This is a genomic window from Acutalibacter intestini, from assembly GCF_034334985.1.
Lineage (GTDB): Bacteria > Bacillota > Clostridia > Oscillospirales > Acutalibacteraceae > Acutalibacter > Acutalibacter intestini.
This window is the reverse complement of the sequence record NZ_JAWXXL010000003.1, coordinates 1-55,168: the sequence shown is the minus strand read 5'-3', so window position 1 is coordinate 55,168 and position 55,168 is coordinate 1. Positions and strand designations below refer to the sequence as shown.

General features: G+C 51.8%; 61 protein-coding genes, 1 tRNA gene and 3 pseudogenes. 34 read left to right on the top strand and 31 right to left on the bottom strand.

Annotation, left to right across the window (positions count from 1 at the left end; all coding sequences use genetic code 11):
- The first annotated feature begins 46 nt into the window (after positions 1-46).
- Both nifU and U8U68_RS22315 read left to right on the top strand, forming a co-directional pair.
- Positions 47-478, top strand: a complete 432-nt coding sequence (gene nifU, locus U8U68_RS04875) for a Fe-S cluster assembly scaffold protein NifU (RefSeq protein ID WP_322199700.1) — start codon at positions 47-49, stop codon at positions 476-478.
- Between the two features lie 391 nt (positions 479-869).
- Positions 870-1,148 (top strand): sporulation transcriptional regulator SpoIIID, encoded by a 279-nt coding sequence (locus U8U68_RS22315; protein ID WP_367575792.1) that lies wholly within the window; start codon positions 870-872, stop codon positions 1,146-1,148.
- Here the strand turns inward: U8U68_RS22315 and U8U68_RS04870 are convergent.
- The gene (locus U8U68_RS04870) at positions 1,032-1,418 is read right to left on the bottom strand and encodes a hypothetical protein (RefSeq protein WP_322199699.1); all 387 of its coding nucleotides are present in this window, start codon (positions 1,416-1,418) and stop codon (positions 1,032-1,034) included. The genes U8U68_RS22315 and U8U68_RS04870 overlap by 117 nt on opposite strands.
- On the bottom strand, positions 1,415-1,639 hold the full coding sequence (locus tag U8U68_RS04865; protein WP_322199698.1) for a hypothetical protein: 225 nt from the start codon (positions 1,637-1,639) through the stop codon (positions 1,415-1,417). Before U8U68_RS04865 ends, U8U68_RS04870 begins: the two co-directional genes overlap by 4 nt.
- Before the next feature lie 189 nt (positions 1,640-1,828).
- Here U8U68_RS04865 and U8U68_RS04860 point away from each other — a divergent pair, with 189 nt between their 5' ends.
- The 4 genes from U8U68_RS04860 (at position 1,829) to U8U68_RS04845 (ending at position 5,346) form a co-directional block, all read left to right on the top strand.
- On the top strand, positions 1,829-2,161 hold the full coding sequence (locus U8U68_RS04860) for a helix-turn-helix domain-containing protein (protein WP_322199697.1): 333 nt from the start codon (positions 1,829-1,831) through the stop codon (positions 2,159-2,161).
- Positions 2,154-4,532, top strand: a complete 2,379-nt coding sequence (locus U8U68_RS04855; protein ID WP_322199696.1) for a recombinase family protein — start codon at positions 2,154-2,156, stop codon at positions 4,530-4,532. Before U8U68_RS04860 ends, U8U68_RS04855 begins: the two co-directional genes overlap by 8 nt.
- An 11-nt stretch (positions 4,533-4,543) precedes the next feature.
- Positions 4,544-5,005, top strand: coding sequence for a hypothetical protein (locus U8U68_RS04850; RefSeq protein ID WP_322199695.1), 462 nt, complete (start codon positions 4,544-4,546; stop codon positions 5,003-5,005).
- 161 nt (positions 5,006-5,166) lie between these two features.
- Complete coding sequence (locus U8U68_RS04845; protein ID WP_322199694.1) at positions 5,167-5,346, top strand: hypothetical protein; 180 nt, start codon at positions 5,167-5,169, stop codon at positions 5,344-5,346.
- A gap of 198 nt (positions 5,347-5,544) precedes the next feature.
- On the opposite strand, the gene U8U68_RS04840 is transcribed toward U8U68_RS04845, so the two are convergent.
- Both U8U68_RS04840 and U8U68_RS04835 read right to left on the bottom strand, forming a co-directional pair.
- The gene (locus tag U8U68_RS04840; RefSeq protein ID WP_322199693.1) at positions 5,545-5,742 is read right to left on the bottom strand and encodes a hypothetical protein; all 198 of its coding nucleotides are present in this window, start codon (positions 5,740-5,742) and stop codon (positions 5,545-5,547) included.
- A gap of 84 nt (positions 5,743-5,826) precedes the next feature.
- Complete coding sequence (locus U8U68_RS04835; RefSeq protein WP_322199692.1) at positions 5,827-6,330, bottom strand: hypothetical protein; 504 nt, start codon at positions 6,328-6,330, stop codon at positions 5,827-5,829.
- A gap of 114 nt (positions 6,331-6,444) precedes the next feature.
- On the opposite strand from U8U68_RS04835, the gene U8U68_RS04830 reads away from it, so the two are divergent.
- The 8 genes from U8U68_RS04830 (at position 6,445) to U8U68_RS04795 (ending at position 10,257) form a co-directional block, all read left to right on the top strand.
- Positions 6,445-6,702 (top strand): hypothetical protein, encoded by a 258-nt coding sequence (locus U8U68_RS04830; protein WP_322199691.1) that lies wholly within the window; start codon positions 6,445-6,447, stop codon positions 6,700-6,702.
- A 267-nt stretch (positions 6,703-6,969) separates the two neighbouring features.
- Positions 6,970-7,287 (top strand): plasmid mobilization protein, encoded by a 318-nt coding sequence (locus U8U68_RS04825; protein ID WP_322199690.1) that lies wholly within the window; start codon positions 6,970-6,972, stop codon positions 7,285-7,287.
- Positions 7,287-7,436 carry a hypothetical protein gene (locus tag U8U68_RS04820; RefSeq protein WP_322199689.1) on the top strand — a complete coding sequence of 50 codons (150 nt, stop codon included), beginning with the start codon at positions 7,287-7,289 and terminating at the stop codon, positions 7,434-7,436. Before U8U68_RS04825 ends, U8U68_RS04820 begins: the two co-directional genes overlap by 1 nt.
- 157 nt (positions 7,437-7,593) lie before the next feature.
- Entirely contained in the window at positions 7,594-7,779 is a 186-nt protein-coding gene (locus U8U68_RS04815; RefSeq protein ID WP_322199688.1) for a hypothetical protein, read from the top strand.
- A 58-nt stretch (positions 7,780-7,837) separates the two neighbouring features.
- Positions 7,838-8,137, top strand: a complete 300-nt coding sequence (locus tag U8U68_RS04810; protein WP_322172664.1) for a nucleotidyltransferase family protein — start codon at positions 7,838-7,840, stop codon at positions 8,135-8,137.
- Positions 8,127-8,474, top strand: a complete 348-nt coding sequence (locus U8U68_RS04805; RefSeq protein WP_322199687.1) for a HepT-like ribonuclease domain-containing protein — start codon at positions 8,127-8,129, stop codon at positions 8,472-8,474. Before U8U68_RS04810 ends, U8U68_RS04805 begins: the two co-directional genes overlap by 11 nt.
- Positions 8,475-8,585: 111 nt before the next feature.
- On the top strand, positions 8,586-10,121 hold the full coding sequence (locus U8U68_RS04800) for a recombinase family protein (protein WP_322199686.1): 1,536 nt from the start codon (positions 8,586-8,588) through the stop codon (positions 10,119-10,121).
- A gap of 4 nt (positions 10,122-10,125) precedes the next feature.
- Complete coding sequence (locus U8U68_RS04795; RefSeq protein ID WP_322199747.1) at positions 10,126-10,257, top strand: sporulation transcriptional regulator SpoIIID; 132 nt, start codon at positions 10,126-10,128, stop codon at positions 10,255-10,257.
- Positions 10,258-10,328: 71 nt separating this feature from the next.
- Here the strand turns inward: U8U68_RS04795 and U8U68_RS04790 are convergent, their stop codons facing one another.
- On the bottom strand, positions 10,329-11,123 hold the full coding sequence (locus tag U8U68_RS04790; RefSeq protein WP_322199685.1) for a peptidoglycan DD-metalloendopeptidase family protein: 795 nt from the start codon (positions 11,121-11,123) through the stop codon (positions 10,329-10,331).
- A gap of 410 nt (positions 11,124-11,533) precedes the next feature.
- On the opposite strand from U8U68_RS04790, the gene U8U68_RS04785 reads away from it, so the two are divergent.
- Positions 11,534-12,568 (top strand): NAD(P)H-dependent glycerol-3-phosphate dehydrogenase, encoded by a 1,035-nt coding sequence (locus U8U68_RS04785; protein ID WP_322199684.1) that lies wholly within the window; start codon positions 11,534-11,536, stop codon positions 12,566-12,568.
- A gap of 28 nt (positions 12,569-12,596) precedes the next feature.
- Here the strand turns inward: U8U68_RS04785 and U8U68_RS04780 are convergent, their stop codons facing one another.
- Complete coding sequence (locus U8U68_RS04780) at positions 12,597-13,427, bottom strand: bacteriocin-associated integral membrane family protein (RefSeq protein ID WP_322199683.1); 831 nt, start codon at positions 13,425-13,427, stop codon at positions 12,597-12,599.
- A 123-nt stretch (positions 13,428-13,550) separates the two neighbouring features.
- On the opposite strand from U8U68_RS04780, the gene U8U68_RS04775 reads away from it, so the two are divergent.
- The 3 genes from U8U68_RS04775 (at position 13,551) to U8U68_RS04765 (ending at position 16,785) form a co-directional block, all read left to right on the top strand.
- A complete protein-coding gene (locus tag U8U68_RS04775) occupies positions 13,551-14,981 on the top strand; it encodes a DUF2238 domain-containing protein (RefSeq protein WP_322199682.1) in 1,431 nt (476 codons plus the stop codon).
- Positions 14,982-15,355: 374 nt separating this feature from the next.
- The gene (locus tag U8U68_RS04770; RefSeq protein WP_322199681.1) at positions 15,356-16,642 is read left to right on the top strand and encodes a carboxylesterase/lipase family protein; all 1,287 of its coding nucleotides are present in this window, start codon (positions 15,356-15,358) and stop codon (positions 16,640-16,642) included.
- 67 nt (positions 16,643-16,709) lie between these two features.
- Positions 16,710-16,785 (top strand) — tRNA-Pro (locus tag U8U68_RS04765).
- A gap of 722 nt (positions 16,786-17,507) precedes the next feature.
- On the opposite strand, the gene U8U68_RS04760 is transcribed toward U8U68_RS04765, so the two are convergent.
- The 9 genes and pseudogenes from U8U68_RS04760 to U8U68_RS04720 all read right to left on the bottom strand — a co-directional run bounded on the left by U8U68_RS04760 (position 17,508) and on the right by U8U68_RS04720 (position 25,879).
- Entirely contained in the window at positions 17,508-18,644 is a 1,137-nt protein-coding gene (locus U8U68_RS04760; protein WP_322199680.1) for a site-specific integrase, read from the bottom strand.
- 73 nt (positions 18,645-18,717) lie between these two features.
- Positions 18,718-18,912 (bottom strand): excisionase, encoded by a 195-nt coding sequence (locus tag U8U68_RS04755; RefSeq protein WP_322199679.1) that lies wholly within the window; start codon positions 18,910-18,912, stop codon positions 18,718-18,720.
- A gap of 732 nt (positions 18,913-19,644) precedes the next feature.
- Entirely contained in the window at positions 19,645-19,920 is a 276-nt protein-coding gene (locus tag U8U68_RS04750; protein ID WP_322199678.1) for a hypothetical protein, read from the bottom strand.
- Positions 19,921-20,249: 329 nt separating this feature from the next.
- On the bottom strand, positions 20,250-21,149 hold the full coding sequence (locus U8U68_RS04745) for a hypothetical protein (RefSeq protein ID WP_322199677.1): 900 nt from the start codon (positions 21,147-21,149) through the stop codon (positions 20,250-20,252).
- 130 nt (positions 21,150-21,279) lie between these two features.
- Positions 21,280-21,474 carry a hypothetical protein gene (locus U8U68_RS04740; protein WP_322199676.1) on the bottom strand — a complete coding sequence of 65 codons (195 nt, stop codon included), beginning with the start codon at positions 21,472-21,474 and terminating at the stop codon, positions 21,280-21,282.
- 753 nt (positions 21,475-22,227) lie between these two features.
- The gene (locus tag U8U68_RS04735; protein ID WP_322199675.1) at positions 22,228-22,731 is read right to left on the bottom strand and encodes a radical SAM protein; all 504 of its coding nucleotides are present in this window, start codon (positions 22,729-22,731) and stop codon (positions 22,228-22,230) included.
- 1,243 nt (positions 22,732-23,974) lie between these two features.
- Positions 23,975-24,487 (bottom strand): recombinase family protein, encoded by a 513-nt coding sequence (locus U8U68_RS04730; RefSeq protein WP_322199746.1) that lies wholly within the window; start codon positions 24,485-24,487, stop codon positions 23,975-23,977.
- A gap of 55 nt (positions 24,488-24,542) precedes the next feature.
- A pseudogene (locus tag U8U68_RS04725) lies at positions 24,543-25,296 on the bottom strand (IS5 family transposase).
- 388 nt (positions 25,297-25,684) lie between these two features.
- The gene (locus U8U68_RS04720; RefSeq protein ID WP_322199674.1) at positions 25,685-25,879 is read right to left on the bottom strand and encodes a ribbon-helix-helix domain-containing protein; all 195 of its coding nucleotides are present in this window, start codon (positions 25,877-25,879) and stop codon (positions 25,685-25,687) included.
- Between the two features lie 319 nt (positions 25,880-26,198).
- Here U8U68_RS04720 and U8U68_RS04715 point away from each other — a divergent pair, with 319 nt between their 5' ends.
- Positions 26,199-27,479 carry a hypothetical protein gene (locus tag U8U68_RS04715; protein WP_322199673.1) on the top strand — a complete coding sequence of 427 codons (1,281 nt, stop codon included), beginning with the start codon at positions 26,199-26,201 and terminating at the stop codon, positions 27,477-27,479.
- 14 nt (positions 27,480-27,493) lie between these two features.
- On the opposite strand, the gene U8U68_RS04710 is transcribed toward U8U68_RS04715, so the two are convergent.
- The 5 genes from U8U68_RS04710 to U8U68_RS04695 all read right to left on the bottom strand — a co-directional run bounded on the left by U8U68_RS04710 (position 27,494) and on the right by U8U68_RS04695 (position 31,199).
- Positions 27,494-28,099, bottom strand: coding sequence for an S-layer homology domain-containing protein (locus tag U8U68_RS04710; protein ID WP_367575791.1), 606 nt, complete (start codon positions 28,097-28,099; stop codon positions 27,494-27,496).
- Complete coding sequence (locus tag U8U68_RS22310; RefSeq protein WP_367575790.1) at positions 27,987-28,217, bottom strand: helix-turn-helix transcriptional regulator; 231 nt, start codon at positions 28,215-28,217, stop codon at positions 27,987-27,989. The genes U8U68_RS04710 and U8U68_RS22310 overlap by 113 nt, the downstream gene beginning before the upstream one ends.
- Before the next feature lie 298 nt (positions 28,218-28,515).
- Positions 28,516-30,141 (bottom strand): chaperonin GroEL, encoded by a 1,626-nt coding sequence (gene groL, locus U8U68_RS04705; RefSeq protein WP_322199671.1) that lies wholly within the window; start codon positions 30,139-30,141, stop codon positions 28,516-28,518.
- Between the two features lie 194 nt (positions 30,142-30,335).
- Positions 30,336-30,620, bottom strand: coding sequence for a co-chaperone GroES (locus tag U8U68_RS04700; protein ID WP_322199670.1), 285 nt, complete (start codon positions 30,618-30,620; stop codon positions 30,336-30,338).
- Between the two features lie 291 nt (positions 30,621-30,911).
- Complete coding sequence (locus tag U8U68_RS04695; protein ID WP_322199669.1) at positions 30,912-31,199, bottom strand: hypothetical protein; 288 nt, start codon at positions 31,197-31,199, stop codon at positions 30,912-30,914.
- A 190-nt stretch (positions 31,200-31,389) separates the two neighbouring features.
- Between U8U68_RS04695 and U8U68_RS04690 the strand changes: the two genes are divergently transcribed.
- The 6 genes and pseudogenes from U8U68_RS04690 to U8U68_RS04665 all read left to right on the top strand — a co-directional run bounded on the left by U8U68_RS04690 (position 31,390) and on the right by U8U68_RS04665 (position 37,148).
- Complete coding sequence (locus U8U68_RS04690; protein ID WP_322199668.1) at positions 31,390-33,135, top strand: Na/Pi cotransporter family protein; 1,746 nt, start codon at positions 31,390-31,392, stop codon at positions 33,133-33,135.
- Positions 33,136-33,320: 185 nt separating this feature from the next.
- Complete coding sequence (locus tag U8U68_RS04685) at positions 33,321-34,007, top strand: response regulator transcription factor (RefSeq protein ID WP_322199667.1); 687 nt, start codon at positions 33,321-33,323, stop codon at positions 34,005-34,007.
- A complete protein-coding gene (locus U8U68_RS04680) occupies positions 34,004-35,374 on the top strand; it encodes a sensor histidine kinase (RefSeq protein WP_322199666.1) in 1,371 nt (456 codons plus the stop codon). Before U8U68_RS04685 ends, U8U68_RS04680 begins: the two co-directional genes overlap by 4 nt.
- Before the next feature lie 259 nt (positions 35,375-35,633).
- Positions 35,634-35,981 carry a PadR family transcriptional regulator gene (locus tag U8U68_RS04675; protein ID WP_322199665.1) on the top strand — a complete coding sequence of 116 codons (348 nt, stop codon included), beginning with the start codon at positions 35,634-35,636 and terminating at the stop codon, positions 35,979-35,981.
- Positions 35,982-36,293: 312 nt separating this feature from the next.
- Positions 36,294-36,641: pseudogene (locus U8U68_RS04670) on the top strand (helix-turn-helix domain-containing protein); the annotation flags it as partial.
- Between the two features lie 147 nt (positions 36,642-36,788).
- The gene (locus U8U68_RS04665) at positions 36,789-37,148 is read left to right on the top strand and encodes a helix-turn-helix domain-containing protein (protein WP_322199664.1); all 360 of its coding nucleotides are present in this window, start codon (positions 36,789-36,791) and stop codon (positions 37,146-37,148) included.
- A gap of 86 nt (positions 37,149-37,234) precedes the next feature.
- On the opposite strand, the gene U8U68_RS04660 is transcribed toward U8U68_RS04665, so the two are convergent.
- Positions 37,235-37,921 carry an ABC transporter ATP-binding protein gene (locus U8U68_RS04660; RefSeq protein ID WP_322199663.1) on the bottom strand — a complete coding sequence of 229 codons (687 nt, stop codon included), beginning with the start codon at positions 37,919-37,921 and terminating at the stop codon, positions 37,235-37,237.
- A gap of 13 nt (positions 37,922-37,934) precedes the next feature.
- Positions 37,935-38,720: an ABC transporter permease gene (locus U8U68_RS04655; protein ID WP_367575789.1), complete on the bottom strand. Its 786-nt coding sequence runs from the start codon at positions 38,718-38,720 to the stop codon at positions 37,935-37,937.
- A 256-nt stretch (positions 38,721-38,976) separates the two neighbouring features.
- Between U8U68_RS04655 and U8U68_RS04645 the strand changes: the two are divergent.
- Positions 38,977-39,794 (top strand): annotated as a pseudogene (locus U8U68_RS04645) (VirB6/TrbL-like conjugal transfer protein, CD1112 family).
- A 3-nt stretch (positions 39,795-39,797) separates the two neighbouring features.
- On the opposite strand, the gene U8U68_RS04640 reads toward U8U68_RS04645, so the two are convergent.
- Positions 39,798-40,133 carry a hypothetical protein gene (locus U8U68_RS04640; RefSeq protein WP_322199662.1) on the bottom strand — a complete coding sequence of 112 codons (336 nt, stop codon included), beginning with the start codon at positions 40,131-40,133 and terminating at the stop codon, positions 39,798-39,800.
- 146 nt (positions 40,134-40,279) lie between these two features.
- Here U8U68_RS04640 and U8U68_RS04635 point away from each other — a divergent pair, with 146 nt between their 5' ends.
- Complete coding sequence (locus U8U68_RS04635; RefSeq protein ID WP_322199661.1) at positions 40,280-40,879, top strand: flavodoxin family protein; 600 nt, start codon at positions 40,280-40,282, stop codon at positions 40,877-40,879.
- Complete coding sequence (locus U8U68_RS04630; RefSeq protein WP_322199660.1) at positions 40,876-41,208, top strand: putative quinol monooxygenase; 333 nt, start codon at positions 40,876-40,878, stop codon at positions 41,206-41,208. Before U8U68_RS04635 ends, U8U68_RS04630 begins: the two co-directional genes overlap by 4 nt.
- A gap of 523 nt (positions 41,209-41,731) precedes the next feature.
- On the opposite strand, the gene U8U68_RS04625 is transcribed toward U8U68_RS04630, so the two are convergent.
- The 3 genes from U8U68_RS04625 to U8U68_RS04615 all read right to left on the bottom strand — a co-directional run bounded on the left by U8U68_RS04625 (position 41,732) and on the right by U8U68_RS04615 (position 44,185).
- Positions 41,732-43,057, bottom strand: coding sequence for a PFL family protein (locus U8U68_RS04625; RefSeq protein WP_322199745.1), 1,326 nt, complete (start codon positions 43,055-43,057; stop codon positions 41,732-41,734).
- A gap of 29 nt (positions 43,058-43,086) precedes the next feature.
- The gene (locus U8U68_RS04620; protein ID WP_322199659.1) at positions 43,087-43,578 is read right to left on the bottom strand and encodes a GNAT family N-acetyltransferase; all 492 of its coding nucleotides are present in this window, start codon (positions 43,576-43,578) and stop codon (positions 43,087-43,089) included.
- Between the two features lie 325 nt (positions 43,579-43,903).
- Positions 43,904-44,185: an ACT domain-containing protein gene (locus U8U68_RS04615; RefSeq protein ID WP_322199658.1), complete on the bottom strand. Its 282-nt coding sequence runs from the start codon at positions 44,183-44,185 to the stop codon at positions 43,904-43,906.
- Positions 44,186-44,424: 239 nt separating this feature from the next.
- Here U8U68_RS04615 and lexA point away from each other — a divergent pair, with 239 nt between their 5' ends.
- A complete protein-coding gene (gene lexA / locus U8U68_RS04610) occupies positions 44,425-45,006 on the top strand; it encodes a transcriptional repressor LexA (RefSeq protein ID WP_322199657.1) in 582 nt (193 codons plus the stop codon).
- Here the strand turns inward: lexA and U8U68_RS04605 are convergent.
- The 5 genes from U8U68_RS04605 to U8U68_RS04585 all read right to left on the bottom strand — a co-directional run bounded on the left by U8U68_RS04605 (position 44,981) and on the right by U8U68_RS04585 (position 48,278).
- A complete protein-coding gene (locus U8U68_RS04605) occupies positions 44,981-45,691 on the bottom strand; it encodes a peptidoglycan recognition protein family protein (protein ID WP_322199656.1) in 711 nt (236 codons plus the stop codon). The genes lexA and U8U68_RS04605 overlap by 26 nt on opposite strands.
- A complete protein-coding gene (locus tag U8U68_RS04600) occupies positions 45,688-46,131 on the bottom strand; it encodes a phage holin family protein (RefSeq protein WP_322199655.1) in 444 nt (147 codons plus the stop codon). The genes U8U68_RS04605 and U8U68_RS04600 overlap by 4 nt, the downstream gene beginning before the upstream one ends.
- A 120-nt stretch (positions 46,132-46,251) precedes the next feature.
- Positions 46,252-47,661, bottom strand: coding sequence for a PBSX family phage terminase large subunit (locus U8U68_RS04595; RefSeq protein WP_322199654.1), 1,410 nt, complete (start codon positions 47,659-47,661; stop codon positions 46,252-46,254).
- Positions 47,658-48,011 carry a terminase small subunit gene (locus U8U68_RS04590; RefSeq protein ID WP_322199653.1) on the bottom strand — a complete coding sequence of 118 codons (354 nt, stop codon included), beginning with the start codon at positions 48,009-48,011 and terminating at the stop codon, positions 47,658-47,660. Before U8U68_RS04590 ends, U8U68_RS04595 begins: the two co-directional genes overlap by 4 nt.
- Before the next feature lie 24 nt (positions 48,012-48,035).
- Positions 48,036-48,278, bottom strand: a complete 243-nt coding sequence (locus tag U8U68_RS04585; protein WP_322199652.1) for a hypothetical protein — start codon at positions 48,276-48,278, stop codon at positions 48,036-48,038.
- Between the two features lie 705 nt (positions 48,279-48,983).
- Here U8U68_RS04585 and U8U68_RS04580 point away from each other — a divergent pair.
- The 5 genes from U8U68_RS04580 to U8U68_RS04560 all read left to right on the top strand — a co-directional run bounded on the left by U8U68_RS04580 (position 48,984) and on the right by U8U68_RS04560 (position 55,069).
- On the top strand, positions 48,984-49,712 hold the full coding sequence (locus U8U68_RS04580) for an XRE family transcriptional regulator (RefSeq protein ID WP_322199651.1): 729 nt from the start codon (positions 48,984-48,986) through the stop codon (positions 49,710-49,712).
- A gap of 10 nt (positions 49,713-49,722) precedes the next feature.
- On the top strand, positions 49,723-50,298 hold the full coding sequence (locus tag U8U68_RS04575) for a GNAT family N-acetyltransferase (protein WP_322199650.1): 576 nt from the start codon (positions 49,723-49,725) through the stop codon (positions 50,296-50,298).
- 155 nt (positions 50,299-50,453) lie between these two features.
- The gene (locus U8U68_RS04570; protein WP_322199649.1) at positions 50,454-51,881 is read left to right on the top strand and encodes a cadherin-like beta sandwich domain-containing protein; all 1,428 of its coding nucleotides are present in this window, start codon (positions 50,454-50,456) and stop codon (positions 51,879-51,881) included.
- Positions 51,882-52,168: 287 nt separating this feature from the next.
- Positions 52,169-53,989: an ABC transporter ATP-binding protein gene (locus U8U68_RS04565; RefSeq protein ID WP_322199648.1), complete on the top strand. Its 1,821-nt coding sequence runs from the start codon at positions 52,169-52,171 to the stop codon at positions 53,987-53,989.
- Positions 53,990-54,379: 390 nt separating this feature from the next.
- A complete protein-coding gene (locus U8U68_RS04560) occupies positions 54,380-55,069 on the top strand; it encodes an ABC transporter transmembrane domain-containing protein (RefSeq protein ID WP_322199647.1) in 690 nt (229 codons plus the stop codon).
- Positions 55,070-55,168 lie beyond the last annotated feature (99 nt).

The following is a 55,168-nucleotide window of genomic DNA, read 5'->3' as shown; positions in this document are numbered from 1 at the left end:
ATACAGGCAGCTTACTGCTAGAACAATTAGGAAAGGATAGTTTTCTATGGCATACAGTGAAAAAGTAATGGACCATTTCGCCAATCCCCGTAACGTGGGCGAGATGAAGGACTTTAGCGGCGTGGGTGAGGTGGGCAATCCCAAGTGCGGTGATATTATGCGCATGTATATTAAAGTAGAGGGCGAGGTCATCACCGATGTATCTTTTATGACCTTTGGCTGCGGCGCGGCCATTGCAACCAGCAGCATGGCCACCGAGCTAATTAAGGGCAAGCCTATCAGCGAGGCCTTGAAGCTGACCAACAAAGCGGTGATGGAGGCCCTGGACGGCCTGCCCCCGGTGAAGGTGCACTGCTCTGTACTGGCCGAGCAGGCTATTAAAGCCGCTGTCTCAGACTACTACCGCCGCCAGGGCATTGACCCTACCCCCATTGTGGGCGAACTTCCCGAATGTGAGGAGTGCGCGTGCGCACTTTAAGTCTGACACAAGCCACCCATCTATTTTAGGCAATACCGCACAATTCTAAGTACCGTATTGCGCAGTCAGATTTTTCGTGAGAGGGTACAGATTGAGCGCCGTCCATCTCACCATTGACCAGCGAAAGCTGTGCGCTATCACGGAAAATCTGCAAGCAAGACGGTGCTTAAGGCGCCAGCCGCGAATGGTGCGGTGTTGCCTTTAGTCTTTATAAAGCATTCTATAGTAAGGCCATCGCCGCGAAGCACTTGAATCTGCTTTCCAGTGGAAAATTTTCCTGGATACCGCCAGGGAACCTTTTCCGTTGGAAAGCTCTCATTTTTTCTATAGTAATCCTGTGACCCAGGCCGGCGGGTCCCGGCCCCTGTATGGATTGGCTCGAACAAATTTCATGCCATCATGTTGCAATATTTTCCAGGCCCATCAGGATAGACCCGCCCGCATACTCTCCCCACGCCGCGCGTATATATGGATTACCGAAAAGTGGGGTGCCCAATGGGACCCCAAAAAGAGGTGTCCAATGATGAATGTAATCGACGACCGAGCTACCAAGTTAGGGGAATACATTGTAGAAAATAATGCTACCGTCCGTTGTGCCGCCAAACAGTTTGGCGTAAGTAAAAGCACGGTACATATGGAAGAAACAAAACAGAACGGTTGCTATGGCTAGTGAAATAGTGGAAAGGCCAGTGTACACAGATGCAAGAGTGTACACTGGCTCTTTCTGTTCCCCTAGTCTTTCAGCGCAGTGACCAGCACCACAAGCACTCCGTCCGGCCACTGGTACGCCGCGTTCGCCAATCCGCACAGCACACACATCGTAGCAGGATGCTGACCCTTGGGGCGTCCTCTCGTTCCGGGCCAGGGAGCGCAGAAGCTTGGATGTGTCCCTCTTGACGCCATCGATGCGGTACATGTCGTCGCCAACCACAGCGTTCAAATATCCCTTGGGCAACAATGCTGTCTGCTGGAATCGCCGAATTCGTAGAGAGACGCGGGCCGCATACGCAGCTTGCCATTGCGCCCCGCACCGTCGTGGCAGGATAAATTCCAGGTTGTGCCGCACCATTTTTGCCCATCCACACAGACGGCTCCGAAGGTGGCTAGATACTCTTGTAGGGTCTTGTCGATCATGCGGGGGCGGTAATGTTGTCTTTTCACAGCACGGCTTCCATACATTCAGCTCAATTATTCAATTCTATTCAGAGAGTTTTGGTTTTTTACCGTTAAGCCGAGTCTCATCAAAAAGCTGCTCCAAAAGCCCAAACGTTACAAACTGTCGCACAGATGCTACCCACTGTAACAGGTTTGCTGGTATAATTCTTTATAATCAGCAAGGTGGTGTAGGCAATGATCTTTGACTTTCCAGAACGGTTCCGTTATCTCCGGCAGTCCAAAAATTTAGCCCAAAGCCAGCTGGCCAACCTAATCGGTGTAGACAGGAGTACCATCTCGTCCTACGAAAGTAACATCCGGCAGCCCTCGTTGGACACGCTTTCGCGGATTGCAGATGTGTTTGGCGTAAGCACAGACTATCTTTTGGGACGCACGGATTCCCTCGGGTTTGACTCCCTTACGTTGAACGGAGAGGAAAAAGCCCTGGCCTATAAGCTTGCTTTCGCACTGTCGAAAAAGAACCTACAGCTTCGCCAGCTACAGGAGGAGGGGATACCCGATGCCTGAACCCATCTGTTCCCCGGATCACGATACCTGGGAGAAACGCTTTATTCCCGCCAAACCGAAAGCCACTCTCAGGAACCGGCTTTTCCGTGTATGCGCGTATTGCCGCGTTTCTACCGACAACGACGCGCAGCTGTCTTCCTTTGAGCTTCAGCAGGCCCACTACCGCCAGCTGGCAGGCCAGCGGCCCAACTGGAGTTTGCGGCATATTTACGCCGATGAGGGGATCTCCGGGGTCTCGCTGAAGAACCGCACGGCGTTTAACGACATGATCGCCGCCTGTGAAAAGGGAGAATATGACCTGATTGTAACAAAAAGCGTCTCCCGCTTTGCCAGGAACCTGGTGGACTGTATCTCTCTGGTCCGTAGGCTCAAGAACCTTGATCCGCCGGTGGGGGTATTTTTTGAAACGGATAATCTGAATACCATCGAAGAAAGTTCCGAATTTATGCTCACCTTTCTTGCCTCCTTCGCCCAGGAGGAATCCGTCAAAAAGCGGGAAGCCATGATCTGGTCCCTGTCCCAACGGTTCAAGGACTGCCAACTGCTGGCCCCTCCTCTGCTTGGTTATGACAGGCAGCGGGACACCGCCGGCCACTACATCAAGCATGCCCCGCTGGTCGTCAACAAGGCCGAGGCAAATGTGGTCCGCTTTATTTTCGACGCTTACCTGTATGGCTGGTCCCAGGCAGATATCGCCGCTTTTCTCACGGATATTGGATGCGGGACAAAAACCGGAAACACCGGCTGGAGCAACAGTTCGGTGGGCTACATCCTTTCCAACGAACGCTACTGTGGCGATATCCTGACCTGGAAGACCTTTACCTCCGACCTGTTTAACCACAAGCGCAAAAAGAACCGCCAGGACGTGGATCAGTATTACTACAGGGAGCAACACGAAGCAATCATTACAAGGGAAAAATTCGAGATGGCGCAGGCCCTCTTTGAAAACAGGAAGCACAGTATGCGCGGCGGAATGCCTCCCCTCCATGTGATAGACGACGGCGTCTTTCGCGGTTTCGTTCCCATTAACCACCATTGGATTAATGACGACCCCGGGCTGTATTATGACTTGTCAAACAGCGTAAGCATGCCGCGCAGGGAGATCCGCCTGCTCAAAAGTTCTTTTTCCCTGTTCGACCTCAAAGGCTATCAGGTGGTCAGGAGCCAGTTTACGCAGGCACGATATGAGGGGCCGGCGGTAACGATCGGGATAGACAAGATCATATTCAACCTGTTCTGTGTGAGGACGTTTTCCGACGTGGGCCATATCCAGCTGCTCCTGCATCCTTCCCAGCGGAAGATCGCCATACGGCCCTGTGACAAAGGGGCCGTACACTGCATCAAATGGCGCCCTGATGGGCATATGCCCTTGTATGCAAAAATTTTGCGCTGCCAGCATTTTGGCACGGCTCTCTTTCGCATGATGGAGTGGGACCCGAATTACTTATATAAGGTCCGGGGGACATGGGTGCAGCGGGAGCACAAGCAGATTATTGTTTATAATTTGGAAGACGCGGTGTCTGCCGTGCCGCTGTCTCCAACCAGCGGAGCCCGCTTGCGGCGCGCTGAGCTATACCCGGAAGCCTGGGAATACAGCTTTGGCGATGAGTTCTATGACCACATCCGCGAGAACGGCATCTTTTATATGGGGCAAAGCGCAGCGTGGCAAGCGGACAGGCCCAGCGTGCCTGCCCCGGGGGTCGAGCAATATAGAACACCCACCGGCTGCGAGCTTCAAGCGTTGGCGGACAAACTCAAAAAGAAGGATGGTGTTGGAAATGCGGCACAGGATAAGCTGGACCAGATATTCTGCAAAACAATGCCTGACGGGGAAGAAGAGATCGTACCGGACCTGGCGGGGTTCCAGGTCACAAAAGCGGAACTGTTCTCCCATACCCGCGAACCAGCGCTTACCATCTGGCCGGCGCGCATCCGTTTCAATATGTCCTGTCTCAGACGGTTTCCGGGGGTAACGCACATACAGCTGCTGATACATCCGGAGCAAAAGCGGCTGATCATCCGGCCCTGCCCGCCCGAAACGCCGGACGCCCTGCGTTGGGCGAAAGGCGGCGGGGATAAGGAGCTTGTGAACCGGGATATGCTTTGCAGGATATTCGCCGCCAAAATATTCGATCTGATGGGCTGGGACAGTGAGTACAGGTATAAGATCATGGGGAATCCCGCCGTCTATCAAAAGGAAGTGCTGTTTCTATTCAAGCTGACCGACTTTGAACTGTTTGTGGGAGGAAAAAGGGGAAAGTCCTATCTTCCCGGCGAGTGGCGGGAGTATTTCGGCATCCCGGCAGAACGGCATGAAGACAGCTATAAAATCAACCTTGCGGATGGATATATTACCACGGACCGCGTTTAGGAGGGGAGCAAATGAATATGAATCAATTCCAGTCCGAAGTAGAGCCGATTTCAATCGAGGGGTTTCAAGTAGTCAGCGGGGAGCTTTTCTCCCGTGTCAGCAGTTGTGCTTCGCCGTCCTGCACCATTTGGAGTTCGGGGATAACCTTCAACAGGCAGGCGCTGACCGCGCTGAACTGCTGTGAGCGCATCCGCCTGGAGGTACATCCACAGAAGAAAAGCCTTTTGGCCGTCCCGGTGACCGTCAAAGACAAGGACAGCATCATATGGCGCAAAAACATTAAAGAGTACGCACCAAGACGTATGGAATCCGTCCGGTTCTCCTCACAAATCTATGAGATATGGGGCTGGGATACCAGCTGGGTCTACAGGGCCGTGGGACACGTTGTGACAGTGGAGAACAAGATCATGCTCCTCTTTGATTTCAGCGCCCCTGAGCAGTGGAAGGCCAAAGAGAAAAAGACGGCAAAATGAATGGCGTATACATCTCTTTTTATTTGAAAGCGAATCGGGTCCATATTTTTGTGGAAGCCCTTCGCTCCATGGGCAGTCCTGAACGGATCCGCTTTCTTATCTCCAAGGATGGGCGGATCCTGCTGATCCAGCCTTATGGCAAAAGGGGGTTTACCTCGCATATGATCCCACGGGAAGTATATGATGGCAAGCGGCCGCTGGAAATATCCAGCTATAAACTGTGTACAATCCTGGCGGAGTTTCACGGCTGGGACCTGGGTTGTTCCTACCGTGTGCCTGAACGGATCGCGGCGGACACCCGTTCTGCGCTCTTCTTTTTGGATAAAGCCGAGGCTATCTGATAGCAAAACAGAACTTCTATTGTGGGTTATGGAGTGAAATGGCCTTCCCATATAGCGTGGCAGGAATTACTAAATAATGTGATATGTTATTTTCACAAGCGGCAAATGCTATGTAAGCACAATACATCCAATTACTATCCGGTACGTGTAAATTAGAAATGAACTGGCGTATTGATATATAATGCCAGTTCATTTTATTTATGCATACCTCTCAAAAACCTGTGATTCCCAGCGAAAATGCTTTTTTAAAAGCGTTTTGAATTGATCAAAGGTTCTCGTTTTTTCTTGACTCGGTCCCTGCCGCCAAAAAGCTGGAAGCAGGGGCATGAACTTATCAATGACGGTGATGACCGGCACGTTCCACACACTGGATTCTTCATTGTCGATCACAATCACCCGATGGGGCTTATCAATTTCAATCCCATCTTACCTTGTTCCGCCGGAGAGCATCCGTCCATTATAGGCGTACAGTTTGCTCAACTAGCAAGAACCAATCTTCATATCCAGCATGATCCTCCGGCGCAGCGGCTCGTAAATGTCCTCTCGCACGAAAGAGAGCTGCGCCTTGCAGCTCATGCTGTTGGAGCGCTCGAAAGCCAGATACCGACAGGGTCCAGTGCCAAAATCCAGCACGATGCCCTCTGGCCGGAACATACTCTCTGCTTTCTTCTGTCGAACGGCATGACGGTTCTGCGCGGCGCTGCGGTCGAAGATATTGCTGGAATCTACGTAGCAAATCACGTCCGACAGGTCGCTGATGAGCGTGTCCTCCATCGGTAGCTGGTAGTTGTCTCCACGCAGAACACACATAGTCTGAAAGAGCAGCGCGCAGTCCTGTTGCTCATGGAGCGAGGAAAGTACCTTGCACTTCTCCGTTGCTTTAGCATTTAGAGTAAAGGCATAGCCGCTCTCCGCACCTCCCTGAGCATAGGCCATGAGGGCGCTAGCAGAAAGTGAGTAGATTTTATACCTGACCTGTGGCACGGCAGTCACCTCTTGCCCAAATTATACCAGAGTCCTTTCCGGTTTGCAATATGAATACTGCTCCCACTTTTTCAAGCTGGGAGCGTTTCTATTTTACCGAAAGGACTGATGTGTATGCCAAAACCCATCGAAAAGCTTACCGTCATCGACGGCGAAACCCTACAGGACATGAGGTTTCAGCCGGGAAAGGGTGTCTTCTTCCAAAGCCGCAAAAGTAATGGACAGCGGCTGGTGCAAGTCTTCTTTGTCTCCGCAAAGGACGTAAGTGCCGCAAGTGACGCAACTTTGAGTGGTGCCGGATTTACCGTCCCTTGCGACCCTTACAATGCTGAACTCCCGTTATCCTCTAGGGAAAACGCCCATTCAGCGTGAGCCGCTACTTTCGACCCTTGCGCCCCTGTGAGGCCACAGCAGGCCCGTGTTGGCGTTTTTCGGCGGCAGTCGGGTACGTCTCCACCACCAGGCCCTGAGAAGGGCGTTTTGGGGCAATTCTGGCCCCGTTTCGCGGCAAGATTCAAAGGGGCCGGATTTCCCGGCAGGGGAGGGCCGTAAGGGCCTCCCGCTGGGGCAAGCAGAGCGCGTGGCTGTCCGCCCCGCACAAAAGAACCGGGCAGAAGCCCGTACCCACTTTAGAAAGGTATGAAAGGCAATAGAAAACGAGCAGAAACTCTGACGATTCGTCTGACAAAAACAGAGAAAGAAATGATTCAAAAGAAAGCAAAGAAGGCTCAACTCAGCGTTACAGATTTTTTCGTTGCAACATCGTTGCGCACGGAGATTCACGTTGCCGAGAACATCAAGCCTCTGCTGATTGAGCTGAAAAGAATCGACAACAACATCAACCAAATCACCATGAAAATCAATGCGGGAGCGTTCCACTCCGCTGACTTTTCGGATGTCATACAGGGTCAACGGATGCTCTACGAACAGCTCCTGCGCATTGCGGGAGGGCGGTAATGGCAACCGTAAAATTTACCCAGGAGAGCCGCCAATCAATTTGTGCCATGAAAGGCGTGATTTCCTACTGCTTGCAGGAGAAAAAGGTTGCGGATGATGCCTTAGTGGCATTTCCTGCGATGGAGAGAACGCATTTGCTGAATTCTTGACGGCAAAGACCGCCTATTGGAAGCAATCATTGGCCTGACAGCCGGCATAATATCCAACTCCAATTAATTTACCCCAGCGGTTCGGTGCTATCACCGGGCCGCTTTTCATATATATTCACATCGAGAAACTGAATCCAAAGGAGGCCTGGCAAACAATTTGAGTAAAAAAAAGCTGAATTACCGTTTTCATAATCCCAACCCCGACAGCCAAACGGCCAACTACATACTAAAGGTTTTCCTCGAATCGAACCGCCCAAAGGTTGAAAACGCGGTCCAACAGGCGGCGCAAGAAGTTCAGGCCGGGGAAGAAACGGAACATGAAACCATTACCAGGGCAATGTGATTTTCTCTTGCTATTTTTCCGCCAATGCGGTACAATAGTCTTGAAAGGGGGCGGCCTTATGCAAAAGGTTTATTCCATCCACGAAATCGAAAATATCCTCCAGCCGGTTTTCGCTGGTTATGGCGTGCGGCGAGCGGTGCTGTTCGGCTCCTACGCAAAGGGACAGGCCACTCCCCGCAGTGACGTGGACATTCTGGTTGACAGCGGCCTGCGCGGGCTGGCGTTCTTTGGCCTGTTGGAAGGTGTTTCATCCACACTGAGCGTACCGGTTGACCTTATCGATGTTTCACAAATCGAGGAGGGCTCTCAAATTGATGCAGAGATACGGCAGACAGGGGTGCCGATTTATGGGCAGTAAGGATCTTGCGGTGCTGAGAAAAATCCTTCGGCATATCGAAAGCATTATGCGCTACTGTGCCGATTGCCGTACGCTGGAAGATTTTTCATCCGACGCCATGCGCTTGGAGGCTACCGTCTTCAACCTGATGCAAATCGGCGAGCTTGCAAAGGAATCTCTGAGCGACGAGGCAAAGGCGCAGATTAAAACCATCCCCTGGCAGCAGATTTACGGCATGCGCAACCGGATTGTACATGGCTATTCCGGGGTCAATATGCAAATCGTGTGGGACACCGTATCGGTAGACATTCCCATGCTTCATAAAGAATTAGATTCGATTATCAAAACAAATTCTTAAATATGGCGGGGCCGAAAAAACGGCTCCGCCAATATTTTTATTGCTTTCCTGAAAGAAGTGTGGTAAACTCAGTAGTAACAAAACGTTTTAAATTGATTAGTGAGGTGCCCCATGAACATCGCTGCCTACTGCCGCGTCTCCACCGACAAGGAGGACCAGCTTAACAGCCTAGAAGCCCAGAAAGAATTCTTCTCAGAATACACCAAGCGCACCGGCGACGCGCTTGTGCGCTTGTACGCCGACGAGGGCATTTCCGGCACAAAGATCAAGAACCGCAAGGAGTTCCTGCGGATGATGGCGGATGCCGAGCACCATCTGTTCGACATGGTTGTGGTTAAGGACATCAGCCGCTTTGCCCGGAACACTGTGGACCTTCTCCAAAGCGTCCGCAGGCTGAAAGCCCTGGGCATCGAGACCCAGTTCCTCACTGCCAACATGACCAGTATGGGCAACAGCGAGTTCGTGCTAACTATCTTCGGCGCGCTGGCCCAAGAGGAGAGCGCCAACACCTCCAAGCGGGTAAAGTTCGGCAAGAAGATGAACGCCGAAAAAGGCCGGGTTCCCAACATCGTCTACGGCTATGATAAGACCGCTGGGGACTATTTTAATCTGGCAATTAACCCAACAGAGGCTGACATTGTCCGCCAAATCTTCCATATGTACACTGAGGAAGGGGCGGGCGCGGCGAAAATCGCCAACACCCTCAACGAGCGAGGCCTGCGCACCAAGCGCAACTGCTCCTGGAGCCAGAACGCCATCTGCCGCATCATCACCAACGAGCTGTACACCGGCAAAATCATCAACGGCAAGCAGGAAGTTTCCGACTTCCTCACCGGCCAGCGAGCGGACAAGCCTGAGGATGACTGGATCGTGGTGGACAGGCCCGAACTGCAAATCATCTCCCCCGAAACCTTCCAGCAGGCCCAAGAAATCTTGGACTCCCGCCACAAGACTTTCCGCACCGACCACCAGCGCCAGAGCAACAAGCACCTGTTCTCCACCCTCATCAAGTGCAAGGAGTGCGGCTGGTCCTTCTACCGCACCGTGCGCACCTACAAAAACACCTATGTGCGCTGGGTCTGCTCCGGCCACACCGGGCGAGGCGCGGATAGCTGCCCCAACGCCGTCACCGTGGACGAGGACGAATTGATAGGCACCTTGCAGGAATACTTCGCCCAGGTGCTGATGGCCAAGAAAAATATCATCCCCTATGTTGTCAAGGAGTTCCAGCGGGTTTACCGCGCTAAGGATGATAACCAGGAGTATGAAAAGGAATTGACCGCCCAACTTGCTAAGCTCCAAAAGACCCGCCAGAAGTACATGGATATGTACACCGATGACCTTATCAGCCGGGAGGAGCTGAACGAGAAGATAGGCGGCTCAAAGAAGGAAATCGAGCGCATCGAAAACGAGTTGAAAATCGTCGGCTACAATATCACCAAAGGCGACCAGTTGGAAAGCATCTTGCAAAACACCTTCAAGACCATCGAGGACATCACCGATGTGCGCTCCATGACCAACGCTCAGCTCAAGCGGCTGATCCAGAAAATCGAGGTGGACAAGGACGGCAACGTGGACATCTACCTGCGGCTTCTAGGCGATTTAGATCTGGAAGAAACCGTAGTGATTGCAGACAACCATACATAAAGATGTGTCTCAACGTCTCAAGTATATCAACCGGGGCCTTTACCGAGATGTGAAGAACGTCCTCGCCGTCAACAAGGCTCAGCGGCATATCCGCGGAGGCATGGCTACCAAGAAAAAATACCAGTCGCTAAAATGAACGCAAAACCCGCTGTCGGAAAACCGGCAGCGGGCTTTTTTTATTGTCCTATCCCTTTATTCGGGACAGCCCTAGTTGATCCCCTCAATGACAGACCGAGGGTCCAGGTAGGCGGCATCCCGGCGGACCTCCAGGTGCAGGTGGGGCTTGTCCGCCGACTCGGCCGGCACAGCCGTCACTGTGCCAATGGCTTGTCCGGCGGACACCACCTCTTCTGGCTCTACCAGGAAGTTCTCACCCAGTCCGCAATAGTAAAAATCATAGTCCCCATGCTCCACCACCACTACGTTGCCCAGCATGCTGTCCGTATAGGTCTGTTTCACAATGCCATTGGCACAGGCCAGCACCTGCTCTCCGCTTTCCGCGGTCAGGTCGGTGCCCGCATGCACCCGCCAGTCCCGCATGGTGGTGGAATAGACCGGCGCGCCCGCGCTGTAAGCCTTGCAAATTTCCTCCGATCCCACAGGATAGATCATCTCTTGGCTGATCTCATAAAGAGGCGCGTTGGCAGGCACCGGAGGCTGCTCTTCCTCTGGCTCCTCCTGTGTAGTGGGCGCTGGAGTGGGCGTGGGCTCCGGAGGAGCGGAGGGCTTGGGAGAGGGCGCGTTAGGCCTTGTGGTAGGAGCCGGGGTGGCGGCAGCCCAGTTATTTTGGGTATCGGGCGAAGGGCTGGCCACCGGCGCGGGGCTTCTGGGGGCCTCCGGGTCATCGTTTACCGCAGACTGCACCGGCTCGCTGCTCATGTAGCCCTGCACCGCGTCAAAGGTGCTCCAGGCCGCGATACCCACCGCCACCAGGCAGACCGCCAGCGCCAGGTAAAAGCCGTTTCGCCGGGCTTTACTTTCTGAAAAGCGTTTTCCGTTCATATCATACATCCCTTTCCGAATGAGAGCCCAGCTAATAGGCAGCGGGCTAAACCTCATATTTTCTTCACAACGGTAGTCTAGCCGGGTCGGAAAGAGATTATACAAAAACCGGAAAGCTAAAAACAAAAACGAAAAGAACCGGCTGCACGCCGGCCCTTTCCGTTTGCTTGAGGGGTATTATTGAGGAGGGTAGAACATGTATCTCAAGAAAAGGTGCGGTCCATTTCTTTTGAGTACGGGTTCATTATACTCTGGTTTGGGGGAAGATTTGTTAAACCCCTGTGAATAAACCTTAAAAGATTTTCCGGGTTTTTGCGAAAAAGGTCGCATCGCCCCAGCCTCTTAAAAGCTTGCAATGCCTCTTCTTTCATAGTATAATAGAAGTATTAACCCAAAAAAGGAGAATCGTCATGGGCAATATCGGCGTATTAGGCGCGGGTACCTGGGGCGTGGCCCTGGCCCGGATGCTCGCCAACACTGGCAGCCAGGTCACCCTATGGTCCGCGCTGAAAGAAGAGGTCCGCCAGCTCGCTTTGTTTCACACCCATCCCAACCTGCCCGGCGTGGCCATCCCCCAAAATATAATCTTTACCAGCCAGCTTCAGCAGGTCTGCCAGGGGCAAGACCTTCTTCTGTTTGCAGTGCCCTCTCCCTTTGTACGGGATACCGCTAAAAAAGCCGCTCCCTTTCTTCCAGACCAACAGCTGGTGGTGGACGCGGCCAAGGGCCTGGAAGCCGGCACCCTGCTTACCATGACCCAAGTCATTGCCGACGAATTGTCCAAAATTCATAAATCCGCCCGGCTGGCGGCCCTTTCTGGTCCCACTCATGCCGAGGAGGTGGCCCGGGACATGCCCACCACCATTGTTTCGGCCAGCGGCGATCTACGCGTTGCCGAAATGGTCCAGGATGTGTTCATGAACACCTGCATGCGGGTCTATACTAATACGGACCTGCTGGGTGTAGAGCTCTGCGGCGCCCTGAAAAACATTATGGCCCTGGCGGCGGGCATGTCCCGGGGCCTTGGCTACGGGGACAACACCAAGGCCGCCATTATTACCCGAGGTCTGGCGGAGATCACCCGGCTGGGCTTTGCCATGGGATGCAGCGAACAGACCTTTACAGGCCTGGCGGGCATAGGCGACCTGATTGTTACAGCCACCAGCGTCCACAGCCGAAACAACCGCTGCGGCCAGCTGATTGGCCAGGGCCTTAGCCCCCGGCAGGCGGTGGAGCGGGTGGGCATGGTGGTAGAGGGCATTCACGCAGTGCCCGCCGCCATGGAGCTCTCCCGGCGCTATGATATAGAAATGCCCATTGTAGAGGCCGTGGACGCCATCCTGCACCACGGGGTGTCCCCAGCAGAATCTGTTAAAGAGCTTATGGGCCGGGACAAAAAGCGAGAGCGCTCTACGCCGCTGGCAGCCGGGACGGAAAACCATTAAAAGCTGCATACAGCCTCTCTGGAAGCCGCTACTCTCCCCTTGGTTCCACCGCTTTCACCTGCTGGATGTTGACCCCGCACTGCTGCACATAAGGGGAAATAAAGGCAAACGCCTCTGCCTCGCCAGCATCCTCCTGGGGGAAATAAGTCCACTGGCTAAGAAAACTGTGGGCATAATTGCAATGGATATTCCCAGTATAAATCTCCACAATGGGGTCCGTGATAAATCCGCCCTCTCCCACCGCGCAGTCATCCCGCAGCATTGGGTAGCGTTGTCCATCTTTCACATAAATAATATGAATGTCCAGGTCCGCTTCTGTCAGGTTCAGGCGCTCTTCCCGGCCGGCCATTTCATTGTAGCTGTTCTCCGCTGTGACCTTCTCAAAATAGAACCAATCCCGGTAGTTGTTCATAATTTCCTGTTCCTGTCCCCGCAATTTTTCCGGAACCAAGAGGTTCATTGTCCTGTCATCATAGACAAATTGCTCTGTCAGTTCCTTCCCATCCGCCGTTTCGATGGGGTTCAGGGAAAAATAGTTTTTACTAATTGTAAGCCGGCAGCCGTTGGGCGCGGTTTCCGGGGGGCCCTCCAGCGTGTTGGCCGTGTAAAGGGGGGTACCCTCCTCATCCAGTGCCTGATAGTTGTACGCGTCCAGCACAAAAGCCCCCGCCTTCTCTTCCAACAGGCTAAAGAGCGCTTGGCTGCGCTGGGCAATTTCTAAATACTTTTCGTCGCTCTCATTCTCTCCGCTGTAGGTAACGACTGTGGTAAAGAGATGTGTTTTCTGGGTGGACGGCGCGGAACAACCAGCGAGGAGCAGAAACACCGCAAGCAGAGCTGAAAATATCTTTACAAACATAAAAAACTTCTCCTGTTTTTATAATATGGCGCCCCATTCCTGTAAGAGCAGCATACCGAATTCTCTTTACAGATTCCCCACCCTATCCCTTACATTTCTTTTACCTTTAGGAGGAAACCACCTATGTCAAAAAGGAAAAAAGCCAGACTTACTTCCGAAGAGCGCCGCCAGCGCCGGAGCCAGGACCTGCAAAGCGCTAAAAAAGAGATTAAGGCGCACCCAGCCCTCTTCACCGCATATGTGGTGCTGCGGGTTCTGGTGGTGGCGATCATGGTCCTTCAGCTGCTGAACCGAGAGTACTATGACGTGTTTCTTTGCGGCCTTACCCTCATCCTGTTCCTCATCCCCAGCTTTGTGGAGCGCCGCCTGCATATCGACGTGCCCAACACCCTGGAGGTCATGATCCTGCTGTTCATCTTCTCGGCGGAAATTCTGGGTGAGATACAAGAGTACTACCTGACCTACCCCTTCTGGGACACCATGCTGCATACCATCAACGGCTTTCTTATGGCCGCCATCGGCATTGCCATGGTGGATATTCTCAACCGCTCCCGCCGCTTTAAGGTACGGCTGTCTCCAGTGTTTGTGGCAGTGGTGGCTTTCTGCTTTTCCATGACCATCGGTGTGCTGTGGGAGTTCTTTGAGTACAGCATGGACACTTTCTTTAATATGGATATGCAAAAAGACACCTGGGTGCAGGTGGTAAACACCGTCAGTTTAAACCCGGAGGGCAAAAACGCCCCGGTGCACATCCCCATCGAAAGCGTGGTGGTAAACGGGCAGGAGTGGCCCGGCTACCTGGATATTGGCCTAAACGACACCATGAAGGACCTTTTGGTGAACTTTGTGGGCGCGGCGATCTTTTCCCTCATTGGCATGGTCTACATTATGGGCCGGGGCACCGGGAAGTTCGCCCCCCGGTTTATTCCCCGGCTCAAGGAAAACGAGCTGCCTCCCCCACAGGCCAGCGAGAAGAAGGAAGAACGCCCCAGCCTGCTGGAACCCATTCCCCTGGAAGGCCCCGACGCCCCGGAGGCCCCGGAGATGATGGACCTTTTCACAAAAGATGGCAGGCCCACCGGCCAGACCATAGAACGGGGCGGGGACAAGGGCCAGAGCTATACCCTGGGAATGCACGTGTACATCTACGACAGTCAGGGGCGCTTTTTGTTACAAAAACGGGCGGAAAACAAGCGCTTCCTCCCCGGCCAGTGGGAGACCACCATGGGCCACGCCCTTTCAGGAGAGACCAGCTTCGACTGCGTCCTGCGGGAAGTCAAAGAGGAACTGGGGGTAGAGCTGCTTCCAGAGGCTGTTATAAAAATTTACCGCTGGCACGAACACGCGGACCAGATGCTGACGGACGTCTATTTTGTCCAGGCCGATCTGGACGAACACGCCCTGACCCTGCAAAAGGACGAGGTCCTGGGGGCCCAGTGGGTCAGCCGGAAGGAAATGCTGGCCTTTATCGACAAAATGGACTACCGTCCGGAAAATTACAAGCGGGTGGTCCGGGAGTACATCGTGGACTGCGTGGGGGCCGCCACCCCATGAGCATCATCTCTCTTATCAGAGAAAACCGCGCCCCAAGCCGCTGGTTTAGCCGCTGCCTTTCGGGTGGCACTCAAGCCCTCGACCCTGCCGCGGGACATTGCCACCGGGCTATTTGCCTAGACGGAAGATCTGACCAGGCCCTATGGAGAGGGGACGGCCTATAATTATGTCCACCCCACCAAGTCCAAGATGATCGCCTTTCTCTGTCCCCGGGGGGCGCCATGCTGAATCTCATTGAGATACGCCGGCCCTTTGCTGGAAAAACGCCCACAACAAAAGTTCGGTATAGGTGGACAGAGCTTTGACTATTAGAGCCTCCTTCATACAGCAGGCTCTAACGTGAGAATATTCCCTTTGAATAAGGAGGAAACGCCATGATGCAAACCATGATCCAAACCCGGCAGGGGGCCGTAGAGGGGCTTTTGTCACAAGATGGCAAAACCCTCATTTTCCGGGGCCTGCCTTATGCCCAGCCTCCGGTGGGCCCGTTGCGCTTTTGCCGGCCGCAGACTCACGCGCCCTGGCAGGGAGTTCTGCCCTGTAAGGAATTTGGTCCCCGTTGTCCCCAGGCGGACCTGGCGGGTATGGACTTTTACGGAAAGGAATTCTACGACCAGCTGGTGCCCCCCTGCGGCGAGGACTGCCTGACCCTAAACATCTGGACCCCAGCGGACGCCGGACCCGAAAGCCGCCTGCCGGTGCTCTTCTGGATCCACGGCGGGGCCTTTATGCACGGCTGCGGCAGCGAGAAGGAGTTTGACGGAGAGGGCTTTGCCCAAAAGGGAGTGGTGCTGGTCACCATCAACTACCGGGTCAACGCTTTCGGGTTTTTTGCCCACCCGGATCTGGAAGCGGAGAACCCGGAGGGTGTATCCGGCAACTACGGTATTCTGGACCAGCTTTTTGCCCTGGACTGGGTGCGGGCAAACATTGCGGCCTTTGGCGGCGACCCGGAAAAAATCACCCTGGCCGGGCAGTCCGCCGGGTGTATGAGCGTGCAGGCCCTCATCTCCTCTCCCCTGGCCAAGGGCATGGTCCAGGGGGCCATTCTGCAAAGCGGCGGGGGGCTGCGGGCCCTGCACGAGACTCCTACTAAAGAGCATGCCTGGACCGCGGGCCGGCAGCTGATGGAGCATCTGGGGGTTTCCAGCATCCAGGAGCTGCGGCAGGTTCCTGCCCAGGCCTTGATGGAAGGAGCCTATGCCGTCGCTGGGGAACAGCTGCGCTGGACGCCCCATCAAGACGGCTGGCTGCTGCCTGGCTCCACCGACGCCCTGGCCGAGAGCGGGCAGGTTCACGACATTGCCTACATGATCGGCTCCCTGGGGGATGACATCGGCGGCAGCTCCCTTTTGCAGGAGAGCGGGGCCCGCTGGTGCCAAAACCAACTGGAGCTGGGGCGGCGGCCAGCGTACTTATACTTTTTTGACCGGAAGTTGCCCGGAGACCATGCCGGGGCTTTCCATTCGGCGGAGCTATGGTATGTGTTCCAGACCCAAGACCGCTGCTGGCGGCCCTGGGAGGACCGGGACCACCAGCTGGCCGGGGAGGTTTCAGCCTACTGGGCGAACTTCGTAAAAACCGGCGACCCCAACGGCCCCGGCCTGCCCCGCTGGGAGCCCTATACCCAAGAACATCCGGCGGCCTTGGAGCTAAAATAAGTCCGCCGCAAAATCCCTGTTGACACCTCGCCACTTTTCCGCTATAATAATATAGAAGTTTGTTTGGCGAGGTGTAGCTCACCCGGTAGAGCGCTTGGTTTGGGACCAAGAGGCACGGAGTTCGAGTCTCCGCACTTCGACCATCCTAAGAAAACCCAAAAGATATTTGGGCAAAGAACCGCGCGGTTGGCGCGGTTCTTTGGTTTTTTGTGAAGTGAAAAAGTCCCGGAATTCCAAATGTTTACGATTGGAAGGAAGCAATTTCAGATGAGGCGGTACCGTCTTTTTGAGTTCCTAGGCCCCCTGCTGTTTCGGTTGCGGGGCTTAGTTCCTTTCGCTGCCTTCCCTCCGCTAACTTGGTATATTGTTTTTCTCGGTATAACTTCAGTTTGTGCCGAACTCGGTACACTTGCAGCAGGCTGCGCTCGTGTAAAAGGATCATGCTCACGCAACTTCCCATCCCCATAGATAAAAACCGCACGACCATGAAAGACCGTACGGGAAAATAGGTTCTCAATTCTATCCTATCAAAACGACAAAAAAGCCAGCGCTCACCACATAGGTGTGTGCTGGCTTTCTGCGAACCATGAAACGTACCGTCTGGCCTGGCTTACCCGAGGCCTTTATATTTGCCTAGTGGCTTCCAGTCTTTAGTACATCCCACCCTTCGGAACGGATATACAGAAATACCACAAATTTCACAAAGATATTGTGTTAAATCCGTGAGTTCGAGTTGAAAGCTGTGCTATTTGCACTAAAATTCACGCTTTGAAAAATATCACGTCTATGTAAATCTACGCCTTTCTACAAGCAATTGGCTTAAGTTTTAGCTTAAGCTGGGAGCGTTTCACAAGCTTGCAGCAGCCTAGAAAAAAGCCCTTTCGACTGTTTCATAGTCCACATGAGTATAGACATCGTATGTCACACTTATGTTGGAGTGTCCCATAATTGTTTGTAAGGATTTAGCGTCAATTCCCGCCATTGCCATATTGGTACAAAATGTATGCCGCAAAACATGAGGGGTAACGCTCGGCATAATCTTTCCATACTGACCGACAAATTTTTTCTGCATTTGGTGCATATAGTTTTGAAGGTGCATCCCGACTTTAGGCTTACCACCCTTATCAAGAAACAGGAAACCGCAGTAACCGTCAACAATCTTTTCTACTTTCGGGCGTGGACGATTTTCAAGTACTCTCTGGAAAGCCCAACAAGCCTCATCGGTGAGGGGAATAGTCCTAAAACCGTTCTTTGCCTTTGGATCAGTAATAAAATACAGCTTATCTGCTGTCCTGCAAAGTTGCTTGTCAATGCGGATATATCGTTTATTAAGATCAATATCGGCTTTTGTAAGTCCATATAGCTCCGATACCCTTAATCCTGTGTTCAAAAGTATTAGGATATCATCATAGTAATTACCATTCCCATACTCTTGGATAAAGGACAAATACAGCTTTTGATGAGTCTTTGTTAATGAATCTTGGGGCTTTTCATCATCAGGAATATATTCAGACAATGTAAACTTAAAGGGGTTTTTTCGGATTGCGCCATCTTCTACAGCCATTTCAAACGCTGGCCTAAGAAGATTGTGAATAATACCTACTGTGTTTTGTTTAAGCCCTTTGTCATGAAAAGAGATTAGATAGGCTATAGCATCGGATTTCTTGACAGTATTAATTCTGCGTTCTCCAAAAGGAATAGCCTTGATTCTGTTGATTCCTGTTTGATAGGCACGAATAGAATTTTGCTTAAGGTCACGCCGCAGATTCATATACTTTTCAACCAACTCAATTACCGTTATATCGCCAGCAGCGCTATCTATCCCATCCAGTTTATCTTTATGAATTTGAATTTCTTTCTGGCGCAATTCATCAAGCGTTTTTGCGTAGAAATCCCGCCGCTTTCCTTTCGCATCGGTATAGCGATAATCATATGTACCGTTTGACCTCTGCCATTCGCCAGTCTTTAAGACTCTGCCCTTGCTATCTTTACGCTTTCCCATGAAAACCTCCTTTCGGGAAAGCGACTTTGAATGTGTACCTATTATATCACTTCAAAGACCGCTTGTCCATATGTCAGATTGAATATGCTTGTTCCAGATATTTCTCAAAAGGCTTGCGCTTGATGAGCCTCTTATTTCCGACAAATAGAACAAACGAACAATTTTCATCATTGCTGATTTCGCGGATTCGATTAATCCCAACATTTGAATAAGCTGCCGCCTCTTCAAGCGTTAAATTGGCTTTCTCCCAGATAGGGACATTTATCATTTATCAACTCCTTTCACTGCCAGCCCCCGACCATATTTATAAACCGCGATCTTGTATAGTATCATATGGTCTTTTCATCTATTGGTTATCTTAATACTGTTATACTAATCTTGTTACTGTTTCGTTATCATGCAATTTATACCCGCCGCTTTTAGGAAGGTGTCACCCAAATAGTGACCCCCTTTAACCTTTGGTAGTGAGGTGGTTTTTCACCCCCTTGTGAAATCCTGTAAGCCAAAGCGGCGGGATATAGATTGTTGTAAAGCAGTTATACTTTACAAGTCTTTTCTATTTACGATACGACATTTTCATACTAACTTTACGGGTTTAAGAGCGTAATCTTTCCCCAAAATGGGATAGTTTGCGATACCATTCCGATGCAACTACCGGTGATAGCAGCAGATATTACATATTAGCACCAATATATCACGCGAAATATTTTTGTAGTACAGTTGCCCTCCCACTCAAAACCCCGACAAAGACAATATTTATGCGGGTTCCGAGACTTTTACCCATGCACCTAAAAGCCATAATTAAATATAAATAAATTATGGCTGTTTGGTGCATAGGTGAAATGCCAGAAACCCCAGTATTCATGCGGGTTTGCGGGCTTTTTGGCTGGAGGGGAAGTGGAGTAATTGATAAAATTGTTATGACTATATTTGCAATATTGCCCTACTCTCGCCGTAAGGCGACTATACACTGAGTCCCTTATATCATATCAACAAGTTTCTATTCTTGTTCTCGTATCAGTCTACCACAAATAGAGTACACATACCTCCACTTGCCGTAGTCTGTGCTAAACCTTCCTGCCGCTTGCTTTTTTGTGACAGCTTGAGCAATATAGCCTTGCTTGTCCTGCAATACATCTTGCAATTTCAAAAGGTAATCTTCTTTTAGCTGTGACAAGTCTTTTATTATTTTACCTTTGAGTGATCTGCTGCCTTCAAGACATGTATCACATACCGTAATAGACATTTTATTACGAATAGAAAAAGTGTTTGTCAAATTATCATCCTCCATTAATAAAAATAGAATTAACAATGGCTTTAGCCATTCTCTATTGCTGTTGCGCCCTTTGCAAAAGGCAATACTCTCTTCGCTTGCGAGTAGCAAGCGGACTATGTGTGACATACTGCATAGGCGTTAGGTGTGGTCGCTTGCGCGAGAGTGTCCCCTTGCGGGGAGAGGTTACTATTATATGAGAACTCATTGGCGCAAATATGGCTACTTCAATCCCAAATTAGGGGGCTTTTGGCTTGTTTCACTTTGCAAAAAATGACGATTATCCCCTTGCTTTGTGCAGAAAATGACGATTACTCCCATTTTGAGAAGTTTTAGGAAATACCAATAGCCTTGTTTGGGAAGAATTGCAAATATCCTTCTATTTTTGTTGGATCAGTGCCCATGAAAAGAACATTGGGGTTTATAATCATTCTCCATTCATTGCTTTCAGAATCCTTTATAAAGTTGCAAAGCTTCTGTTCTCGGCGCTCATTCTCAAACAAATCATAGCCAATAAAGGTTATCTTTTTCAGAACTCGTGTTAAGCGTCCACTATTCGTAGGATTAAAGTTGAGAAGTGAACAGATTTCTTCTATATTCATCGGCTCTAATTTATGTGGGCTTCTTTCGTTTGGGTTACAGCAGATTACATTCCATTCTTTGTTGATATATGGCACAAGCTGAATTATATACCCAAAATAGCGAATATTCTGTTCGCTCTGGATCATTTTTTGATACAACGATTTGACTGGATCGATATACAGGCGAATTTGCTTTTGAAATTTGCTTCTACCCTTAATAAAGTAATCGCTGAGTATCATTTCCCCATTTTCTTTAAGTGTGAGAAGTGCAGACTCTTGACATTCTTTTAGAAAGTCATATACAGTGCGTTGGGATATTCCTAAAATTCCTTTTAAATCCTCAGATTTCATTATGGTTCTTTCACTTAACATCAAGCGGCCTGTGTCATATTCTGAATAAACCGATAAATAAGCAAGCCTGCCCAGTATTTGCGGACTAATTTTATTATTTAGTCTTGTTCGTTTCATCAACACAAAGCCCCCTTGTTTCCCTGCCTGACTTCTGCGTAATTCTTTATGGTATAGAGCCTCCTTTGCGCGTTTCGCCTTTTCTTTATCCTCGTTAGAATAGAAAGTACCACCATCTGATTCAAAATATTCTCCCGTGGCCTGATCTATATAGCAATGTTTACCATTAATGTTTTGTGGCATTAAACACCTCCCTTGATTAGTCAATAATAATATATCTGCTGGTGTCATTGTGACAGGGGAGGGCTACGGGCAAGAGTTTTCATTTCTCTACGAATCATATCTTCTTATTCAACTTTGTCTTTGCATATTTTTAAAAACATATATTGCTACAACAGTGCTTAGTGTTAAGCATACAGCCATAATCATCTTCATTCATATTGCTATAAAATTCATCTAAATCAATTTGAATTTCTTTTCCGTATTCTGGACATTTTGTAAATACGTTTTCATAATTAAGTTTTGTACAAATAGCAGTATCTCCAATTTTTTGTTTTACGTACAGCATAAAATTTCTTCTTTCATTTTATTGTTTTAAAATGTGCAGTCTTGAGCGACCAGCAGCAATTGAGACTGTTTACAAAATTATTTTAATATCAATGATACCATCGAAAATCTTTTGAGCAAACATCTATATTCTCTTATAAAACACGATTTTGTTTATCACCATCGTACTATGATTTAGCCGCAGCCTTTTTTGATAATCTCCACCACCCTTGACCTGTGGTAATAAGCTGATTAATAAATTCTAAAGCTATCGCCTCATATGGATTACCAGAAACAATCTGCAATACTACATTAACCACTTCAATTTTTTTGCCTGTAGAATGTTCATCTTGTGTACCTTATGGTTTGAAATTTACACGCAGCACATTATGTGGTGATGCTTTGCCTTGCAATTCTTTCTTTACAAGTTCATTCCACTGTGCGCACGGGAACTTACCTTTGTTATATTCAAGTATGCGCTGCCAAATAGTTCATTGCTACTGCATATTTTGAGGAATTTATCACAATACGTATATTCAAGCGCCCCGCCAGAATCTATAGAAAGCTTTCCGAAAGCGTTCACATAAATATTGCAGCATACAATCTTTTGATCCTCATAGAACATATGGTATGTATTATACGCATAGCAAACTGGGGCATAGTCTTTACTTAATACTTCAATCCGCTGCATGGGATGGTATTTAAGCACGTCAGATTTATCAAGTGTGTATTCGTTCAAACATTTAGCGCGTCCCAATTTGCTTGGGCTATTGCCTCACATGATCTTCAAAACATCTGCATATCCTAATAGCGCGTCCTTATATTTTGAATAGTTCTCCATACATAAGTCATGATATTCATGGTAGTGGTCAAGGCTTATGCCTACAATGCAACGGCTTACTTCTGCTTGCGGTTTATACTTATCACCGCCTGACAAACATTTTGAACATGATATATCAATGATTTCTTTATATCTTTTGATGATATTAATAAACCTTTTGCTAAATATAAGCCCATTCACATACATTTCAAGATTCAAGACTGGAATACCCTTTTTGCACAACTCATTGGCTATATATTCCATAGTATCAAGTGCCAACGTTGGCTCCCCTCCAGTAAAAAACATACCTCCAATTAGTTCTGTCTGATCCAGTAATGAATCAATATACTTTCGGTCGATGTCAACTTCTTGTGCTTCGCCCCGTAGGCAATGCCCGCATTTCATATTGCAACGGCGTGTCAGCTCAATGGTTAAATTTTCGAACGTTATTTTGTCCAAATTATTCCTCCTTTTTGCACTGTGGATAAGGGGCGGTGTTGACCACCGCCCCAACGGTGACGTACTTACTTTTTAACAAGCCCACCAAGAGCTTTCACAGCATCGTCAAGCTTAATAACTTGATCGGTAGTGCTTTTCTTGCAAGCAAACAAAACGTGTTTCATAGTATCGCCTCCCTTCGTATGATGATGTATCAAAACGCCTTAATAGGAAGTTTTGCCAAACTATAGAAAATATCCCTTGCTTTTCTTGTGCTACTTTTTTCGTGTGTCCGCTTTTCGCTTATGTCCCACTTTTCAAAAAATTCTGGACATAATGCTTGACTTTCGTTTCAAGTTGTGGTAGAATACAAGCATAAATAAAGTATAAGGAAAAGTGTATACATCGGTCGGTTGAGTTCGCCTTGTATTATATCAAAATAAGGTGTGTTTTGTCAACCGTTTTTGCAGAAGTTTTTTCTGACTTCTGCTATTTTTGTTTGCATAGCTATAAATGGTTTTGTAGCGCGTGTAGCGGCTTTTATTGTTACAATAGTATTTGGGTACTAACCAACACAATAGACCGTGATATAAAGTGCTACACGGCGTTTTAAGGTTACCCCTGCCGCTTTACCTGGAATTGTACACAAACAAAAAGGAGAGGCCGTAGCCCCTCCCCTTATTCAAAGCGTAACTCCAAAGTGTATTGCTGCCGCTTGTCTGGCCTCGTCATCCTCCAAACCTTGTACTGCGTATGTATGCCCATCTGTGGACTCTATAACAAAAGTCTTTTCGTCCATGGGCTATATGTCAGTGATGTTATCAATACAGTAACGGTCACCAGTTTGCCCCGTAAATATAGCAAAGTCATATTGCCGCTTGCTTTCGTTGTTTGCCCAAATCTGGTGCTGTAGGTCTACTGGCAAATCTTCATCAATTTCTTTGTCGCTAAAATACCCTCCCGCAGCCTCTGGCGGCTCATCATACCAAAAGCTTGCTTTATCGTTGGCAAGATAGCAGTCAGGCCAGACAAGCAGCTCTTCGCAGTTATTAGCAACGTATATACGTATTCAGAATGTGGAAAGACTCTGTACTCTGAGGATGTGCAACAACACTTGAAAACGATGATTGAATCAGCCAAGAAACTTAAAATTGGAATTGGCATTATTGATTACGCAAAAGCTATAGCAATGATTTAGTGCTATAGGCTGTCATAGTATCAGTAGACAGAAAGCGGCGGGGTTTATAGCCCTGCCGCTTTTACTTTATAGTCCAAGTTCTTTTACTCTGCGATAATATGTGTTAGGTTTTAACCCAACAATCTCCATTGCTTTTCTTGCCGTGATCTTATCCGCTCTCCAGTCCGCAACCGTAGATTTGAACAAGGTTTCATCAAACCCAATAGGCTTGCGGCCTTTGTACTTACCCGCCGCTTTGGCTACGGCTATGCCCTCGCGCTGGCGCTGCAATATGCTTTCCCGCTCTAACTCTGCCATAGCCGCAAAGATAGTCAACATGAACTTGCCTTGCGGCGTGGTGGTGTCAAGGGATTCTTTCAAGCTGACAAACTCAACCCCTTTGTCCTGTAGTTGCTCGACAATAGAAAGCAAGTCTTTTGTGTTTCGGGCAATACGGCTGATAGATTCTGTTACTACGGTATCTCCCCTACGTACATAGTCAAGCAATTCCTTCAGTTTTGGCCTGTTTGTGTCTTTGCCTGACTGCTTGTCTATGTATAGACTCTCGGTTTCAACCCCGCGCTGCTGTAAAGCCTCAATCTACCTTGCCTCATTCTGCTCTACTGTGGAAACTCGCACATACCCTAGGGCCTGTTCACATAAGGGAATCAACGATAAGAGCGAAATGGACAAAGGCCAAAAAGATGACATCAAGTTTATCATAGCGAGTGAAAATACGACGAAATCTTTTGAGACGTCGAAAAAGCCTTTCCACTTGATTGCGCTGTTTGTATAGCAGCTTATCATAGTCCCAAGGATTTTTGCGATTACTTTTCGGAGGGACTACAGGTATATAGCCCAGCTCAGTGGCTAAAGCTCGCGTCTCGTCTCCTTCATAAGCACGGTCCATTAGAAGATAAACGGATCGGTCAACTGGCCCAAGCTGCCGTAAAAGGGCGCGCCCTTCCGGAGCATCGCCGCAGTTTCCTGCGGACAACGCAAACATTACCCCATCCCGGTCAGATGCGGCAACCATATGATGGTGTTCCATCCCCCGCGTGTCCGCCCGATGGACTGTGGTCCGCTTTTTTCAAAGCGCCCATTCCGTCTGGATGTACTTTGATACAAGTGGAATCCAGGCTCACTATGTTTACTTGGATTTGAATGATCCCTAGTTGCTGTAAGTGCAAAAACGCCTTTTGCAGTACACCTTTTTTTGCCCAGCGGTTTACCCGGACATAGATCACATGCCAATCCCCGTATTCTTTGGGCAGCCTCCTCCACTTGCACCCGTTCTCTACGATGTACAGCACTGCGTTCAATACTTCCAGGTTGCTGATTTTCGCTGGTTTCCTTTGCTTGGGAAAACATTCTTGGATTTTTTCATACTGTTCTCTATTCAGTTCCATAGTCCTATTGTATCATACTTTGCCCCTTATGTGAACACTACCTAGCAACATTGCTTGCAACTCCCTTGATTTGATAGGATAAGTATACCATAAAGCCAAGAGCGTCTCAATAGGGTATATGAAAATTTAAACATTTCAAAACGCAATAGGTAATTTGTATGACATAGTTTTTAGCGCCCTATCGATGTGTCATATGGGTATACCCTATTGAAACAATACAGGGCCGTAATAGCTCACTCTGCTCTTGCTTGGAGGGAAAGAGGCGGGGGTACTTTACAAATTTGGGGGATTTCCATTTTTGGATGGGGCTATAGTACACCCGCTCAACATACAGGTGAAATTTTTAAACGGAAATAGCTGACCTGTCAATTTGGCAGATCAGCTATTTCTATTCGTCTACTATCTCCAACTTCTCTAACGCAAACTCCACACAGCGCAAAATCAGCTCATTTCTTGTTCTGCCTGTCTGATTGCCGATTGCGTCAAGCTTTTTTACCAATTCTACCGGCATACGGCACGACACTACCGTATTTTCGCCGTACACCTTTTTAGAGCGTACAATAAATTTATCACTGTTTGCCATACCCTCACCCACGCTATCTCTGTAGTCTATTAGTATTATAGCCCACAAATTTGTATTCAAGATATACTACAAAGGTTTATAAATCGAATCTGGCGTAGTATAATGGGACTACTAGGGCTTGTTTGAAAATAGAGGAAATGACGAATTTTTGGCCAGAAGGGGACAGTTTCAAGGAGAAGAACCGCTGTAGTTAGCTGCGCTAACTACGTCACTCTGGCGATTGACGAGGATTTTCGACGTAGAAAGTGGCCTCATATGGCAAAAAAGACGACGTTTTCGATTTTTCAAACAAGCCCTAATCTCAAGGAGGCACAAGATAATGAAAAGGGTTGTTTCAATTGTTTTGGTGTTGGCGTTACTGGTACAGTTGTGGGGGTGTGGAACAATATCGTCAGGCAGTAGCACTGATTTACAAGATAGTACGATTTCAGCATTACAAGATGAAGTGAGTCGATTAACGCAAGAGAACAAGAATCCACGAAATCAGCAGCAGGAATGGGAGAAAAATTCACAGGTAATAGAGTTGACTCCCTCTCCTTCATCAGAAAAGGAACCTACTCCAGATATACAGATATATGATGATGAGTTCTTAACTATCTATTATCGCCGATGCCAAAGGGATGAATACGGTGATGAAGATATCGTTTTCTATATTGATAACAAATATGATCAAGGGTTAGCGATAATGGCCTCATCCCTGTCTTTAGATAGAGAAAATGTCAATGTTGGATGGAATGAGTCTATAGCAGCACATTCAAGAGGCGAATTGAAATTGTCTGTCGATGATGATTCTTCGCTACCAACCTTGACTCCTTCTACTATCACAATGAGCGGTCGCGCATTTACGGATAGCGGATGGGACACAGTTACAGAATTCAACATAGTTGATGCCCAACTTGCTGTAAATTCAAATGAGCAGAAAGATTCTACCCCAAACGAAAGCTCTCAAAGCGATGTATCAGAGACATATTCTGCTTTTATGGACGCTTCATCGCTTTCGGTTGATAATTTAAATATAAATTCATCACTCGGATTTGCAATGTACAGCCATAACGGTTTACTGCTGGATACTGAAACTGTTGAGCAATTCAAAAACACGAGTTATTTGCAAGGTGTAAAATTAAATGCGGGTATGATGTATGACTCTCTTGCGAGAAGCCTTGAGGAATACAGTGAAACTTATCCAGATGGGTACAAGGAATCATATGGTATAGATTTTTGGACAGCTTATGGAAATGTCTGTACCGTTTTATGGGGAATAGAAAAGACAAGTGATAATCCAGCTGTAAGAATGCGGTTTCTTAAATCTGGATTATTGTTCATTGATGGGGATCAAGCACTTATTGGAATTATATCGCGTTTGAGTGAATGTACCACAATTCAAGGAAATTTCCCTACCAAATCTGAATTTGAAGAAGGAAATATGTGTTCATTTGAAATACCTGATTTATCCGCAACAGCATGGGAACTTGAAATAACAGAAACAGCATTAGGTTATATACTTGCTAAAATAGCAGACTACACAGAAGATTATGAATTTGCTGACAATTTCTTCAAATGCAATATACCTGTAAGAAATTATTCATTTGCGAATAGTTAAAACATATCCATTGTTCAGGCAATTTCCCATGTGGGCATTGCCTGTTTCTCTATCTGTATCGCGCTACTATCCCATTCAAGCTTCACCAAGTCCCCACGGCTAATCGCCGCATGGGGTTGGAATTCTGCGTTATCCTCAATCCACCCCAACGCTACAGCGGTCTGTATGGCCTGATCAGCCCAACCACTATAGCGGATGTGCTGCAGACTATACTCCTGCGGTTCCACGAAGCGTATAAGCACTGTTATGATCTGCGCCCAGGTCACATTACTGTTGGGGGAATACTTACCGCTGCCTATGCCGCATACAATTCCAGCATGATTAATTGAGGTGACATATTCCGTGTACCAAGCATTAACGAGAACCTCTTTAAAAACAGATACCCCGCCCCTATACTTGGCTATAGATTCATCATCCAGCAGGCGATAAATAATCGTTGCAAGCTGCGCCCTTGTAAGTGGATCGCTTTCATGCAGTTTCCCATCTCCATACCCATGCAAAACAAAGTTATGTGACGTATCTATTTTTGCGTCCCCGCAAATAAGTATAGGCGTTGGTGATTCTGGAGTAGGTGTAGGAGTGGGCGTAACAGGTACTGTACGGCGGCTGGCGCATATCATTTTCCCACGATGATACAGCAGATTTTGTAACGTTGACCAATGCTGCAACTTGATCCTGTCTCAGGTGCTTTTCTTGCCGCAACTGTTTGAGGCGGTCTGATAACCTTACCATGTGCATCTCTCCATGCACATATAATAAAGTATCATTTTTCTGTTTGCATTTGGGCGATTTAGGTTGACATTTTGCGGATTGGGGGTAAAAACAGAAAAACCGCATAGACCGTGAAAGATCGTGCGGGGAAATCAATTCTCAATTATATCCTATCAAAAAAGCAAAAAAGCCAGCGCCCACCTATCAAGTGAGTGCTGGCTTTCAGTTATACATTCAAAGTCGCTGTCAAATTGGCTTAAGTTTGGCTTAAATCAACCTTCCAGCCTGTCAAAGCCCCAGTGTTTATGCGGGTTTGCGGACTCTATCAGTACATCCCGCCCATGTCCGGGGCCGGAGCCGCAGGAGGCGTGGGCTCCTTAATGTCCGCGACTAAGGACTCGGTGGTAAGGATAGTGGCTGCCACAGAGGAGGCGTTCTGTAGGGCGGAGCGGGTTACCTTGGTGGGATCCACAATGCCCGCCTGGATCATATCCTGGAACTCCCCGGTCAGAGCATTGTAGCCCTGGCCTACCTTATGGTCGCGCTTCAGCTGCTCTACAATAACAGAGCCCTCAATACCGGCATTGGCGGCAATTTGGCGCACGGGCTCCTCCAGGGCCTTCAGCACAATGGCAGCGCCGGTTTTCTCGTCACCCTCGGTGGTGTTCACGTACTCCTGCACAGCAGGGATAGCGTCGATGAGGGCGGTGCCGCCGCCGGCCACAATGCCCTCTTCCACAGCGGCCTTAGTGGCAGCCAAGGCGTCTTCAATGCGCAGTTTCTTTTCTTTCATCTCAATCTCAGTGGCAGCGCCCACCTTAATAACCGCCACGCCGCCGGCCAGCTTAGCCAGGCGCTCTTGCAGCTTCTCCCGGTCAAAGTCGCTGGTAGTGGTCTCGATTTGAGCGCGAATTTGGTTGACGCGGCCCTTGATAGCCGCACTGTCTCCCGCGCCGTCCACAATGATGGTGTTTTCCTTGTCCACCTTCACCTGGCGGGCATGGCCCAGCTGGTCGAGTGTAGCGTCTTTCAGCTCCAGCCCCACCTCTTCGGAGATCACCTGGCCGCCAGTAAGGGTGGCGATGTCGGTAAGCATCTCCTTGCGGCGGTCGCCAAAGCCCGGAGCCTTTACAGCCACGCAGGTAAAGGTGCCCCGCAGGCGGTTGAGAATCAGGGTGGTCAGAGCTTCGCCCTCTACGTCCTCGGCAATAATCAGCAGCTTTTTGCCGCCCTGGACAATCTGCTCCAGCAGGGGCAAGATCTCCTGAATATTAGAAATCTTCTTATCCGTAATCAAGATATAGGGGTCGTCCAGATCGGCCACCATCTTGTCAGTGTCAGTGGCCATGTAGGGGGTGATGTAGCCGCGGTCAAACATCATGCCCTCTACCACTTCGCTGTAGGTCTCGGCAGTCTTGCTCTCCTCTACGGTAATGACACCGTCGGAGGTGACCTTCTCCATGGCGTCGGCAATCAACTGGCCGATCTCGTCGCTGCTGGAAGAGACAGCGGCTACCCGGGCGATGTCTTTGGTGCCGCTAACCTTCTGGCTGTTCTTCACAATGGCGTCCACAGCGGCCTCGGTGGCTTTCTGCACACCCTTGCGCAGCACCATGGGGTTGGCCCCGGCGGTGACGTTCTTCATGCCCTCGCGTACCAGGGCCTGGGCCAGCAGGGTGGCTGTGGTGGTACCGTCGCCGGCCACGTCGTTGGTCTTGGTGGCCACTTCTTTTACCAGCTGGGCCCCCATATTCTCATAGGCATCCTCCAGCTCGATTTCCTTAGCAATGGTCACACCATCATTGGTGATGAGAGGAGCGCCGAACTTTTTATCCAGCACCACGTTGCGGCCCTTGGGCCCCAGAGTGATCTTCACGGTGTCAGCCAGCTGGTTTACACCATTCAAAAGGGCCTTGCGGGCCTCTTCTCCGTAGACAATTTTTTTAGCCATGACAAATCTTCCTTTCTTGTGTTAAGGTCACGGGGCTCTGCCCCGCACCCCGCAACTTTTGAAAAAGTTGACAAAACTTTTACTCCGGTTTTTGCCGGTTCGTCCCGTTAGACCCGTGGACGAGCCGAAAGCTGGGTGGGACATTGGGGCTTAAAGGCTTTTTTTCAGCGGCAGCCGCTCTATAGGACAAAAATTTACTCCACCACAGCTAGAATGTCGCTCTGCTTTACGATGGTGTACTCCTCGCCGTCCACCTTCACTTCCGTGCCGCTGTACTTGGCAGAGATGACCCGGTCGCCTTCTTTCAGGTACATCTTAATCTCCTTGCCGTCCACCTCGCCGCCGGGGCCCACGGCCACTACCCGGGCAATCTGGGGCTTTTCCTGGCTCTTGGCAGCCAGCACAATACCGCTTTTTGTGGTCTCTTCCGCTTCCTCCGCTTTGATGAGGACCCTGTCCAGAAGGGGCTTTATTTTCATAAAAAACACCTTGGCCCATGAATTTTTACTGGGGCCTTACCTTTCTCCCCGGAGATTTTTCGCCGCCGGGGCCGGCAAACCGGATGGACCGGTAAAAAATAGAGATAACAGGTTTGGTTTGTACGCGTTCCCCCCACAGGGCGCTTAGCGCCCGCGTCTCTTTTGCGCACTGGCACTTTGGTTCCTAAAGGGTGTTAGCACTCTCGTTTCTCAAGTGCTAAACCTATTGTATCCTTATGGTCAGTAAAAGTCAATAGGGATTTTAGAATTTTTTGACATTTAACAATTTTGTCACAATTCTCTGGCATGAGCCCCGAAAAACTGCATAAAGGGAGAACTTGCCATGCCAGCCGCCCTTTTACCTAGAATCTTTTTTAAGGCCGGAGAAAAGACGGTTTTTTTGAGGCTTTCAAACAGACTCCATGGCTGTTTTGACCAATCAAAAACGCCGCCTTTTTTGACCACCGGAGGCCATCCTCCGGGGCAAAAATCCTTTCCAATCTTCAAGTTGGCCCGCGGCTTTTTCTTGAACCGCTCCGCTCCTAAAAATCCAGGATCCGTCATTTCCTTTATGTTCAAACAAGCCCCGGCCATAAGAAATGAGGGGATTTTTTGCATAGAGGGCGGGGATTGGTTGGAAAATAAAAAGGGCGGGGTTTGAAGGGGAAAGACCCGGCTTTACAGGAATTTTACAAAAGGCCGGTAACAGATTTGACCTCTGTCTGCTATCCTTTTCATGGAATTAATTTAAGTAAGGGGTGTATGGAGGATGGATATTTTTGATCTATTAACCCTCATAGGGGGGCTTAGCCTGTTCCTGTTCGGCATGAATGTGATGGGGCAGGCCCTAGAGCGCCAGGCGGGAGAGAGGCTGCGGGAGATTTTGGCCAGGCTCACCACTGGCAAACTGGCAGGCCTGCTTACAGGCCTGGGGGTGACCGCGGTGATACAAAGCTCTTCCGCCGCCACGGTGATGGTGGTGGGGTTTGTGAACTCCGGCTTTATGAGTCTGCGGCAGGCCATTCACGTGATTATGGGCGCGAATATTGGCACCACGGTAACAGCCTGGGTCCTCAGCCTGGCGGGCATTGAGAGCAGTAATTTTTTTGTAAAGCTGCTGAAGCCCTCGTCTTTTACGCCGGTGTTGGCCCTGCTCGGCACGATTTTTTATATGTTTTGCAAGTCTCCCAAGAAAAAGGAGACCGGCGCTATTCTGCTGGGATTTGCCACGCTGATGTTTGGCATGGAAACCATGTCCGGGGCAGTGGCCGGCCTGGGCCAGGAGCCTGGGTTCCAGAACCTGTTTTTGCTGTTCCAAAACCCTTTGCTGGGTATGCTGGCCGGGGCGGTGCTCACGGCCGTGATTCAGTCCAGCTCGGCCTCGGTGGGCATCCTACAGGCCCTGGCGGCCACAGGGCAGGTGTCCTATGGGGCGGCGGCCCCCATTATTATGGGGCAGAATATCGGCACCTGTGTTACAGCCATGCTCTCCTCTGTGGGGGCCAATAAAAACGCCAAGCGCGCGGCCCTTGTGCACCTTTCTTTTAATGTTATTGGCGCGGCAGTGTGGCTGGGGGTGTTTTCCCTTATTAAATTTGTTTTTTCGCCGATGATACTGGAAGAGCCCGCCTCTCTGCTGGGCATTGCGGTGTGCCATTCCGTGTTCAACCTTTTGTGTACTCTGCTGATGCTGCCCATGACCGGACTGCTGGAGAAGCTGGTTTGCCGATTAATTCACGACAGCCCGGTGGCTGAGGCCCAGCCAGAGCTGGACCAGCGGCTGTTCGCCACCCCTTCGATTGCCCTGGAACGCTGCCACGCGGTGGCTAGGGACATGGCTGGCGCGGCTGTTTTGGCGCTAAAGGAGGGTTTGGCCGCTTTAGAGGCCTATACGCCGGCCCTGGCGGAGTCTGTGCGGGAAAAGGAGGAGCGCACAGACCGCTATGAGGATATACTGGGTACCTACCTGGTGCGGCTTAGCGCCCACCAGATCGGCCCGGGAGACAGTGCGGAGGCGGCAAAACTTTTGAAAGTGATTGGAGACTTTGAGCGCATTGCGGACCACGGGGTGAACCTGCTGGAATCGGCGGAGGAATTCAGAAGCAAGGGCATGGCCCTAACAGCGGAGGCCAAGAAGGAGTACAAGACCCTTTCGGCAGCGGTGGGAGAGATTTTGGACCTGGCCCTCCAGGCTTTTCTGGAAAACGACCTGGAAGCCGCCGGGTGTGTGGAGCCCCTGGAGCAGGTGATCGACAGCCTAAAAGAGACGCTGCGGACCAACCATATCCGGCGCTTGCAGCAGGGGACCTGTTCCATTGACGCGGGTTTTGTGTGGTCGGACATTCTCACCAATTTGGAGCGCGCGTCAGACCACTGTTCCAATATTGCGGGCTGTGTAATCGATATTGCCCATCACAATATGAACATTCACGCATCGCTGCGGGACGCCAGAAACGATAGCCAACTATTCCGGGATAAATTTATACGCTACAAAGAAAAATACGCCCAGGACTAGGGCTTGTTTGAAAATAGAGGAAATGACGGATTTTTGACCAGAAACGGTCAGTTTCAAGGAGAAAACCGCAAACTGCCATACAGCGAGGCGTTCCGGCGCGGGAAGCGGCCGTTTCTGATCAAAACGACTAGAAAAGAGAGGGCCAGGCCCTGGGCAGAGAAAGCCACTTTTAGGGAGGATGTAAGATGATTTTTTGTGTGGAGGACGACGAGAGCATTCGGGACCTGATGCTCTATACATTGACAGCGGCCGGGTTTACGGCAGAGGGATTTTCCCACAGCAAGCCTTTTTGGGAGGCTATGCGGGGGCGAAGGCCCCAGCTGATTCTGCTGGACATCATGCTGCCTGGGGAGGACGGGGTTTCCATCCTGAAAAAGCTGCGGGCTCACCCGGCCACAGAGGAGATTCCCGTGATTATGGCAACCGCCAAGGGCACAGAGTATGACCGGGTCATTGGCCTGGACCTGGGGGCGGACGATTACATGAGCAAGCCATTTGGCATGATGGAGATGGTGTCTCGGGTGCGGGCTGTGCTGCGCCGTGCTGGCCGGGGGGATTCTGGAGAAGAGGCAAAAGGCGTTCTGCGGCTGGGAGGGCTGGAGCTGGACCCCGGGGCCTGCGTGGTACGGGTAGAGGGACGGCGGGTGGACCTGACCAGAAAAGAGTACCGGCTGCTGCTGGTCTTTATGGAAAATCCGGGCAGGGTCTTTACCCGGGATCAGCTGCTGGAGCTGGTTTGGGGCATGGACTACACTGGGGAGACCCGGACGGTAGATGTGCATATTGGCACCCTGCGCACGAAGCTGGACCCCTGTGGAAATTACATTGCCACCGTGCGGGGGATTGGCTACCGAATGGAGGAGGAGCTATGACCAAACGGATTTTTTCTTCTATCTGTCTTGTGGCCCTGGTCGTGTTTCTTGCCTCCACAGTGCTGATTATGGGGGTGCTGTACGGGTATTTTTCCGATATTCAGCGGGCCCAGCTGGACATGCAGCTGGAACTGGCTGCCCAAGGGGCCCAGCGGGAAGGAAAGGACTTTTTTGGGGGGATTGAGACAAAAAACTACCGGATTACCTGGATAGCCCCCCAGGGAGAGGTTCTATTTGATAGTCACAGTGCCGGAACGGAGAACCACCTGGAGCGGGAGGAGATTAAAGAGGCTCTGGCCACTGGGCATGGAACCAGCCGGCGGTACTCCAGCACCCTGATGGAGCGCTCCTTTTACACAGCCCAGCGGCTCGAGGACGGCAGCGTGCTAAGGCTTTCTATGGCCCAGCACTCTGCCCTTACCCTGCTTTTAGGCATGGCCCAGCCCATCTGCATTGTGTTCCTGGTGGCGGTGGGGCTTTCGGTTTTCTTTGCGGTGCGGCTTTCTAGGCATATTGTCCGGCCCCTAACCCGGCTGGACCTGGACCACCCCCTGGAAGGGGGGCGCTATGAGGAGCTGAAGCCCCTTCTGGGGCGTATTCACAGCCAGCAAAGGCAGCTAAAACGGCAAAAGGAGGCACTGGAGCAGAAACAGGCGGAACTGGACCAGGCGGAGCAGGCCCGCCGGGAGTTTACGGCCAATGTGTCTCACGAGCTAAAAACGCCCTTGCAATCCATCTGTGGCTATGCGGAGCTGCTGCAAAACGGTATGGTGAAGCCAGAGGACACAGTCCCCTTTACTGCCCGAATCTACCGGGAGGCAAAGCGCATGGTGGGACTGGTGGAGGATATTATCAGCCTTTCCCATCTGGATGAGGGCGCTAAGGACATGGACTGGAGGAGGGTAGATTTGTATGAGACAGCGGCCCAGGCCATCCACAGCCTGGCCCCCCAGGCAGACCAGGCTGGTATTGCTCTGAAGCTAGGGGGAGGACCCGCCCCCCTGTACGGCATTCCCCAGCTTTTATATAGTATTGTCTATAATCTTTGTGACAACGCTATTAAGTACAACCACCCAGAGGGCAGTGTACAGATAGCGGTACAAGCTGCGGAAGAAAGGGTGATCCTAACAGTAAGCGATACGGGTATTGGTATTCCGGACGAGGAGCAAGAGCGCATTTTCCAGCGGTTTTACCGGGTGGATAAGAGCCGGTCAAGGGCAGTGGGAGGCACCGGGCTGGGGCTTTCCATTGTAAAACACGCCGTCCTGGTCCACCACGGGGAGATTACCTTGGAAAGCTGCCAGGAGCAGGGAACCACGGTTACAGTCTGGCTTCCTAACAAAGGGATAGAGAACGCGGCAGGCTAATTTTGGCAGGTCTGAAGCCTTTATTTAGAAAGGGCAAAATGTGTTTAGGGAATACTATATAAAATGTAAGATAGTATTCCTTTTTATATGGTTTTTTCCTTTTCGAAAAATTGCACAAAGGTCGGGTAGTTTTAAACAATGAGTATTTTATAAATCATTCAAAATAAGATTATGTGAGGCAAAATGAACTATTAGCTATTTACTTTTAAACAAGGATATGGTAACATATTTCCATAACATTACAGGAGTGTGTTATGCTATGCCACATATCGGAACGACGAAAAAAGTTTCAGCTGAATTACTTTGCTTATCGCTACTTGGCGAAAAGGACATGTATGTCTATGAGATTACCCAAGAGATCAACCGCCGCAGCCAGGGCTATTTGGACTTGGCCGAAGCAGCCATTTATGTAACCATGTATCGCCTGGTCGAAAAAGGGCTGGTTTTAGACAAGCGGGAGGTGGCCGGGGAAGGAAAGCCCCGCCTGCGCGTGTACTATCACATTACGGAAAGAGGTAAAGAGTATTATCGAAGCATTCTCGAAGCCCATCAACGTTCTATGATGGGGTTGGAAAATTTTTTTGCCTTTCAAGGACCTGCCGTTTAAATTTGCGCACACAGCGCAAGGGTGCGGGAGTGATTAAAAAGCCGCATGTAAAGCGGTGGTGTCCACTAAATATAAGTGTAAAAGAGAGCGGCTCTTGAGGGCGTTGCCATAAGAAAACATGGAAAGCCCCAGTAAAATCAACGTTTTTTTAAGGCAGCGGAAAACGGGGCGGCGCAGACAAGTGAACAACATCACAGAAAACGGGCGATGTCGGCAAGACACCGCCCGTTTCTGGGTCCCGGCCAGCGCCGCAGATTTTGAAAAAGTCTGCGGCGCTTTTTTATGTCCAGACACCAAAAGGAGGGGCGAAGCATGCCAGTATTCCGTGTGGAGAGAAACAAGGGGTACACGGTGATGTCCAACTACCGCCTGCGAGACAAATCCCTGTCCCTGAAATCCAAGGGCCTGCTGTCGCAAATTTTGTCACTCCCGGAAGATTGGGATTATACCCTGTCCAGCCTGTGCTATGTCAATTGGGAGAGCAAGGACGCAATTCGTTCCGCTGCCAACGAATTGCAGCGGGCCGGGTACATCGAGCGCCACCAGACCACGGACGAAAGCGGCAAGTTCAGCAGCAACGAATACATCATCCACGAGCAGCCTGTTTCTTTGCCGCCTTCGTTGGGTAAACCGATGACGGAAAACCCAACGCAAATAAATAATGTGAAAAGCCGTTTCTTTATTGGCTTCACAAACAGGGCAAATATATTCTATTGTAAAACGCATGATAAGCACATCTCTACACGTTCTATTAGGGAATTCATAGAAACGCTTATGCATGATTGAATGTAGTAGAGGTGATTAAAAATGCGTAAAAATATTTTACAGCACATAGGGGCCATAGTCAGCGGCAGACGGAATGAAGAACATCTTACACAACAGCAGCTTGCTCAGCAGACCGGCAGAGGACTCCGGCATATCCAAAATATAGAAACGGGACGGGTCAATGCGTCTATCGAAGTCCTTGCCGATATAATCTACCGACTTGGCCTTTCGGCAGATGTCTCTTACCCCGAAATGCCGAAGATAGAACAGCAGACAAAGCAATTACTTTGCAAATTTGCGGCCTGTACTGAAGAGGAACGTGCATTTCTGTTAAAAACTCTCGATTGTATGGTAGGGCAGATGCAAGATCAACATAAAAACGCAAATAAAAATATCAAATAAGAGAAAGACGCTTGAGAGATAACTTTACTTTGTCAAATGGTTGCTGATGAGTATAAAGCAAATTTCTGCAAATATTCAGCAAGAACTTATGATATTTTTCCGTCACTCACTGTAATAATCCGGCTGCTGCTTTTTGCAGCTTCCGGCGAATGAGTAACCATGATAATTGTCTGTCTGCTTTCCTGGTTGATCTCCTGCAACAAATTCATAATGTCTGCCCCGGTACGGCTGTCAAGGTTTCCCGTTGGCTCGTCAGCAAACAAAATTTGGGGCTTGCCGATCAATGCGCGGGCGATTGCAACACGCTGTTGCTTCCCGCCGGACAACTCGCGGGGTGTGTGTTTTCTCCTGTCAGATAAGCCGACAACCTCTAAAATTTCAGCAAGCTCATTTTTATAGTCACGCATTTTCTTTCCGTCCAACAAAAGCGGGAGCATGATATTTTCCTCTACGTTCAAGTTTGGGATAAGATTATAGAACTGGAATACAAAGCCTATATTCTGCCGCCTTATCCGGCTCATTTTTTCATCACCCAGCTTCGATATATCTATGCCATTGAGAAAGACAGCTCCGCTTGTAGGCGCATCAAGACCGCCAAGAATATAAAGCAAGGTACTTTTACCAGAACCGGATTGCCCCATGATAGAAACAAATTCTCCTTGCGAAACTTTCAAAGATATGCTTTTCAATACCCTTGTTCTGGTATCGCCAAGCTGAAAGTCTTTTACAATGCTTTTCCCCTCAATAACGATTTTTTCTGTTAATTCTCTCATGTGACAATGCCTCCTATTCAAATTTAATTTCTTCTATCAGTTTCATATTACGACTTTTCATGAATGGTACGACGGAACCTAACAGCGTAATGAAAATCCCTAATCCCCCTGCGGCAAGAAACGTCCATAAATCCAGTTCCGGCAGCATGGAGATTTTGGGAGCTGCCACAAGGAAAATTGTCTGAATTTCCATGTAGGAAACAAAAACAGCGATTACTGCACCGATAAGCCCGGAAGAAAATCCCTCTATCAATGTCATTTTCCTGTTTTGGCGGTTAGATAGACCAATGGATTTATACATGGCAATCGTGCGCCGTTTCTGCATATAGTTAATCAAAAGATTGTTGATCACACCGACGGTTGCAAGCAGCAGGATAAAATAGGTCATGGTGTGCATTGGTTCTAAAAATGCGCCAACGGTTGAAAGTGCGTCTGAATTAAATTCCTCTACGGTGCGGCTCCAATTTGATGTTTCCCCAAATAAAGCCCGTATCTGTACCATGATTGCGTCGGGGTCTGCGGCTGTATAAGCTAAGAAGTCATAGACTGTTGCTCCAAAGTCTGAAACAGCGCAGTAAGCGGGGATAACAGCTTCTACATCCGTTGCCCTTGATTTGAAACTGCCAGCAATGGTATAAGGAATTTCCTCTGTTCCATTTGAGAGAAGTATTTCGTCCCCAACTGAAAAGCCGGTACGTTGCAAACAATCCTCGCTTAAAATGACAGAGCGTTCTTTGTGCCCAAAGGAAGCAGCAGCCTGTTCCAATAAGCCTTTATCTGTAAATTTTAGAGCCAGCATGGAACTATACCACTCCAAATTATCTGTACCCTCTAAACGGGAAATCAAGATTTACTATAAATTCATCGGCTTTGTCGGTGAATTACATATCACACCCACAAAACGGTGGACGGCGTTGCCCGCTAAACACTGTACGGTGTGCGGCGTTGAATACGTCCCTGGCTCTGGCATATCAAAGTATTGTTCTGTCTGCGCCAAGAAGATACAGAGGGAAAAGTCAAACGAGTGCAAACGCAGGAGCAGGGAGCAGAAAAGGATGGTATGTATTGAACTGTCCGCAAAAAATGACCGACTGACCTGGAACGGAAAGCTGGCGGAGATCTGGACACTGATCTCCACCACCCCGGAGGAGCTCAAGGGCGGCGTCTGGACGGTGATACAGAATATCAACGGCCCTGCGCCCTGCTGTTGCTGTTCTTCGTCATGGACATCGTCAAGACCTGCGGCAGCTTTACAGAATTAAAGAAGCCTGAGATGGTATTCAAGTGCTTTATCCGTTTTGTGCTTGCCCAGGCGGCGGTGACCCACGGGATGGAACTGATGACGGCGCTGTTCAAGGTGGCCCAGGGCATGATCTCCACCATCATGACGGCCTCCGGGATGTCGGCGCTCACCGATACCACCCTGCCTGACGAGATGGTCACCATCATCGAGGATGTGGGCTTCCTGGAGGGCACCCCCCTGTGGGCCATCACCCTGCTGGGGTCGCTGTTTATTTGGGTGCTGTCCCTTATCATGATTTTAACCGTCTATTCCCGGTTTTTCAAACTCTACCTCGCCACCGCCATCGCGCCCATCCCCATGGCCAGCTTCGCGGGACAGCCCTCCAGCAGCATTGGCGTTGCCTTTCTCAAAAGCTATGCCGCAATCTGTCTGGAGGGCTGTATCATCGTGTTAGCCTGTGTGATCTTCTCGGCCTTCGCCACCACTCCGCCTGCCATCGCGGACGATACCTTGGCGGCGGCCACCATCGTGTGGAATTATGTGGGCGAGGTGATTTTTAATATGCTTGTGCTGGTGGGCTGCATCAAAATGAGCGATAGTCTGATCCGGGAATTGATGGGGTTGGGATAACGGTCACCAGAGGCCCTCGGTGTTGATGGCATACTCGCCAGCGGCCCTGGCCTGCCGGACGCGGTAAGCCAGCAGCTCCGCCATCGCCCGCTCCTCCCGCCAATCCTCCAGCATACCCCAGAGGCGGCGGAGCAGCGTCACCACCCAGGACCGAACGGCGAGGCCGACCAGGGCGAAGAAGATGCCGTCCGCCAGGGCCACATGGGCCTGATACCAGCCGTGGAACGCGGGGAGCATCAGGAGCGCGTAGAGGATGGGGACACCCAGCCGGAGCTTCAGGGCCAGACGGAACAGGATAGGAAGTAAAAACAGGCCAGCACCTAATACGATAAACATCATTGCCGCAACCTCCTCTGAGTAGTTTGTGGCATCTTACCATAGGCAGGCGGGCCTTGCAACGGTCTGTCTGCCTATTCTGTCATCCATCTTGAATGCGGCCATTTTATCAGGTATAATGATTGCAAACCAATCGCCAGGAGGCGGCTATGAAAAGAATTGTGATGATCCAAGGCGGCGGACGGCCAAAGGGCAACACCGCTCAGTTGGTAGACAGCTTCAAGCGGGGCGCCGAGGAGGCCGGACACAATGTGGAAGTGATTTCACTGTTGCGGCATGAGGTCAAGGGGTGCCTGGGCTGTAACGCCTGCCGCTACGGCAAGCCCTGTGTGCAAAAGGAAAGCTTCAACGGCCTTGTTCCCAAAATCAGGGAGGCGGATCTGCTGGTCTTCGCGTCCCCGCTGTATTTCTGGACACTGTCCTCCCAGATCAAGGCGTTCATTGAGCGGTTCTACTGTATCGCGGAGGAGGACCCCAACCCACCCCTGGGCCGGTATGAAAAGTATCCGGTAAAGGACTGCGCCCTGCTGATGACGGCGGCGGATGACTTCTTCTGGACTTTTGAGCAGGCGGTATCCTATTACCGTTTCGCCCTCGTCAACTATATCGGCTTCCACGACAAGGGGATGCTGCTGGCAGGCGGCTGCGGAGATACGAACGGAAAACCTCAAATCGACAAGACAGATCACTTGGAAAAAGCGTATCAATTTGGAAATAACATCTATCAGAGGGAGGAACCTGCCGTATGAGCATCCTGGTACTTCTGACCTACACGGGGAAGGACGGCAGCTCCCGTAAGTTTGCCGAGGAAATGGAGAGAAGCGGAACGGCGGCGTTGATTCGCGGAGAGGATGGAAATGAGCGGTATGAATATTTCTTTCCTTTCAGCGAATCTGAGACCGTTCTGCTCATTGACAGATGGAGAGACCAGGCGTCCATAGACCGGCATCATGCGTCTCCGATGATGGGAACCATCGCACAACTGCGGGAAAAATATGACCTGCACATGAGCGCGGAAAGATATGTTCTTGATGAAAGCGGGATTCCCACCCGTGATGAAAAATTTATCAGGCACTGATCACACAAGCATTTTCTAACAATTCTTATTTTGACAGGCCGCACTTGTTGAAAAGTGCGGCCTGCTTTCATTTTGGAGGTGATCACCCATAGAAGTCCGCATCAACAAAGAAGTCCGGGACTACCAGGAGAGTATAGCTGGATTAAAGAGCGTGCTTGCGCTACACAGACTGCGACATCTACTGGCCGCTCCAGACAGGCATTTGACCTGGCATGAAAAAGCGAGACTTTTTTGATACTCTGAGTTTAGGTGTAATCCCTATAATTGGCATAAGATACGCTGCCTGGAAGCCATTACTTGGTCATTGTTATTATAGTTAACGCGGTTCCCCAAAAAAGTAGTCCTCTTGTTTTGAAGCGGCCGCTTTCGCTGCCCTGCGGAATAAGCGGTAAATCCCGATGGTTCCGTGCGGTTACTATCACACACGCGTTTTACAGCTCCGCGAAAAATTAGAACCTGCATCCATAGGGCGTTCCTTTCTGAAAAGGCCTATGCATACAGGTTTTTTATGATTCGATCCGCTCTAATTCTTTAGACTCTGCAAAGGCGCGGGGATCTTCCCTCCCCGATGAATAAATTCTGCCGGCGAGGACATATTGACGGGCATAATGGGCCCCTGGCCCAAAAGCCCCCCAAAGTCCAGCTCTTCCCCGGCCTTGCGGCCAATGGCGGGAATCACCCGCACAGCGGTGGTCTTGCTGTTCACCATGCCGATAGCCGCCTCGTCGGCAATGATGCCAGAGATAATCTCCGCTGTCACGTCCCCGGGAATACAGATCATGTCTAGCCCCACCGAGCACACCGCTGTCATGGCCTCCAGCTTTGAAAGGGTCAGGCAGCCGCTGCGGGCCGCGTCAATCATGCCGGCGTCCTCTGTCACCGGGATGAACGCCCCAGATAGCCCCCCCACGCTGGAGGAGGCCATTACGCCGCCCTTTTTCACCGCGTCGTTCAGCAGGGCCAGGGCCGCCGTGGTACCGTGGGCCCCGCACTGTGCAAGTCCCATACCCTCTAGAATATGGGCTACGCTGTCACCAATGGCCGGGGTGGGGGCCAGGGATAGGTCCACAATGCCAAAGGGCACACTGAGCCGCCGGGAGGCCTCCTGGGCCACCAGCTGGCCCATACGGGTGATTTTGAAAGCCGTGCGCTTGATGAGCTCCGCGATCTCTGTCAGGCTGCGGCCGGCTCCCTCTTTTTCAATAACGGCCCGCACCACCCCGGGACCGGAGACCCCTACGTTGATGACGCAGTCCGGCTCTCCCGGACCGTGGAAAGCCCCGGCCATAAAGGGGTTGTCCTCTGGGGCGTTGCAAAACACCACCAGCTTTGCCGCGCCAATACACTCCCGGTCAGCGGTGTTTTTGGCGGTTTCCAGCACCACGCGGCCCATCTTCTCCACCGCGTCCATGTTAATGCCCGCCTTTGTGCTGCCAATGTTCACCGAGGAACAGACCAGCCGAGTCTCGCTGAGGGCCTGGGGAATGCTCTCAATGAGGGCGTAGTCCCCGGGGCCAAAGCCTTTCTGCACTAGGGCCGAGTAGCCGCCGATAAAGTTCACCCCCACCGTGTGGGCGGCCCGGTCCAGGGCCCGGGCAAAGCGCAGGGGCGAGGCCCCCGGGCAGGCCCCCGCCACCATGGCCACTGGGGTGACGGAGATGCGCTTGTTGATAATGGGGATGCCGTACTGGCGGCTGATGTCCTCGCCGGTTTTTGCCAGCTTTTCCGCGTAGCGGCAAATTTTGTCATAGACTTTCTCAGCAGCCCGGTCCGGGTCTGGGCCCGCGCAGTCTAAAAGGGAAATGCCCATGGTGATGGTGCGCACATCCAGGTTTTCGTTGTCGATCATATTAATGGTCTCTAAAATTTCTTTGGTATTCAAATCGATTCCCCCTCTAGGGCGGCTTTTTCCCCCGCCCAGGTCTTTTCCATCACGTCCCAGCACAGCACGTCGCCGTTCTCCTGCTCCTCCGTCCGGTAATCCACAATTCGGTAACCCCGCCGCAGGTACAAGGCCTTGGCAGGCAAAGAGGCCTCTACCGTCATCCGCCCGTAAGCCTCCCCCAGGGTCCGCTCCGCAAAGTCCAGCAAAAACCGGCCATACCCCTTCCCCTGGTATAGGGGCGGCACATACAACCGGGTGATCTCCTCCCCATGCAGGGTCACGGTACCCACGGCCTTGCCTTCCTCCAGCAGAAGAAACACTTCTCCCGCCAGGATGTCCGGCAGAATTTTCTCCTCCCGGTGCCAGTTTAGAAAGAAATCTACGATCCCCTTAGGGTAATAATGCGGGTAAACCGCCAAAATCGTTTCCCGGGTAATGCGGGCCGCCTCTTTCAGATCAGCGGGCCCAGCTCGTTTCAGCGTCATAGACTTCCCTTCCTTCCAGAGAGATGAAATATACCAACACATAGCATTGTACTCTAAAGCCATAAAACGTCCCGCCGGCATTAGGGTTTTCCTTATAAATCCGCCTTTGAACAGAGCGAAGCCCCCCACTTTAACAATAGAACACCCTGTCAAAAGTTTCCCACTACCGTAAAACTGGATTCCAAGTACGCCTCACCGAAAAGCGAACCCTCCCCCGCCCGGCGGCAGCGCACTGGCCCAAAAGTTTCGCGCTTCCGCAAAGCGAAATTTCAGTGCCTCTCACCGAAAAGCGAAACTAGGAGATTTGAATGCGCCCCACGCGCATTTAAATCTTGTGCATAGAGCTAAAGATATCCTCATGCATCACATGAATTTTCAACCCCATCTCCGCGCCAACCTGGTCCATGGTCTCAGCCAGACCGGCCACCTCCACGTCGGCTCCGGCCATATCCACCAGCATGACCATGGCAAACAGGTCCTGAAGGATAGACTGGGTTACCTCCAGCACATTGACGCCGTGCTGGGCACAGATATTTGTCACTTTAGCCAAAATCCCCACCATGTCTTTGCCAACCACAGTGATAACGGCCTTTTCCGTTTTTTCCATTGTTCCCCGCCCTTTCAAAATAAAGTATCGCCCTCTATTATGAAGAAGTTTTCCCCACTTGTCAAGTGGGGAGAACAAGAAGGGGAAGAGCCCCGGGCCCTTCCCCATAAAAATTTTTTTCAATAATTCTCCCAAGTGTTTTGCATTTTTCCTGAATCCATGCTATAATGGACCCAGAACATATTTTTTGCCTCTTCAAAAAGCGCCTGCTCTGCCGCGAGAAAGGAACGTGGTCCGCTATGAATGGTCTGACGCCTAGCCAACAGAAAGTTTACGACTATATTATGAAAGCCACGCCCAGCGGTGTGCCCCCCACGGTTCGGGAGATCTGCGCCGCCACCGGCCTGCGCTCTACCTCCACGGTCCATGCCCATCTGAAAACCCTGGAGCGGCTGGGCTACATCACCCGGGACGCTGGCCTGAACCGCTCCATCCGGCTAGAGGGCAGCCAGCCCGCCGCCCAGGTGCCTATTCTGGGCCGGGTCACTGCGGGCATGCCCATTTTGGCCGTGCAGGACATCGAAGGCTACATTCCCTTTCCTCAAAAAGAGGGCAAGGACCTGTTCGCCCTGCATGTGGTGGGGCTTAGCATGCGGGACGCGGGTATTTTGGACGGCGACTACGTGGTTGCGGAGCGAACGCCCACCGCTGACAATGGGGACATCATTGTGGCCATGATCGACGACGAAGCTACCGTGAAGCGCCTGTTCTGGGAAAAAGACCGGGTGCGCCTGCAACCGGAAAACCCGGACTTTGAGCCCATCTACTCGGACCATGCCAGCGTGCTGGGCAGGGTCATCGCGGTGTTGCGCTATTATTAAGGCATCCCAGCCGGTCCAACAGCACCGCACACTGTTCGCGGGTCAAAGGGGCTCTGGGAGATGAGCCGTCCAGCAGCCCCGCTGCCACGGCCTTTTCCCAGGCTTCTTTTGCCCATGCCGAAGGTCCCTGGCTCGCCCGCTCCTGTTCCAGGCGCTGGGCGTAGTGTTTAAACTCCTCATAACGCTGCATTTCCTGATCTCCTTTAACATATTTTTCTATTAATTGAAGAAACCGCCCCCATCCCAGGTCCAGCGTCCGGTGGGGGCAATATTTTTTGTCATAATCCTGGTGCTTGGTCACTCGGTCCATGCCCCATCCATAGTCTTTCAGCAGACCGGCAATCAGCCGCGCGGCCTGGTCCTCGGCCTGGAAAAAGGGCTCTCCGCCGGAGCGGGAATAGCATATCTCCACATGGATGCCCTCCATGTTTCCTTTGCCCGTCCCGTCTCCGCTGGCCCAGGCGTTCCGGTCCAGGGGAAGGCCCTGCACCGCGCCCTTCCCGTCCACCGCAAAGTGGAAGGAGATCTCATAGTCATTGCGCAGCATATAGGCCACCTCGTTCTCTGCCGGAGCGTCATTGGCCGTGTTATGCACCACCACCCGGGTGGGGGTGCGCCGGTATGGACACTTGATGGGATACTTTTCCGGCGGACAAAGATTCTGCTTAATGTTCACGCCGTTCATTGGCCCCGCCCCCCTTCGTCGCCCTGCTTGCGCAGGGCCTCCAGCATATCCCGCAGAAAGGCTGGGTAGGGCACGCCCATTAGTCCCAGGTTCTCCAGAATGGAGAGCCCCTCGTTGGCAATAAAGAACAGGCAAACCGCTGTGCGGATAAAGCTGCTGCCCGCGGCCCGGTCCAGCGGCACAGCCAGCAAAACCACCAGCAGAACCGCGCACTTCCTTAGCAGGCCCAAAAAGCCCGCCCGGCTGGAGATCGCTCCGCCGGGGGTTTTTAAAGAGCGCTTGAACACCCCGGCCACTAAGAGCCCGGTCAGATAATCCGCCGCCATAAAGCCGACGAGTACCTGTAGGGCCATGTCCCAGCCGCCCAAGGCCTGGGCCGCCGCGCCGCCTACGGCCGCCAAAACAGCCAGGGCGGTATTTTTGATTTGGATGTAGTTCAAAATAAATTCCCCCTTTAGCAATTATAAAATGATGCATCCGGTCCATACGGCCCCTGCCCCAATCCCTGCTGGGAGAGCAAGCCCCCTGGGCCCTTGTTACGCTGGTGGTCTGCAAAAGGCTCATGCCCTATCCACAGCGCAGCTCCATATCTGGACGCCGCTGTCCATCTTTTTCTCCCCCCGCACGTAGTAGGCAATGGCCAGGGCCATCACGCAGTCGTCGTGGGCCCCTGTCTGGGCCTCTGGCCGGCCCCGGCTGTTGCGCACAAAGGTTAGCAGCTCCCCCAGGGTATCTGGGTCGTACAGCCAGTCTGGGTGCTCCCGTACCACCTCCACCAGCCCAGCCAAAATTACGGGCCGGGTGCTCTGTGTGGTCCGAAAACCATAGCTGGGCCGGAACTGGCCGTCTGTCCTCATGTACTGGCACGGGTACCCCAATCCCTCCAGCTCCCGCAGGGGATAACCAGAAAAGTTCGATTCCACTGCCGTCAGGGCCCAGTTGTACCATCTGCCCAGGCAATACACCTGCCTGGCGTATAGGTCCTCGTCCATGCGCCCCCGCAGGGTGCACGCCTGCCGGCCTGTCTCCCTGCACACCACCTGGGCCACAAAATAGTCCGAGCCCTCTCCCGCGGTGTCGCCGCCAATCACATAGGACGCCCCAGGCTCTGGCTTCTGATATACAGAGATAAAGCCCCCCGGCCCCTCTGCAAACCGGATGCTCTCCTGCCTGAGAACCACCCGGCCCAACTCCTGGGAATAGACTGTCTCAAAAATAAAGTCTCCCCGGGCCAGAGGGGGGGCCGACTGACGCAGCCTTTCAGAAATCTTTCCCGCGTCAAAAAAGCAGCGGCCCATTACGCCCCACTCGCCCAGACAGTACACCTGGTAAAAATAGGGATCGCTGTCCCGGTAGCTCTCTAGCGTGCGGATATAGTCTGGGTCCAGAAAGCGGTTATCCCGGTAAGTGGTTTTCAGCACCAGAGCCCGGAGGTCCTTTTGGTCAAAAAATCGCCTTTTTAACCAATGGAGGTTGGACACTGGGTTAAAGCTCAAGGTCATTTGCTTGGGTCCCCCCAGTCCCCGCAGGCGCAGGTCCAGGTGATTAAACTGCTCCTGGGTTACCTCCGAAGCCTCTTCCACCCACACGTCTGTCAGCTCTCCCTTGGGGAAGGTCACGGACTTCAGCTTTTCCGGGTCGTCCAGGCCCTTAAAGATGGCTGTGTTGCCGTTTTTGCAGACAATACGCAGGTCTCCGCCTGTGTACTTAAAGAGCCCCTCCACCCCCCAGGCAGACATAAGCTGCCGCAGCAGGGCATAGGTGGAGTCCCGGTTGCTTACCGCGGTGGCCCGCACCACCAGCAGGTTGCACAGCGGGCTTTCCATCAGCCGGACCAAAAGCCGCTGTGCGGCGAAAAAGCTTTTTCCGCTGCCTGCGCCGCCCATCAGCACAATGTACCTGTGCTCCCGGTCCCGCAGCAAAGGCCGGTAGACGGGGTTAAAGGCCCTGGTGGGAATCACCACCCTCATGGGCGGTCCTCCACAATGCTGACAGCAATCTCTTCCGCCTGGGCCGTCCCCGCCTTCTCGCTGTAGCCAAAGCCGTTTTGCAGGATGAACTTCGCCACCCCCGAAAGGTCCTTTTTATATGCAGACTGCACGTTGGCCTCTTCCACCCGGGTCATCGCCCTGCGCAGCACCGCGGCCGTTTTTCCGCTGCCCGCGGAAAGCCGTTCCAGCTCCCGGCGGCTTTCCAGCCCCAGAGCCAGGGCTAGCCCAGGCAGAGAGGGGTGCCGCCCCTTTTCCCGGCAGGTCTCAAAGTACTGCTCCGCCTGCTGCCGGCAGCTTTCCAGCCCCAGGCGTTTCGTGTCTTTTGTCAATACGCTCATCTCCTTTTCCAGTCTCTAAACTGCCTGTCCCCTGGTCCCAGCCCGTCGGGCAAAGGTCTGGTAATTACAGCGCTGTTCCAAATACATGGTGTAGAGCATGCTGTTTTCCTGCCTCCACACCATATCATCCTCTGGCGAGGCAGGGCCTGTCTCCCGGCGCAGCCGCAGCCTTTCCTGTATCCGATCCCGTTCCTTGGCGGCGTCTCGGGCCATTTTCCCATAGTCAAAGGTAGCCCAATACTCCCTGTTCCGCTCCATCCTTTTGCACGCTCCTTTTTCCACAAAAAGCCGCTGCCACAGGTTTTATAGTTAACGCGGTTCAAAAGATCCATTCCATTTGGTCTGAACCGGGCGGCTTCGCTGCCCCGCTTAACAATCGGTAGATACTGATTGTTAGAGCTGGTTTGAAACATCTAAAACGCCGTATTTTTGCCCATAAGCGGCCATCTTCCACGTCAAAAATCCTCGTCAACCGGCCGGTTGACTTGCGGTTTTTTCCTGGGAACGGACCGCTTCTGACCCAAAATTCCTCATTCCCTCTATGTTTCAACAAGCCCTAAGCGCGTTTACTATCATTCTTCTTGTAGAAGCGCGTTTTGCCTTTTTTTATTTGTGGAGTTGTCATTTCGCCAACCCTGTTTTCATTATAACGGCATATTGACATTTTGTCAAGGCTTTTTGTAAATTTATTGACATTTCGCCTGGAAACGAGGTATAATATAAACTAGAAAAAAGGGCTGGAAAAGCCCTTCGTTTCCTTAACCTTAAAGTATTTTCTATTCCCACCTGGCCCTATGGCTTTGTGGCAGGCTCTGGCCGGTGGGAATCAGAAAAAGCCGGAGTAAATGTTTTTAAACAGCAAGCGTTGGTTTATAACGAGTTCTGTGGGGTTGCTGTATGCCACGAGCACAACCAACCAAGGCGGCCAAGACCGACGCCCCACAGCCAAAAGGAGGTGCTGGCATGAGTTTTCCTGAAAAACTGAAAGAAGCCCGGGTGGCTGCCGGGCTGACCCAAAACCAAATGGCCCGGCAGCTGGGGGTGGACAGCACCACGTACTCTGGCTATGAAACCGGCCGCCGCCAGCCGGATGTGAACAAGCTCCGGCAGCTGGCCAAAACCCTGGGGGTCACCGGGGACCAGCTTTTGGAGCTAAGCGCTGAAAACGCCGCCACGCCTCAGGAGCTGCGGCAAGTGCACAAATACCGCATGCTGGACCTGCACGGCCGGGAGCTGGTGGACCTTGTTTTAGAAAAGGAATATGCCCGTATGACCCAGAGTGCCCCTGGTCCTGCCGTCGAGCGGGAAAGCCGAGGCCGGGTCACGTATATAAATTGTTATGACCTGGCTGTTAGCGCCGGCCCGGGCGAACCTTGGGCCGGGACAGCCTACAAGACCCGGCTGGAGGTTCCCGGCGGGCTGGTGCCAGAACAGGCCCACTTTTGCGTGCGGGTCAACGGCAATAGTATGGAACCGGCTTACCGGGACGGGGACATTGTGTTTGTAGAGCGGGTGGAGGGCAGCGTAAAGCTGGGAGAAATCGGTATCTTTTACCTAAATGGCGACGGTTACATCAAGCGCCTGGGAAAAGGGGAACTCCTTTCTCTGAACCCGGAGTACGAGCCCATCCCTCTTCACGATTTCGACACCCTGCGCTGCCAGGGCCGGGTGCTGGGCAAACTGGCAAACTAAGGTAATTCGGATGAAACCCATTCAGTATAGAAAAATAGGACGGGAAGAGGTCTCTCTGGCCCTTTTCTCCCATTTCCAGCGTTTCCAGCAGGTAAAGCGCTGCTGGCGAAAGGTGGAGGGGCAGTGGGTGCTAAAAGACATTGCTTTTACCGAGGACTGGGAGGAGGCGGACTATCAGCGGCTCTGCGCCCAGTTAAAGCGGACTTTGGAAAAGGGCGGCTGCCTTTGGGGCGCCTTTTCCGGGGCGCGGCTAAAGGGCTTTGCCAGCGTAGAAGGTTCCTTGATTGGCAGCGGCAGCCAATACGCCGTTTTAGCCGAGCTGTATGTGTCCCAAGACTTCCGGCGGCATGGGCTGGGCCAGCGGCTTTTTTTCCTGGCGGCCCAGTCCGCGCGGGAACTGGGCGCGCAAAAGCTGTACATTTCCGCCATGTCGGCAGAAGAGTCCCAGGCCTTTTACCAGAGCATGGGGTGCCGGGAGGCAGAGGAGTACGACCCCCGCCATGTGGAGCTGGAGCCCTGCGACTGCCAGATGGAGTACCCGCTTTTTCCGGCCTCTGATCATGGGATGGGGATAGAAATTTCTTGATTCGCGCCCCTTCTACTGCGAAAAAGCAATAAGGCCAAAAATCATCACAGTGGAAAAGCCCATTTTCCTTGCACTTCAATCCAAAAAATGTTATGATATATCCATATTTTTGACTATACCTGCCAAATTCCCGTTTCTGGAAAGGAGCTTCGTATATGAAACGCCTGCCGGCCTGTCTTTTGCTGATTCTCGCGCTGCTCTGGCCTTTTCCCGCCGGAGCCCGGGGTTCGGCAGCTTTCACGGTTCAGGCTGTCAGCGGTCTGGACGGCGGCGTGGAGCTTCAAATTCACTATGACGGCAGCCTAGGGAAAATCGGTGCGCTCTCTGTAAACGCCGGTTTCGACCCCGGGCGCTTTTCTTTTTTGGAGGCTGAATCCACCTCTGGGATTTCCTCCAGTGGGGTGGACAATGGTCAGGTAAACTGGGTCTGCACCATGAGCCCGGGCCTGGGCCCCGGACGGGTGGTTACCCTCCGCTTTCAGCTATCAGAGGATGCTGGCGCTGGGACGGCGGCGTTCCGCCTGCGGGTCACCGAGATCCTGTCTTCCGGGGCAGAGGACCTGGGGAATACGGTTCTGGACCAGACGGTCAACGTCCAGGTGGAGGCTCCTCCCGCCCCAGAGCTCTCCGTTTTGGTTCCCTCCACTGGAGACCTGGAGCCCGCTTTCTCTCCTCAAGTCACCCACTACCGCCTGACCGTGCCCTTCAGCGTCAGCAGCCTGTCTTTCGAAACTGCCGCCAGCCCAGAGGCTACGGTACGGGTTAACCGAAAGAATTTAGGCGCGGGCGGCAGTTACACCGACTTTCTGGTAACTGTCAGCGTGGGCAGCCAAAAAACGGTGTATACTGTCACAGCTTACCGCCAACCCAAACCCTCAGCCCCTCCCTCACCCACACCTACGCCAAAGCCTACTAGCACACCCAAGCCTACCGCCACGCCCAAGCCCACCAACACACCCAAGCCCACCAACACACCCAAGCCCACCAACACACCCAAGCCCACCAACACACCCAAGCCCACCAACACACCCAAGCCCACCAACACACCCAAGCCCACCAACACGCCCAAGCCCACCAAAACACCCAAGCCCACTAACACGCCCAAGCCCACCAACACGCCCAAGCCCACCAACACACCCAAGCCCACTAACACGCCCAAGCCCACCAACACGCCCAAGCCCACTAACACGCCGAAACCCACCTCCACCCCCAGACCATCTAAGTCCCCAAAACCAACCGCTACTCCAAAGCCCTCTCCGCCGACCGTTCTATCCCTAGCTACCGGGCCAGGAAGTACACCCGGGCCGCGCTCTGGGGTGATTCTCATGGAAAACAGCGCCCAGTCTTGGGAAAGCTCTCTATGGATGCTGGTCATAATGGTAGTTTTTCTGGCCCTCTTTCCGGTGGTTTCTGGCCTTAAGAACCGCTTTCTCCCGGTTCGTAAAGTCCCGGTCCCAGCGCCAGACCAGGACAAAAAGTCGGCTTTCCGCGCCACGGTCCGGCTCCGGCGGCCGCCATCCAAAGTGAGCCGCCCCCAGCGACTTCCCCCTAGGCGTACCAGGCGGCGGGGGAGAAGATCCTAACAAGGTAAAGCGCTCGGTTTAAACCCGCCAGCAGGAGAGTAGGGGGCCCAAAAAATCCTCTTGACATTCTTCCTAGAGAATGCTATGATAAATTAACCGTCTATTTCAACCAGATGATAGAATCTGCCCGTCCGTGTACGTTGCGCGGAATCCGGCGCAGCAAAACTTTTGGCTCCCACCCCTGCCGTGTCCAGGGGGTGGCAAAGCCAGAGTTTGCTGCGCTTTTTTTGTGAAAGAAAAGCGGGACAGCCCCTCTTTTCTACTGATCATTGACAGAGGAAACTACTATGAAAAAAAGAGAATCTAAAAACAAGAAGAAGTCCAGCATCCTGCGCTTTTACCCCTTTACCCAGGGGCTGCGGGGAAATTTTCTGCTGGCAATGTTTACGGTGGTGGTCTCCTCCGCCGCCAACTACATGACCCCCCAGGTCATCCGCGTTACGGTGGACTCGGTGATTAATAACGAGCCCTTCAGCCTTCCCGGCTTTGTAGTGGGCTGGCTGAACACCCTGGGGGGCCGGGAAATGCTGCGCCAGCACATTGTGGTGTGCGCGGCTGTGGCCCTGGCCTTTGCCCTGGTGGCGGGCCTGGCGGACCACTCCTCTCGGGTGAACCTGGCCAAGGGCTGCGAGGGCACGGTAGACCACCTGCGCAACCGGCTTTTTGACCATATCCAGCGCTTACCCTACGCCTGGCATAATTCCCACCAGACTGGAGATATCATCCAGCGCTGCACCCAGGATGTGGAGTTAATCCGCAACTTTGTCAACGAGCAGCTGGTCACCGTGGTGCGCACGGTGCTGGCTATTGTCATTTCCCTGTGGCTTATGTTTATGATGAACGTCCAGCTCTCTCTGGTGGTTCTGGCCTTTATCCCCCTGGTCATTGGCTTCTCCATGATCTTTTTTGTCGTTGTGGGGAAGAAGTTCCAGCAGGCCGATGAGACCGAGGGCCAGCTGACCGCCCTGATACAGGAGAACCTTACCGGTGTGCGGGTGGTGCGGGCCTTTGGCCGGGAACGGTACGAGATCGACCGCTTTAACAAGAAGAACGAGGAGTTTACCAATTTCTGGATCCATCTGGGCCGGGTGCTGGGCGTAGACTGGGGCGTGTGTGATTTCATCGCCGGGGTGCAGGCCCTGGTGATCACCGTGGCGGGAGTATTCTTTGTAGAGCGGGGCCTGCTGACCGAGGGCGAGTTTTTGGCCTTTACGGCCTACAACTCCATGCTGGCCTGGCCGGTGGCCAACCTGGGCCGGGTGCTAAGCGAGCTAAGCAAGACCTCCATCAGCGCCACCCGCATCTTCGACATTCTGGATGCGCAAGAAGAGGTGGAATGCCCCGCCCCCAAAACCCCGCCCATGGACCGGGACATTGTCTTTGACCATGTAAGCTTTGCCTATGGCGAAAGCGGCGAGGCGCTAAAGGATGTCAGCTTTACCATAAAGGCGGGCAGTACCTTTGGCATTCTGGGGGCCACCGGCAGCGGGAAATCCACCCTGACGTACCTTTTAGACCGGCTGTACGAGCTGCCCCAGGGCAGCGGGTCCATCACCATCGGCGGGGTGGACGTCCGCCAGATCAAGCTTTCCCACCTGCGGGGCAACATTGGCATGGTGCTGCAAGAGCCCTTCCTGTTCTCCAAAACCTTCCGGGAGAGTATCGCCGAAGGCGCGGGCCGCAAGGACCTGGAAGCTGTGCGCCGCTATGCCCGTATGGCGGTAATCGACGAAGCCATCGAGGGTTTCGCCCAGGGGTACGAGACCCCTATTGGCGAACGAGGGGTGACCATCTCCGGCGGACAGAAGCAGCGGGTGGCCATTGCCCGTATGCTCATGCAGGACACGCCGGTCAAGGTGTTTGACGATTCCCTCTCGGCAGTGGACATGGAGACAGACGCAAAGATACGGGCGTCCATCAAGGAGAACATCCACGGCACCACCATTTTGATTGCCCACCGGATCACCACCCTGATGAACGCGGACCAGATCCTGGTGCTGGACAAAGGCCGGGTGGCCCAGCTGGGCTCTCACCAAGAACTTGTAAAACAGGACGGCATTTACCGGAAGATTTACGAGATGCAAGGGCTGGGTAGCCAGGCGGGTTAGGGGAGCTATGGCGGCGGGTCCGTGACCGTGGGCTTATGAGGCCTGCATAAGGGAAAAACCGTTGGGAAACCGGATGGCTTAGAGACAAGGGCGGACGCGGGAGCGTTTGTCCGAGGTCCCCCGGCGAGAGTCTCCCTACGGAAAAATGTCCTGCGCGTTTTCCTTAGAATTGTAGGGAAAGACCTTGGAGCGCTAAGGCTCCTCCGGCTTGCCGGCAGACGCTTTCCCCCAAACCCCGCCAGGCGCCTAACGCGCCGGGAGCGCGCATGTGTTTCGCCCGGGCGGCCGCTTTTGTGTTAGAATGCCGCCGGGGCGGCCTTAAATATAGTTTGGAGTAAAAGTTTTTAGGGGTGTGGGGAGAGCGTCCCCACGGACTTAGAGGAGATGGATATGGAAATCAATTTAGAAACTAAAACTCAAAAGGAGCAGCATTTTAGCTTGAAGATCTGGGCCAAAATAATCCCCTTTTTCCGGCCCTACTGGAAGGGCGTGGTTCTGCTGTTCCTGGCCATGCTTACCAGCGCCGGGGTGGGGGTGGGCTATACCCTAATGGCCGGCTGGGCCGTGGACTGGTTTGTGGCCCCCGGCACCCACCGGGGGATTACTGGCTACGCCCTGCTCTATATGGGCCTGGTACTCATGCGGGCCTTTACCGAGCTGCAAATGGGCTGGGTGGCCCTGAAAATGGAGGTCATGATCACCCGGGACCTGCGGAAAAAGCTCTTTAGCCACCTGCAAGCCCTAAGCTTCTCTTACTATAATCAGAACCCCGTGGGCGCCATCATGTCCCGGATTGTAAGCGACTGCTACCGCATTGGCTCCTTCACCTGGAACATTGTGGACGGCTTCTACTGCGTGCTGTATATTTTGGGCTGCATGGGGGTAATGCTGGCCATCAACTGGAGGCTGGGCCTGCTGGTACTGGCGGTGGTGCCCGCCATTACCCTGGTGACCCTCTACTTTGAGACGCGCATCCTAAAGGCGAACCGCGAGGCCAGGAAAGTAAACGCCGAGATCACCCGCCACTACAACGAGGGCATCTCGGGGGCAAAGACCTCTAAGAACCTGTTTAGTATCTAGCCAACCATCCGGTCCAGTGATAAAATAGAGGGGATGAGGGGGGAAGACAGGTGAGGAAAAGCTATCCAAGTGACATCAGTCGGAAACAATTTGAAGAAA

Coding starts and splice junctions, on each gene's coding strand:
- U8U68_RS04755 (WP_322199679.1), bottom strand. CDS start 18,912: ATGATAAATGTCCCTATCTGGGAGAAAGCCAATTTAACGCTTGAAGAG.
- U8U68_RS04760 (WP_322199680.1), bottom strand. CDS start 18,644: ATGGGAAAGCGTAAAGATAGCAAGGGCAGAGTCTTAAAGACTGGCGAA.
- U8U68_RS04745 (WP_322199677.1), bottom strand. CDS start 21,149: ATGCCACAAAACATTAATGGTAAACATTGCTATATAGATCAGGCCACG.
- U8U68_RS04780 (WP_322199683.1), bottom strand. CDS start 13,427: ATGTTTGTAAAGATATTTTCAGCTCTGCTTGCGGTGTTTCTGCTCCTC.
- U8U68_RS04660 (WP_322199663.1), bottom strand. CDS start 37,921: ATGAGAGAATTAACAGAAAAAATCGTTATTGAGGGGAAAAGCATTGTA.
- U8U68_RS04700 (WP_322199670.1), bottom strand. CDS start 30,620: ATGAAAATAAAGCCCCTTCTGGACAGGGTCCTCATCAAAGCGGAGGAA.
- U8U68_RS04580 (WP_322199651.1), top strand. CDS start 48,984: ATGAGTTTTCCTGAAAAACTGAAAGAAGCCCGGGTGGCTGCCGGGCTG.
- U8U68_RS04790 (WP_322199685.1), bottom strand. CDS start 11,123: ATGAACGGAAAACGCTTTTCAGAAAGTAAAGCCCGGCGAAACGGCTTT.
- U8U68_RS04635 (WP_322199661.1), top strand. CDS start 40,280: ATGAAAAGAATTGTGATGATCCAAGGCGGCGGACGGCCAAAGGGCAAC.
- U8U68_RS04845 (WP_322199694.1), top strand. CDS start 5,167: ATGATCCCACGGGAAGTATATGATGGCAAGCGGCCGCTGGAAATATCC.
- U8U68_RS04775 (WP_322199682.1), top strand. CDS start 13,551: ATGTCAAAAAGGAAAAAAGCCAGACTTACTTCCGAAGAGCGCCGCCAG.
- U8U68_RS04690 (WP_322199668.1), top strand. CDS start 31,390: ATGGATATTTTTGATCTATTAACCCTCATAGGGGGGCTTAGCCTGTTC.
- U8U68_RS04615 (WP_322199658.1), bottom strand. CDS start 44,185: ATGGAAAAAACGGAAAAGGCCGTTATCACTGTGGTTGGCAAAGACATG.
- U8U68_RS04715 (WP_322199673.1), top strand. CDS start 26,199: ATGAAAAGGGTTGTTTCAATTGTTTTGGTGTTGGCGTTACTGGTACAG.
- U8U68_RS04720 (WP_322199674.1), bottom strand. CDS start 25,879: ATGGCAAACAGTGATAAATTTATTGTACGCTCTAAAAAGGTGTACGGC.
- U8U68_RS04620 (WP_322199659.1), bottom strand. CDS start 43,578: ATGACGCTGAAACGAGCTGGGCCCGCTGATCTGAAAGAGGCGGCCCGC.
- U8U68_RS04800 (WP_322199686.1), top strand. CDS start 8,586: ATGAACATCGCTGCCTACTGCCGCGTCTCCACCGACAAGGAGGACCAG.
- U8U68_RS04770 (WP_322199681.1), top strand. CDS start 15,356: ATGATGCAAACCATGATCCAAACCCGGCAGGGGGCCGTAGAGGGGCTT.
- U8U68_RS04575 (WP_322199650.1), top strand. CDS start 49,723: ATGAAACCCATTCAGTATAGAAAAATAGGACGGGAAGAGGTCTCTCTG.
- U8U68_RS04630 (WP_322199660.1), top strand. CDS start 40,876: ATGAGCATCCTGGTACTTCTGACCTACACGGGGAAGGACGGCAGCTCC.
- U8U68_RS04585 (WP_322199652.1), bottom strand. CDS start 48,278: ATGGAGCGGAACAGGGAGTATTGGGCTACCTTTGACTATGGGAAAATG.
- U8U68_RS04675 (WP_322199665.1), top strand. CDS start 35,634: ATGCCACATATCGGAACGACGAAAAAAGTTTCAGCTGAATTACTTTGC.
- U8U68_RS04830 (WP_322199691.1), top strand. CDS start 6,445: ATGCCAAAACCCATCGAAAAGCTTACCGTCATCGACGGCGAAACCCTA.
- U8U68_RS04710 (WP_367575791.1), bottom strand. CDS start 28,099: ATGATATGCGCCAGCCGCCGTACAGTACCTGTTACGCCCACTCCTACA.
- U8U68_RS04625 (WP_322199745.1), bottom strand. CDS start 43,057: ATGATCGACAACGAAAACCTGGATGTGCGCACCATCACCATGGGCATT.
- U8U68_RS04825 (WP_322199690.1), top strand. CDS start 6,970: ATGAAAGGCAATAGAAAACGAGCAGAAACTCTGACGATTCGTCTGACA.
- nifU (WP_322199700.1), top strand. CDS start 47: ATGGCATACAGTGAAAAAGTAATGGACCATTTCGCCAATCCCCGTAAC.
- lexA (WP_322199657.1), top strand. CDS start 44,425: ATGAATGGTCTGACGCCTAGCCAACAGAAAGTTTACGACTATATTATG.
- U8U68_RS04595 (WP_322199654.1), bottom strand. CDS start 47,661: ATGAGGGTGGTGATTCCCACCAGGGCCTTTAACCCCGTCTACCGGCCT.
- U8U68_RS04850 (WP_322199695.1), top strand. CDS start 4,544: ATGAATATGAATCAATTCCAGTCCGAAGTAGAGCCGATTTCAATCGAG.
- U8U68_RS04570 (WP_322199649.1), top strand. CDS start 50,454: ATGAAACGCCTGCCGGCCTGTCTTTTGCTGATTCTCGCGCTGCTCTGG.
- U8U68_RS04810 (WP_322172664.1), top strand. CDS start 7,838: ATGCAAAAGGTTTATTCCATCCACGAAATCGAAAATATCCTCCAGCCG.
- U8U68_RS04655 (WP_367575789.1), bottom strand. CDS start 38,720: ATGCTGGCTCTAAAATTTACAGATAAAGGCTTATTGGAACAGGCTGCT.
- U8U68_RS04605 (WP_322199656.1), bottom strand. CDS start 45,691: ATGAACGGCGTGAACATTAAGCAGAATCTTTGTCCGCCGGAAAAGTAT.
- U8U68_RS04820 (WP_322199689.1), top strand. CDS start 7,287: ATGGCAACCGTAAAATTTACCCAGGAGAGCCGCCAATCAATTTGTGCC.
- groL (WP_322199671.1), bottom strand. CDS start 30,141: ATGGCTAAAAAAATTGTCTACGGAGAAGAGGCCCGCAAGGCCCTTTTG.
- U8U68_RS04560 (WP_322199647.1), top strand. CDS start 54,380: ATGGAAATCAATTTAGAAACTAAAACTCAAAAGGAGCAGCATTTTAGC.
- U8U68_RS04680 (WP_322199666.1), top strand. CDS start 34,004: ATGACCAAACGGATTTTTTCTTCTATCTGTCTTGTGGCCCTGGTCGTG.
- U8U68_RS04565 (WP_322199648.1), top strand. CDS start 52,169: ATGAAAAAAAGAGAATCTAAAAACAAGAAGAAGTCCAGCATCCTGCGC.
- U8U68_RS04685 (WP_322199667.1), top strand. CDS start 33,321: ATGATTTTTTGTGTGGAGGACGACGAGAGCATTCGGGACCTGATGCTC.
- U8U68_RS22310 (WP_367575790.1), bottom strand. CDS start 28,217: ATGCACATGGTAAGGTTATCAGACCGCCTCAAACAGTTGCGGCAAGAA.
- U8U68_RS04640 (WP_322199662.1), bottom strand. CDS start 40,133: ATGATGTTTATCGTATTAGGTGCTGGCCTGTTTTTACTTCCTATCCTG.
- U8U68_RS04805 (WP_322199687.1), top strand. CDS start 8,127: ATGGGCAGTAAGGATCTTGCGGTGCTGAGAAAAATCCTTCGGCATATC.
- U8U68_RS22315 (WP_367575792.1), top strand. CDS start 870: ATGCCATCATGTTGCAATATTTTCCAGGCCCATCAGGATAGACCCGCC.
- U8U68_RS04740 (WP_322199676.1), bottom strand. CDS start 21,474: ATGCTGTACGTAAAACAAAAAATTGGAGATACTGCTATTTGTACAAAA.
- U8U68_RS04665 (WP_322199664.1), top strand. CDS start 36,789: ATGCGTAAAAATATTTTACAGCACATAGGGGCCATAGTCAGCGGCAGA.
- U8U68_RS04860 (WP_322199697.1), top strand. CDS start 1,829: ATGATCTTTGACTTTCCAGAACGGTTCCGTTATCTCCGGCAGTCCAAA.
- U8U68_RS04785 (WP_322199684.1), top strand. CDS start 11,534: ATGGGCAATATCGGCGTATTAGGCGCGGGTACCTGGGGCGTGGCCCTG.
- U8U68_RS04855 (WP_322199696.1), top strand. CDS start 2,154: ATGCCTGAACCCATCTGTTCCCCGGATCACGATACCTGGGAGAAACGC.